The organism is Liquorilactobacillus cacaonum DSM 21116 (genome assembly GCF_001436735.1).
Classification (GTDB): Bacteria; Bacillota; Bacilli; order Lactobacillales; family Lactobacillaceae; genus Liquorilactobacillus; species Liquorilactobacillus cacaonum.
In genome coordinates this window covers 347,436-405,106 of the sequence record NZ_AYZE01000014.1, presented here as the reverse complement: position 1 = coordinate 405,106, position 57,671 = coordinate 347,436, and the positions used below count along the sequence as shown (strand labels likewise).

Sequence of the window (57,671 nt, the reverse complement as noted above, 5' to 3'; positions counted from 1 at the left end):
AAGATTATTTAGTTAATTACAAAGGAGCATTACTGGTAGTTACCCACGATCGTTATTTTTTGGATCAAATAGCAACTCAAATTCTAGAGTTATCTTTTGGAAGCCTTTATCCATACCAAGGAAATTATCAGAGCTATGTCGAACAAAAAGCTCAACGTGTTCAAAAAGAAGCAGATTTTGAACACAAACAACAACAATTATATAAAAAAGAACTCGCTTGGATGCGTACTGGTGCAAAAGCCAGAACAACAAAACAACAAGCAAGAATCAATAGTTTTAACACACTTGAAGAAAATCTTAAAAGTACAAAAGATGAGGGTGCAGTTGATATTTCTTTAGGTCAGCAACGATTAGGAAAAAAAGTTATTCAGCTAAAAAATGCTTCCCTAACCATTGCCAACCATGTAATTATGCAAAAATTCGATATGCTAATTCAAGCGGGTGATCGAATTGGTATCACAGGTGCAAATGGTGCCGGAAAATCAAGTTTTTTGAATGCACTGACAGGAAACATTGCCCTGGATAATGGTATTTTAGAAATTGGTGAAACAGTTCGAATTGCATATTACACACAGCAAACAGAAAAAATTCCAGAAGATAAAAGAATGATTAGTTATTTAAATGAGATTGCGCAAAGTGTAACTGATCGCTATGGACAACAGGTTAGCACAACGCAGTTACTTGAACAGTTTCTTTTTCCACGCTTCATGCACGGAACTTTGATTAGAAAATTATCCGGTGGAGAAAAGCGAAGACTTTATCTCTTAAAATTATTGATGAGTGCACCCAATGTTTTAATTTTAGATGAACCCACAAATGACCTTGATATAGCTACTTTGACAGTCTTGGAAGACTACGTTAGTAATTTTAATGGCACAGTAATCACAGTTTCTCATGATCGTTATTTCCTTGATAAAGTTGCAAATGATTTGTTGATTTTTCAAGGAAATGGAAGAATTGAACGTTTTACAGGAGCTTTTACCGATTATTTAAGCAAAAATCAAAATTTTGAAAAACATCAGAAAGAAAAAATAAAACAAAGTGTTAGTCCATCTGAGAAGAATCCCAAAAATGAAAAATCAAAATTAACTTATGCGGAAAAAATCGAATTTGAAAAAATTGAAAATTTAATCGATACTTTAGAAAATGAAAAAGATGTTTTATCCGAACAAATGGCTAGTACTGATGGAACAAACTACAACAAATTGGCAGAATTGCAAAAACAAATTGATGAACATGACCGGTTAATTGATGATAAAATGAGCCGCTGGGAATATTTAAGTCAATTCGAACAATAAAAATTGGAGGAACATTTATGGCTATTCTTGAAGCTCCGTATCTACAACTTATTACTGATATTTTGGAGAAGGGACAACAAAAAGGAGATCGCACGGGAACAGGAACTAAAAGTTTATTTGGATATCAAATGCGTTTTGATTTAAGTCAAGGATTTCCTCTTTTGACAACTAAAAAGGTTGCATTTGGATTAGTAAAAAGTGAGCTTCTTTGGTTTTTACGTGGTGACACTAATATCCGATTCTTATTACAACACAAAAATCACATTTGGGATGAGTGGGCTTTTAAAAAATGGGTTTCAAGTAATGAATATACTGGTCCTGACATGACAGATTTCGGAAGAAAATCACTTATTGATACAGCTTTTGCAGATGAATATAACAAGCAAAAAAAAATATTTTGTGAGCGAATCTTGACTGATGATGATTTCTGTGAGAAGTACGGTGATTTAGGAGATGTTTATGGAGCACAGTGGCGTCATTGGAAAACCCGAGATGGACAAGTAATTGATCAAATTCAAAATGTGATAGATGGTATTAAAAATACACCAGATTCAAGAAGGTTAATCGTCTCAGCTTGGAATCCAGAAGATGTACCAAATAGTGCACTTCCCCCATGCCATACGCTATTTCAATTTTATGTAGTTGACGGAAAGTTGAGCTGCCAACTCTACCAACGTAGTGCTGATGTTTTTTTAGGTGTACCTTTTAATATTGCTAGTTATGCTTTATTGACACATTTAATAGCACATGAAACTGGTCTTCAGGTGGGGGAATTTGTTCATACTTTAGGAGATGCACATATTTATAATAACCATTTTGAACAGGTTAAAAAACAATTAACGCGAACTCCCAAAAATTCACCAAAACTATGGTTGAATCCTGAAAAAAAGAGTATTTTTGATTTTGAAATGTCTGATATCAAGGTAGAAAATTATGATCCAGCTCCTGCAATTAAGGCACCTGTTGCCGTTTAAGGGAGTCTGAAGGAGGGAAAACAAAATGTTAGCATATATTTGGGCTGAAGATAAAGAACATCACATAGGTTTAAATGGACACTTGCCATGGCACCTACCTGCTGATTTAGCATATTTTAAAAAAATAACTAAGAACCATCCAATTGTGATGGGACGCAAAACATTTGATAGCTTTCCAGGACTTTTACCACAAAGACATCATTTTGTTCTAACAAATTCAATAGATCTAAAAACAAAGTTTAAAGATGATGATCGCATCACAGTGATGAATAATATTGATGATTTGTCTTCAGTGATTGAACAAAAAGATTTGATTTTTATTATAGGTGGAGCTTCTTTGTTTGCTGAATTTGCGGACAAAGTAGATTTTTTGTACGTTACGCGCATCAATTCTATTTTTCCAGGAGATACAAAGATGCCAATTATTGATGAAAAATTATTTGAATTGATTACGAAGAAAAACGGTACAGTTGATGAAAAAAATAAATATCCGCATGTTTTTGAAGTGTACCAAAGAAAAGGAATAAGTCAGTAAGGTCAAAAATAATGCATTTGAATTATCGAATGTATGACAAGAACATATCTAGACTTGGGTCAAGGGCATATTTTGACCTAGGCCTAGATTTTTTTACTATAATTTCTTAAATGTTAAAAGTTAAAAGACAATAAAAAGTTAAATAACATTATGAAATAGAGCAAAACTTTGCTATAATAATAGCGTTTATACTTCTTTGGGTACTAGAAAGGATTTTTTATTGAATAAAATTATTAAAAACTTTATTACCGTTATAATTTGTGCACTGCTTTCTTTTGTAGTTTATTTTGCTCTTTTATCAATCTTTGGTTCAAAGACACCAATAAAAAATACTCAGCAGCAGACTAACAATTCTGAAGTAAAAAAACAAATTAAGAAAAAAAAGAAAGTTAATCTTTTTGCATTAGGAGACTCTCTAACACAAGGGGTCGGTGATTCTACCAATAATGGCGGCTATGTCTATCTTATTCAGCAGAAATTACAAAAAGAATATACACATTTAAAAGTGTTAACAAATAATTTTGGTAAATCAGGTGACAGAAGTGATCAGATACTGGCACGACTTCAAGAAAGTAAGGAAATGCAAAAGGAATTAAAGAGTGCGGATATAATTGTACTAACAGTTGGTGGTAATGATTTAATGCAAACTTTACAAAAAAATTTTAATTCTTTATCTTCTGATGAATTAGCTAAAGTTATGCCAAGTGCAAAAAAAACTTATGCTTATAAATTAAACAATTTATTGCAATCTATTAGGATATACAATGCAAATGCTCCAGTTTTTATTTTTGAGATATACAATCCGTTCTTTGTATATTTTCCTAGGTTGACACAGTTACAAAAGTATACTAATGAGTGGAATAATACAACCAGACAAGTGATTATCAAAAAAAAGGGGATGCATTTGGTACAAATAAATAAGCAATTATCTGAAGGCCAATACATTGGAAAAACCGCGCAGCTAAAAACAACTACTGTGACTGATTTGAATAGTCTAGATGGCAATAAACTTGCAGCAATTGTTTCTAACAAAAAAGAAAAGAATGATTACTTATCTGCTTATGACCATTTCCATCCAAATTTAAAAGGGTATAATTATATGACAGAACAGTTATACAAAAAAATGATAAACTATAAAAATTCTTGGTTAAATAAGGTGAATAAATGATGAGTGGATTAAAAAGGCCAAAAAAGGAAAAAAATTTAATTAATTACTGGAAGTGGGCTTTTATTGTTCTTTTAGCAATAATTCTGGGATCTACTCTATTTATTTATAAGCAGATAACTACACAGTCAGAACAACAAAAAGAAGTCATTGAGAAAACTTCAAAATTAAGTTCCTATACAACAATTGATGTCCAAATGAATAGAAAGCAACTAAACGGGACAATTAATTATTACTTAAAAAAGCAACAAAAAAATAAGAATATTAAATACCGCTTTTTTGTAGGAAGCTCCGAAGCTATAATGGTAGGAACCACTCAAATCTTGGGTCAAAATGTATCTTTTTCACTTTATACAGTTCCTAAAGTTACAACAGATGGTAATATTGTATTACTTGCAAAAGGGGTAAGCATTGGATCTTTGAGTGCACCTTCATCATTTATTTTAAATTATGTAAAAAATAATTATAAATTAAACAATGGGATAACGATTGATGCTAAGCATGATAAGATCAAGTTGAATCTTAATCACTTTGCAACAGCCAAAGGAATTAGTATTAAAGCCAAAACAATTGACTTACAGAATAATAAATTTCATTTCACTCTTGCAATACCCTTAAAATAAAGGAGGAATTCTATGCACCATCTAAGCTTTTATCAATTTTTGATGACTGAAAGAAACCCCAATAGTCATCATGAAATAGCTGAATTTGCAAATAATGCTTTTTTAGATCAATCTTTTCCAAAACAATCTCAAGAGTATGATGAATTGTCTCGATATTTGGAATTTAATGCTAGCTACCTACCGACAATGACAATTTTTGATGAAGCTTGGGAAATGTATCTGGATAAAACGAATTAAATATAATTATAAATAGAGGTAATTAAAGTGGAGAAGAAAGACAAGACGAACAAAATAAAAAAGAATAAACGCAAGTATAATTTGCTAACATTAGTATTAATAAGTATCGTAACTTTTGTAATCGGTGGTGTTGGAACTTTTTATTACATGAACCAAAAGCTAGAGGCAGCTACTGAAACAAACCAAGCCATGAATAAAATTGAAACTGTTTATTCAGCTCTTTATAATGGCTACTATAAAACCGTTAGCAAACAAAAATTAGTAAACGGTGCGTTAACTGGGATGGTTAATTCCTTAGGAGATCCTTTTACGGATTACATGTCGAAAAGTGAGACAGAATCCCTAAATAATACGATTTCAAGTAGCTTTACAGGAATTGGTGCTGAAGTTCAAAAAAAGGGCAACTATATTCAAATTATTGCACCAATTCAAGGAACGCCAGCTAAAAAAGCTGGGTTACAAGCTGATGATCTTATTTTAAAAATAGATGGAAAGTCAATTAAAGGATATTCGCTCAGCAAAGCAATTTCTTTAATTCGCGGAAAAAAAGGAACAAGTGTTACCGTAACGATTAAGCGTGGGGATTCAACCTTTACAAAGAAAATAATAAGGGCAACAATTCCTGTTAAAACCGTTACAGGTCATTTACTTCCAAAAAATAAAACGATTGGCTATATTCAAGTATCAACATTTTCTGAGAATACATCATCAGAATTTAAAGCAGAGATTAAGGCTTTACGAAAAAAAGGTGCAAAATCGTTTGTAATTGATATGCGCGATAATCCAGGTGGACTAATGGACCAGGCACTTAAAATGTCATCAATGTTTGTGCAAAATGGAAAAACGATTTTACAAGTGCAACAACGTGGACAAAGTGCACAAGTATATAAGGCAGGCAAAAAATACGATGGTGGTTTTAAAGTTCATGAAAAAACAGTTGTCTTGATTAATAGCGGAAGTGCAAGTGCTGCTGAAATTTTCTCTGCAGCTTTAAATCAATCTGCTAATATTAAGCTAATTGGTACTAAATCCTATGGAAAAGGAACAGCACAAACAACATTACCATTTACTGATAAAACTGAATTGAAAATGACTATTGCTAAATGGTTAACTCCGAATGGTTCATGGATTAATCATAAGGGTCTGACACCTACTATTAAGGCAGATTATCCAAGCTATGCTTACCAAACAGCAATTGATACGAAAAAGACATACAGTAAAGATGAAGTTTCTAAGCAAGTTAAAAAAGCACAGGTACTTTTAAATGCACTTAACTACAGTGTAGGGGATGCTAATGGGTACTTTGGTGATTCAACTGTTTCAGCAGTTAATAAGTTCCAAACGGACAACAAGCTAACAGTCAACGGTACTCTGGACAAGGAGACAATTAATAAACTTGAAGAACTAGCCGCACAAAAAATTTCCGAAAATGATAATGCTTTAAATGTTGCAATTACTCAACTTAACGGTAAATAACCAAAAAATTTAAATTAAAAAAGGAGCAAGGCTAAATTGACTTTTAACCTTGCTCCTTTTTGGTTTTCTTAATTATATCTGTTAGGCCTCTATTTACTCATCTTAGTATAACTAAAATTAAAGAACACTCGCACAAATCTATTTTTTTTGTTACAGTTAAAAGAGAGCTTATAGATACAAGAATTATTCATAAAAGAGGGATATGGATTGATATGGGTAAAATTTTAAGGCGCTTTATCAAAAGATTTCACTGGAGCTATTGGATTTTGCTTACATCAATTGCCGTACTCTTTGCCCTTTTTTTTAGGTCATTTCTTGTCACACCACTTCAAGTTGATGGTAATTCAATGGAACCAACTATCAAATCAAAAGAAGAAACTTTAGTGATGAACTTTGGGAAAATACACCGTTTTGATGTAGTTATTATTAAAATGCCTAGTGGAGAAACATATATCAAAAGAGTTATAGGAATGCCTGGTGATCGTTTAGCATATAAGAATGATATTCTTTATATTAATGGCAAGAAACTAAAAGAAAATTTTTTGAAAAAAATTCTCGACACAAAACATCAGCCGTATACTTCGGACTTTACACTTAAAGAATTGACTGGAAAAGCAAAGGTCCCACAAAATGAATACTTTGTGCTAGGTGATAATAGACGAATTAGTAAAGATTCTCGAACTTTTGGCCCAGTAAGAGATAGCTGGATTAAGGGACGTGCAATTATTGTTTATTGGCCGCTAAATAAAATACGCTGGATTGGACACAATTAATTTAGAAAAAGAAAGGAAAAAAAAATGGCAATTATTCAATGGTTTCCAGGACATATGGCTAAAGCTTTACGCCAAGTAAAAGAAAACATAAAACAAGTCGACATTGTACTTGAGCTTGTCGATGCAAGATTACCAGAATCATCGCGTAACCCCCAACTAGCGCAAATATTGCAGAATAAACCAAGTATTTTAGTTCTCACAAAAAAAGATTTGGCAGATTCCCAAAGTAGTGCAAAGTGGGTTAAATATTATGAAAGTGAACATCAACCGGCAATTGCAGTAAATAGTACTACAGGCAGTTTAAAAATTATTGAGGAGAAAATAAATCAAGTTTTAGCAGACAAGTTGGCTTTACAAGCACAAAAAGGAATATTGCATAAACGTATAAAAGTCATGTGCATCGGCATTCCTAATGTAGGTAAATCAACACTTCTTAATCACTTGGTTAAAAAAAATGTTGCACAAGTTGGTAATCGGCCAGGAGTCACAAAATCACAGCAGTGGCTTAAAGCAGGAAAAGATATGTTGCTATTAGATACGCCAGGAATTTTATGGCCTAAGTTTGAAGATCCAATGATCGGTAAAAAATTAGCATTGACTGGAGCTATTAAAGAAACACTTTTTGCCAAGGATGATGTTGCGTTATATTTATTAGAGCACTTTTGCAAGTTTGCTCCAAACAATCTTAAAGAACGCTATAAACTGACTGAAAATGAGATGTCGCTTTCATCAGTTGATTTACTACTTTTAATTACCAAAAAAATGGGTTTCAAAGATGATTATGATAAAGCTAGTGATAGAATGATTCTCGAATGTAGAAAAGGTAAACTTGGAAGATATACACTTGATATCGTTCCTGAAAGTGTTCAAAAGTATAATGGATAAGAAAACATCAATTATAGAAATTAAAAAACTATTAACAACAAAGCAATCAAAAATTAAACTAGAAGAATTGTCACTAGATTCAAGAATAGGTGTCCAAAAACTACTACATCAATACTATAAAAAAGAGAACAAAAGAAATAATGAATTAAAAGCGTTCAGAAAAAGATTCGAATATGAGCAACAGTTTTGGCAAGAAAATAAAAAACTTGTTTGCGGAATTGATGAAGTTGGACGTGGCCCATTAGCTGGTCCTGTTGTCGCGGCTGCCGTTATATTACCTCATGATTTTTCACTTATAGCCGTTAATGATTCGAAAAAATTATCAAAAACTACTAGGGAAAGTTTATATAGTCAAATTATTAATTGCTCAATTAGTGTTTCAATTGGTGTTTGTAGTAATCAAGAAATTGATAATTTAAATATCTACCAAGCTGCTAGACTTGCAATGTTAAGAGCAGTTAACGGTCTTTCCGTTGTTCCACAACAATTAATCATTGATGCAATGGAAATTGAATCATCAATCCCCCAATTAAAACTAATAAAAGCTGATGCCAAAAGTATTAGTGTTGCTGCAGCGAGCATTGTTGCAAAAGTTTGGCGTGATCATTTTATGAACTTTTATGATTCTCTCTATCCGCAATACGATTTTAAATCTAACGACGGTTATGGCACCAAGAATCATCTGGAAGCAATCGATTTATATGGAATAACGCCACTACATCGAAGAAGTTTTGAACCAATTAAATCTAAATTTTAATTTTTTGCGTATATTGATAGAAAACACTATGAAAGGTGTGTTTCTATGGAAGTCAAAAAATTTATAATAAAACTTCATTTGAGTGGGATGATTAAAACATCTAAGGTAAGAAAAATATGTGAATGGATTCAAAGCAAACAAACAATTCCGGATTTTAACGAATGGTTTGTTTTAGCAGAGATTGCTAACGAAAAACGGGGTTTACTTTTAGAAAAATTTAATTCAATTGAATTAGAACTTGCAGTTGATCGTAATTTGTATCATAGTAAAGCTATTACAATAATTGATTCTGAATATCCACAATGCCTTCGAGAAAGTTATAATCCACCTAATGTTCTTTTTTATCGCGGTGATATTTCTCTTATTTCTGAGGATAAAAAACTATTAGGAATTGTTGGCGCTCGCAAAAACAGTCAATATGCAACACTTGCTTTGGATAAATTATTACCAACTGTTTTGGCTGCTAATATTGTTACGGTAAGTGGATTGGCCCAAGGTGTTGATAGTTTAGTTCATATCCAGACGGCTGCTAACAAAGGTAAAACTGTTGCAGTTATCGGTACCGGATTAGATGTTTTTTATCCTAGTCAAAATCGCGCACTACAGCAAAAGATTGCCCATGAAGGTTTAGTTATTAGTGAATACCCACTTGGAAGTATGCCTAGAAGATATCATTTCCCAGCTAGGAATCGAATAATTGCTGGCTTAGTTCAAACGCTTTTGGTTGTTGAAGCTAAACATCAGAGTGGGAGTTTGATAACTGCAAACCTTGCTTTACAAGAAAATCGCAATGTTCTTGCTGTCCCAGGACCAATTACTTCATTACTATCTGATGGAACTAACGAATTAATTAAGGCTGGAGCAAAACCTATTATTAATGCACAAGACATTATTGAAGAATTTCGAAATACTTGACAAAGGGCAGTACTTTGTCCTAAGATAATTAGCGATTTTTATACATTAAAAAAGATATTAAAAAGGAGTCTGGTCGATGCCTAAGACCCAGAAAAAAACAGTAGCAACAAAAAGAAAAATTAAGAAAAATCTTGTAATAGTTGAGTCACCTTCAAAAGCTAAAACAATTGAAAAATATTTAGGCTCTCGCTATAAAGTTATGGCTAGTCTAGGCCATATTAGAGATTTACCAAGAAGCAAGATGGGCGTAGACATTGAAAATAACTACGAGCCTCATTATATTTCAATTCGGGGTAAAGGTGACGTTATTAAAGAACTACGCAAAGAAGCAAAAAAGGCAGATCACGTCTATCTAGCCGCCGATCCAGATCGCGAAGGAGAAGCAATTGCTTGGCATTTATCATACCTTTTAGGTTTGAATCCAGAAGACAAAAATCGTGTGGTATTTAATGAGATAACAAAAGATGCAGTCAAAAACTCTTTTAAGAATCCTCGAGCAATTGATATGAATTTAGTAGATGCACAACAAGCAAGGCGTGTTCTTGATCGACTTGTAGGCTATTCGATTAGTCCGATATTGTGGGCAAAGATTAAAAAAGGGTTGAGTGCTGGACGAGTTCAATCAATTGCACTGAACCTTATAATTAAACGAGAACAGGAAATACGTGAGTTTGTTCCAGAAGAATATTGGACAATTGATGCTCAATTTCAATCTGATAAAACAAATTTTGAAGCTAATTACTATGGTGTAGATGGTAAAAAAAAGGAATTGCATAATAATACTGATGTTCAAGAAATTATGCAAAAAATTGATAGCAATAAGCCTTTTAATGTGACACGCGTTGAACCTAAAGAACGTAAACGCTTCCCAGCATTGCCATTTACGACAAGTACAATGCAACAGACTGCAAATAATTCACTTAATTTTAGAACCCAAAAAACGATGATGATTGCGCAGCAACTTTATGAGGGTATCAATCTAGGTAGAGGTGGAGCTGTTGGACTAATTACGTATATGCGTACTGATTCAACAAGAATTTCTGATATCGCTAAGCATGAGGCATCCAGTTTTATCCATGAAACTTATGGAGAAGAATATGCTGCAATAAAACCTCGCAAAGGGAAATTAGCTGAAGGTGCCCAAGATGCACATGAAGCGATTCGACCGTCCTCTGTCTTAAGAACACCCGAATCACTAGCTTCCTATCTGAATAAGAATCAAATGAAGTTATATTCTCTTATATGGTCACGCTTTGTGGCTAGTCAGATGACTCCTGCAATTGTCGATACGATGAGTGTTGATATCGAACAAAATTCAGTGTTATATCGTGCAAAAGGTTCAAAGATGAAATTTCCAGGATTTACTAAGGTTTATGCCGAAAGTAAACGTAAAGATAATATTTTACCCGACTTGACTGTTGGCCAAGATGTTATGTTGATAAGTAACCAACCAAATCAACATTTTACATTACCACCAGCAAGATATACTGAAGCAACATTAATTAAAACACTTGAAGAAAATGGTGTTGGAAGGCCATCAACATATGCACCAACATTAAATACAATCCAAAAACGATATTATGTTAAGTTAGTCACACGTAAATTTGAACCAACAGATTTAGGTGAGATTGTTAATAATATGATTGTTAAATGTTTCCCTGACATCTTGAATGTTGATTTTACTGCTCAACTTGAAGATCAGTTAGATGAGATTGAGGAAGGTCAACTTGAATGGATTAAAGTTATTGATAGTTTCTATCAACCATTTTCCAAAGAAGTTGCTGCAGCTGAAGAAAAGATGGCCAAAGTTAAAATTAAAGATGAGCCAGCAGGGATTAACTGTGATATTTGTGGTGCACCCCTCGTGATAAAACTTGGTCGATACGGAAAATTTTATGCCTGTAGCCGTTTCCCTGATTGCCGCAATACTAAGCCAATTACTAAAGAAATTGGTGTAATTTGTCCAGAGTGCCATAAGGGGCAAATTATTGAACGTAAGTCTAAAAAGAATCGTATTTTTTACGGGTGTGACCGCTATCCTGATTGTGAGTTTGTATCTTGGGATAAACCAATTGGTCGAAATTGTCCTAAGTGCCAACACTATCTTGTTGAGAAGAAAACTAAAAAGGGAATGCAAGTCAAATGTAGTCATTGCGATTATGAAGAAGAGATTCAAAAATAAGAAAATTATTAATTTCTAAATTTTGAAGATCTCACTTAGCACACCTCCATTTTTTATGCTAAGGTTATAGCATAAGGTTGGGGGTTTTTATAATGGAGCAAGATTTTATAAAAGAATTTAAACAGTACTTGGCTATTGAAAGACGCTACTCTAGCGATACAGTCAAGGCTTACACTGAGGACTTGGGACTTTTTAATACTTTTTTACAAGAAAACGGTGGTTCCTCATCATTTCTGCTAGTAAATCGATTTGATGTCCATGTGTTTATGAGTTATCTGTACGATAAAAATTATCAGACCTCATCCATTTCCAGAATTATTTCAAGTTTGCGATCCTTTTATCGCTTTTTGGAGAAAAATGGATATATTGAAAAGAATCCTTTTGCTTACGTTCAATTGAAGCGTCATCCACGAGCTTTACCCCGCTTTTTTTATGAAAAAGAGATGAATGCTTTGTTTGCAGCTACTGAGGGTGAAGAACCGATTTTGATACGCGATAAAGCACTACTAGAAACCCTTTATGGAACAGGGATGCGAGTTAGTGAATGTACTGGCCTAACAGTTCAGGCAATTGACATGGGAATGCGTGCAATGTTACTTCATGGTAAAGGAAATAAAGACCGTTATGTGCCTTTTGGTGCTTATTGTCAAAAGTCACTAGAAATTTATTTTGAAAAAGTTCGTACTCCACTAATGGCAAAATATCAAAAGGAACATAATTTTGTTTTTGTTAACCATCATGGCGACCCTCTAACTGCCGCTGGTGTAACTTATATTTTAAAAAAAATTGTTGAGCGTAGTAGTTTGACTACACAAATTCATCCCCATGAATTGCGCCACACATTTGCAACTCATTTGATGAATAATGGCGCTGACTTAAGAGCTGTACAGGAATTGCTAGGACACAGTAGTCTCTCGACTACACAAATTTATACACATGTAACTAAAGAACATTTGCAACGTGATTATCGTAAGTTTTTTCCAAGAGCTTAGTAAAATACTTAGTAATAAAGTATAGGAGGAATTTATAATGGCAGGAGTATCATTTCATGCAACTACAATTTGTGCAATCCGACATAATGGACACACGGCAATGGCTGGTGACGGTCAAGTTACAATGGGTGAAAAAGTAATTATGAAAGGAACCGCTCGAAAGGTTCGGAGAATTTATAATAATGAAGTCGTTGTCGGCTTTGCTGGAAGTGTAGCTGATGCTTTCAATTTGGAAGAGCGTTTCGAAAAAAAATTAAATGAATATAGCGGTAATCTTCAGCGTGCTGCAGTTGAATTAGCACAGGAATGGCGAAGTGACCAAGCTCTGCAAAAGCTAGAAGCATTATTAATCGTGATGAATAAAGATGAACTGTTGATGGTATCTGGTAGTGGTGAAGTCATCGCACCAGACGATGATATTTTAGCAATTGGTTCTGGTGGTAACTTTGCACTGGCTGCCGCAAAAGCAATGAAGAAGCATGCTTCTCAGCTGTCAGCCGGCGAAATTGCTAAAGCAGCAATCAACATTGCAGGTGATATTGATATCTTTACAAATCACAATGTCATTGCGGAAGAACTTTAAAAAAAGAAAGGACCCTCTAGATGAACCCTATTGATAAAACTCCAAAACAAATTGTAAAAGAACTTGATCAATATGTAATTGGTCAGGATAAAGCAAAAAAAGCGATAGCAATTGCTTTACGAAATCGTTATCGTAGAATGCAACTTTCTAGTGAAATGCAAGAAGAAATCACGCCCAAAAATGTTTTGATGATTGGTCCTACTGGTGTCGGCAAAACTGAGATTGCACGTAGATTAGCAAAAATTGTACAAGCACCGTTTATGAAAGTTGAAGCAACTAAGTTTACTGAGGTTGGCTATGTTGGTAGAGACGTTGAATCAATGGTACGTGACCTAGTTGAGGTTGCTTATAAAATGGAAGAAGAAGCTCAGTTTTCTGAAGTTCGCTCTCAAGCACGTGGGAATGCTAACAAACGTCTAATCAAGTTACTTGTACCTGCTATTAAAAAAAGCAAAAAAACAAACAATAATGAGCTTAACTTTGCTCAAATGTTTCGTGACATTCAAAAAGGAAACATTCCAAATATGCCTAATACTCAGCAAGAAGAGGAAGTTACTGACGAAATTAGAGATCAACGGCTTTCAGTCAGCGAGCAATTGAATAAAGGAATGCTTGAAAATCAAGAAATTACTATAGAAATTGACGATCCCTCAAAGAAAATGCAAGGGCAATCCGGAATGCTTGGGCAAATGGGAATTGATCTAAGTGATACTTTAAGTGCCTTAGCGCCAACCAAAAAAATTGAGCGAACCATGACAGTTTCAAAAGCACGCGAATTCCTTACTCGTGAAGAAGCCCAAAAGCTTGTCAATAGTGGTGATATTGCTGATTTAGCAATTAGAAGAGCTGAAAATACAGGCATCATTTTTATTGATGAAATCGATAAAATAACTTCAAAATCGCAAAAAAATAGTGGTGAGGTTTCACGAGAGGGTGTACAAAGAGATATTTTGCCAATCGTTGAAGGATCACAAATTCAAACAAAATACGGATTGATTAATACTGATCACATTCTGTTTATTGCCTCTGGTGCCTTTCACGAGAGTAAACCTAGCGATTTGATTGCTGAATTACAAGGAAGGTTCCCAATTAGGGTCGAACTTGACGAATTGAAAGCAGAAGATTTTGTTAAAATTTTGACCGAACCAAATAATGCTTTAGTTAAACAATACATTGCTCTTATAGGAACTGATAATATAAAAGTTACCTTCACTATCGAGGCTATCCAAAAACTGTCTGAAATTGCGTATCAAGTAAATCATGAAAATGAGAATATTGGCGCAAGACGTTTGCATACAATTCTTGAAAAATTATTAGAGGACTTGTTATATGAGGGACCAGATATGCAAATGGGTGATATTACAATTACGGAAGCATATGTCCAAAATAAAATTGGCGATATCGCTAAAGATAAAGATTTGAGTCAATATATCTTATAAAAAACCATGAGGTGATTAAATTGACAGTTAGTCTGGAGAATGAATTTCTACGTGTAAGTTTTTCAAAAGATGGTGGAGAATTAACAAGTATTTTCAATAAAAAAAATAATACCGAATATCTTTGGCAGGCAGATTCAAAATTTTGGGGTCGCCATGCGCCAGTATTATTCCCAATTGTAGGGCGTCTAAAAAATGATACGTATCGAGTTAACGGGGTTGATTATCAGCTTTCACAACATGGATTTGCTCGTGATTTAGAATTTAATATTGAATTATTAGAGTCTAATCAAGTACTTTTTAGTCTTCATTCCAATCAAGAAACTCTAAAAAAGTATCCATTTGATTTTGTTTTAAAAATTAAATATCATCTTAGTGAAAGTAAACTAAGGGTCACTTATATTGTTGAAAACCCAAGCACAAAAACATTATTGTTTTCAATAGGTGGGCATCCCGCTTTCAATGTACCAATACAAAATACAGAACTATTTGAAGACTATCATGTAACAATTAATCCAAAGGATAACTATCCACAGATTAAACTTCAAGGGAATTACAGTGATTCAAAAAATCCCCACGATTTTACCAAAGAACAACTTCCTATAACCCGTGAGACTTTTGAAAATGATGCAGTTATTTTATCGTTAAAAGATAAACATCCTATGCTGACTTTAACCGATAAAAAAAACAAAAAAGGAATTCACTTTAATACAGGTAATGCTGACTTTGTTGGAATTTGGTCAAAATATCCGGAAGAAGCGCCTTTTGTTTGTATTGAACCTTGGTGGGGATTAGCTGATGACATAACAACTGATGGTGAACTTGCACAAAAAGTCGGAATTCATAAGTTAACAGAAAAAGAAGTCTTTAGTGGCTTTTACGAAATTGAAGTCTTTTAATTGTCATGCAAAGTCTAATTAATAAATAAAAAAATGTTAGGTCAAAAAACAAAATTTTTGATCTAACACTTTTTTATCTGAATTACTTATTTTTTTGTCTATTATAAACTACACCAAAATGAATTAAATTCTCATTTCCATGTTTAATTCTTGATAAATTACCCTTATGACGATAAAAAACGAAGATTGTTAAAATAATGGCGATTGTAGTAAGAATAGGATCATGGAAAAAAAGCGACAAAACAGTAATTAATGTCATTCCGACCATACTTGCAATACTTACCATACTGGAAAGATAGAGTGTTGTCAAAAAAATAATCCAAGCCACTAAAAAGAAAAGAGGACTATAAGCAAGTAAAATCCCGGCACTAGTAGCAACAGCTTTACCACCCTTGAATCTTGCAAAAATTGGGAAGACATGACCAATAACTGCAGCACAACCTATTATTAATACATTAATATGAACATTAAAAAAGTAAGGTTGACATGCAGCTAACGTTCCCTTCAACATATCTATCAATAAGACAACGGCACCTGCCTTTTTACCAAGAACTCGAAACGTGTTCGTTGTCCCCATGTTACCACTACCAAACTTCCGAATATCTTTATGGTAGAATATTTTTCCTATCCAAATACCAGAAGGAATTGATCCTAACAAATATCCAATTACTAACATTAATACAATAGTCGAATCCATTACAGATTGACCTCCTTTAGTTTAATACGATTTATTTTATCATTTTTTTGTGGAATGGGACAATTCAAATTCAACACTTTTTCACTTTTTGAAAATTAGAAAATATGTGTTTACTTTACAACTTATAAATTCATAGGTTATGATATTCAAGTTAGCACATATAAATAGCCACTAAATTCAATACTCCAGAACGTAGAAGGGGTCTAATAATATATGGAAAAATTAAATTATAATGATGATTCAATTCAAGTACTTAAAGGTCTCGAAGCAGTTAGAAAAAGGCCAGGGATGTATATTGGCTCCACTGATAGTCGTGGTCTACATCACTTAGTCTATGAAATAGTTGATAATGCCGTTGACGAAGCTTTGTCTGGGTATGGCAAAGAAATTAATGTGATATTACATAAAGATAACAGTGTAACCGTCGTAGATCATGGCCGCGGTCTGCCTGTTGGTATGCATGCATTAGGAATTCCCACAGTTGAAGTTATCTTTACAGTGCTTCATGCCGGCGGTAAGTTCGGGCAAGGAGGTTATAAGACTTCTGGAGGATTGCACGGTGTTGGGGCTAGCGTAGTTAATGCGCTTTCTTCAAAATTAACTGTAAATACTATTCGTGACGGAATAGAGTATGAGGAAGATTTCAGAGACGGCGGAAAACCAGTTGGTACATTGCGCAAAATTGGGAAGACTAAAAAGTCTAATGGAACAACTGTCACTTTTAAGCCAGATGAGAGTCTTTTCACTACTACTACTTATAATTACGATACATTAGCTGAAAGACTAAGAGAATCTGCATTCTTACTCAAAAATGTTAAAATAACGATTTCTGATGAACGGACAGATCAAGCTGATATTTTCCACTTTGAAGAAGGAATCAAGGAATTTGTCTCATATTTAAATGAAGATAAAGACACATTAGGTAAGGTTATGTATTTTGATGGCATAAAGGATGGCATAGAAGTTGAAGTTGCCGCTCAATATAATGATGGGTATTCAGAAAGTATTCTTTCTTTTGTTAATAATGTTCGTACAAAAGACGGCGGAACGCATGAAGTCGGCATGAAATCAGCATGGACAAAAGCTTTTAATGAATATGCACGGCAAGTCGCCTTGCTTAAAGAAAAAGATAAAAATTTAGAAGGCAGTGATGTTCGCGAGGGACTTGCTGCGGTTATCTCAATTCGAGTTCCAGAAGAACTTCTCCAATTTGAAGGACAAACTAAGGGAAAACTAGGAACACCTGAAGCACGTTCAATTGTTGATAGTGTAGTTAGTGAACAACTCGGTTTTTATTTGATGGAAAATGGAGAGTTTGCCCAAGACCTAGTCAGAAAATCGCTTAAGGCAAGGGAAGCAAGGGAAGCGGCACGTAAAGCACGTGATGAAAGTAGAAATGGCAAGAAAAATAAAAAGAAAGAAAGATTACTTTCTGGTAAATTAACACCTGCACAATCAAAGAATGCGAAGAAAAATGAATTATTTTTAGTAGAGGGGGACTCAGCGGGGGGCTCTGCAAAACAAGGACGTGATCGGAAATTTCAGGCAATCTTACCTCTACGTGGAAAAGTTTTAAATACTGAAAAAGCAAAATTATCTGAAATTCTAAAAAATGAAGAAATTAATACCATGATTTATACAATTGGTGCAGGTGTTGGAAGTGACTTTGCAATTGAAGATGCGAATTATGACAAAATTATTATTATGACAGATGCAGATACAGATGGTGCTCATATTCAAACTTTATTGTTGACCTTTTTCTATAAATATATGCGTCCAATGATTGACGCAGGTAAAATTTATATTGCCTTACCACCGTTGTATAAGATTCAAAAGAAAATCAAAAATAAAAATATTGTGAAATATGCATGGACCGATGATGAATTGCACAATGCAACTAAAGAACTAAAACAAGGTTACACATTGCAAAGATTTAAAGGTTTGGGTGAAATGAATGCTGATCAATTATGGGAAACCACAATGAATCCTGACACTAGAACTCTTGTGCGTGTCAAGATTGATGATGACACATTAGCTGAAAAGCGAGTTACTACTTTGATGGGAGATAAAGTTGAGCCTAGACGTAAATGGATTGAAAAAAATGTGCAATTCAGTTTGGAAGAAGATGGAAGTTTGTTAGACAATGCGGTTGCATCCGGTGCACATCATACTGATAATCAACATGAAGGAGAAGCATAATGGCAGAAAATCAAGGCACTAAAATCCAAGAACTTTCTCTTGAAGCTGTCATGGGGGAGCGTTTTGGGCGTTACTCTAAATATATTATTCAAGAACGTGCGCTTCCAGATATCAGAGATGGGCTAAAACCCGTTCAAAGAAGAATTCTTTATGCAATGAACCAAGACGGAAATACATTTGAAAAAGCTTTTAGAAAATCGGCAAAATCAGTTGGAAATGTAATGGGTAATTTTCATCCTCATGGTGATAGTTCAATTTACGAAGCAATGGTCCGCCTAAGCCAAGATTGGAAATTACGGGAACCTTTAATAGAAATGCATGGCAATAATGGATCAATGGATGGTGATCCACCTGCGGCAATGCGTTATACTGAAGCACGTTTAAGTCAAATATCTGCAGAAATGCTCCGTGACATTGAAAAAAATACTGTTGATTTTGTTCCAAACTTTGATGATACTGACATGGAACCTACTGTTTTACCAGCAAAATTTCCTAATCTTTTAGTCAATGGAGCTACTGGTATTTCTGCAGGATATGCCACGGAGATTCCTCCACATAACCTGCATGAAACAATTCAAGCTCTTCTTCATTTAATGGCTTATCCTAAGGCAACACTTGAAGATCTGATGGAATTCGTAAAGGGACCTGACTTTCCGACTGGCGGAATTTTACAAGGATTAGATGGAATCAAAAAGGCTTATACCTCTGGTCGAGGACGCGTAATGTTGCGGGCTAAAACGGCTGTAGAAAGTCTGAAGGGGAGCAAAGAACAAATTGTAGTTACCGAAATTCCCTACGAAGTAAATAAAGCAGTTCTTGTAAAAAGAATTGATGAAATTCGGTTATTAAAAAAAGTTGAAGGTATTGCAGAAGTTCGGGATGAAAGTGATCGAGAAGGGTTACGTGTAGTAATTGAATTAAAACGTAATGCCAACCAAGAAGGAATACTAAATTACCTGTTTAAAAATACCGATTTACAGATATCGTATAACTTCAATATGGTTGCTATCAATAATATGCGTCCTGAAAATGTGGGTTTAAAACAAATTCTCGTAGCCTATCTTGAACATCAAAGAGTAGTAATCACAAGACGAACGCAATTTGAATTAAAAAAGGCCAAAGAGCGTGAACATATTGTTGCTGGATTAATAAAAGCGCTATCAATTTTAGATGATGTCATTAAAACAATTCGTGCAAGTAATAACAAAAAAGACGCTAAAGATAATTTAGTAGCTCAGTATTCATTTACTGAAGCACAGGCTGAAGCTATTGTCTCATTACAATTGTATCGCTTAACAAATACTGATGTCACTGCATTGCAAGCTGAAGCAAAAGAGTTAATGGCAAAAATAAAATTATTTGAGTTAATTTTGGATAATCCAAGAGAATTAGATAAAGTAATAAAAAAAGAAATTTTAGCAGTAGATAAGAAATACGCATCAAAACGTAAAACAGTTATTCAAGATAAAGTTGAACAATTAAAAATTGAAACAGAAGTTCTCGTAGCTCCGGAAGATGTTGTTGTTATGGTAAGTAAAGATGGTTACATCAAAAGAAGCTCGATGCGTTCATTCAATGCATCTGATTCTCTAGAAAACGGTCTAAAGCCAGAAGATACAATTATATACCAGAAAACAATTAATACACTTGATCATTTGTTCATTTTTACAGATAGTGGAAATGTAATTTATCGACCAGTATATGAAATCCCTGACTACAAATGGAAAGACACAGGTTTACATCTTTCCCAATCAATCGGTTTGAAACCAGCAGAAAAGATTTTAGCTGCGTTTTCATTCAAAGACTTAGAACAAAAAGGGAACTTTGTACTTGCCACAAAAGAAGGATTCATAAAACAAACAATTTTTGATGACTTAAAACCAGGAAGAACTTATAAATCACGTGCAAGCCAAGGAATGAAATTAAAAACAGATACAGATAAGTTAGTTCAAGTTGATTATGTTACAGACGAACAACTAAATGATTTATTTGTTCTTGCGGTTACACATGGAGGATATGGACTGCGTTATTTATTATCCGAAGTTCCAGTATCCGGCGCAAAAACTGCTGGGGTTAAGGCAATGGATTTGAGAGATGATTTCATTAAGAATATCTTACTAGTTAGCGGGTTGGAGCAAGTTGGAATTTTGACACAAAGAGGTGCGTTCAAACGTATGGCTGTATCTGAAATTGCTACAACATCTAGGGCACGAAGAGGTGTTCAAATTCTACGAGAATTAAAGCGTAATCCACATCGAATTGAATTTGTTTCTTTGTTAGCGGTGAACAGAGAAGACAAACTAAGTGTTTTAACTGACAAAAATGAAACAATCATAATTGATCCCTATGAACATCCCGCGAGTGACCGTTATTCCAACGGATCCTTTGTAATTGATGTAGATTCACAAGGAACTCCAATGAGTGTTTCAAAGTTTAAAACAACTGAATAATTAGTGTCTATAGCAAAATTAAATCAAAAATAGGTTCTTAAAAATAAACTAAGAGCTTATTTTTTTTGCCTTTTTTGCTTAATTCATAATCAGCAATTCAAATTTATTGAGTTTTTTTCACAAATAATTCACATATTGGACATGGTGATATCAAATCATTAATTTAAATTAATGTATGAGTGATAACAATTTATTTTTGCTTAATTTTATAATTAGCATTAATAATGCGTTTATCATAAATACAGTATAGGGGTTTTTTTGATGAAAAAAAGGTATTTATATGAGGTTGATTTGATGAGGTGTATTTTTATTTTTGGAGTACTTGCAAATCACGTAACTTCTGCATTTATTGCTAGTTTATCAGCCGATTCAGTTCCAGGATTAGTACTACTAATGACTCATTTACTATTACATTTCACAAGAATGGGTTTTATGTTTGTAACGGGTCTCGTTTTATTTTTACAATACTATAAAAAAGAACAAGTGAACTACTTGACTTTCTGGTATAAGCGCTACAAGGGTGGTGGAATTCCATACATATTTTGGAATGGTTTCTTTTTAATATTTGCCACCTTAGTAGCCGGTCAAGTATTTAATTTTCATACTTGGTTAAACGATTGGTATTCATCATTGATACATGGAAATCAATTTTACATGTATTATATTTTAGTAACATTTCAACTATATTTGATTTTTCCATTACTACTAAAATTATTTAAAAAGTTCAATCAGTACCACATACTTATTTTTGCAATCAGTGCTTTAATTCAGCTATTTTTCTTGATTTGGGCAAAATATATCTATCCCGGGATGAATCATGATAATTGGCCATATTTGTTAAAATATTATGGCAATTTTGTTTTATCATACCAGTTTTATTTTATAGCCGGGGGATTTGTCTCAATTCATTATGACTCCACCCAAAAATTTATTTTAAAATATCGTAAAATTGTTTATTGTTTAACTACGTTATTAGGCTTTGGTACATTTGGTTTATTTTATATTAACTGGTATGTACTTAAATTAGGTCAACACTATACAGAGTTAGTTCATCAGCCATATTTAATGATTTATGCTTCACTTATGATCTGTACAGTTTGGTGTCTAAGCCTTGCATACGCAAAGCGCCGGACAAAGCCTAGTTGGGCTAAATTTGAAAAATTTGTTTCTTTATCTTCAAAACTATCATTTGGTGTTTATTTAACACAGACAGTTGGATTAACTTTACTTGCTTATATTTTATTATATGTTAAAAATTATCTTAATGAATGGGCTCTATTTTTATTACTGCCAATCGGGTATCTGATTGTTTTAGGAACTTCATGGTTAATTTCATATATACTCTACAAGGTTCCACCATTTGGAATATTAATTGGACGTCCACAAAAGCTTAGGAGGAATAACTAATGACAAAGTTAACGGTAGAACTTGCACAACATTTAAAAAATAATATTAATCGTAAGTTTTTGAAAGATGAAAGAATGAATAAATGGTTCACTGGAAAAGATGTTGAAGAAGATATCGGCAAACTTCAAAAAATTTTCTTAGACGCAAATATTGGTAATGGCGATATCACATTCATGTGCCTTGAAAATTCAGCAGTTTATATTCCTGTTAACCAAGCTTTATGGAGAATGGGTATTACTGCTCATCCAGTTTCCGAAAGTACATCAGATGTTGAACTAGTAAAAGATTTTCGTGAAAATCATTACGCGGCAATTATCTTTAATGCTAGTCGGGCAGACGTTTTCAGTAGTTTTTTAGAACTTGACAAACATGAAATTAAACTGCACACATTTGAAGATCTAGTAATCTTAACTAGAAATGATCTTGCGAAAAAAAATAAAAAAACAGTTCCTGATGAACAGTCTTATGGATGGATTTTAAATACATCCGGAACTACTGGAAAGCCAAAAAAAGTAGGTCTAACTCACGAGGTCATGCTTAAGGCGGCGCATTATGACTTAGAAAGTCATCGATTAACACAAAACGATACTGTTTTAATTGTGATGCCAATGTTTCATATTAATGCTCAAGAATTGATTGTTGTTTCGACTCTATTATCAGATGGGAAACTGGTGATTGCTCCAAAGTTCAGTGCAAGCCATTTTTGGCAACAAGTCATGGAAAATGAAGTTACCTGGTCATCAGTCGTTCCAACAATTGTTTCTATTTTATTAAAGAATGAGAAGTCATTAGCTCAATTTGATTCAAGCCATAAGCTACGTTTTATTAGATGTGCTTCCGCAATGCTACCAGTTAGTCGTCATAAAAAGTTTGTCAAAAAATTTGGTGTCCCGATACTTGAAGGCTATGGTATGACAGAATCATGTAGCCAATGTACTTTAAATCCGCTAGACAATATTAAAATTGGTTCTGTTGGTAAACCTTACCAAACGGATGTGGCAATTGTAGATGGAGATGATTTTACTGATGCACCAGATGTTCATGGTGAAATCGCAATTCGTGGTGATCATGTAATTACAAGTTACCTTGAACCACATCCTGATTCTTTCAAAAATGGTTGGTTTCTAACGGGCGATTTAGGCTACTTTGATACAGAAGGTTACCTGTGGTTAGAGGGGCGGAGTAAAGATATTATTAATCATGGTGGTGAAAAAATAAGCCCGTCAGTCGTAGAAGATGTTTTAGGAAATCTTGATTTTATTAAACAAGTTGCAGTTGTAGGGTTACCAGATGATTTATATGGTGAAATTGTTGCGGCGGCGATAATCGACGACACAAAGGACTCGAAAAAGAAAGTGGAACATCGGCGACAGATTATTGATTATGCGGCGACACACCTTGCTAAGTACAAAAGACCATCCGAAATTTTCTTTCTAGATGAATTTCCATTAAATGCAACCCGCAAAATATTGCGCCCCAAATTAACTGAAATACTCCAAACGAAAAGAAGTATACAATAAATATGAAAAAAATTAAAAAAACTTTTGTATCAGTCGTTTTATTACTATGGTGTGGTATTGCTATATATGGTTGGCATCTAACTAGAGAAGATGCTGGAAATTCTAGCCTAAAAAATGTGGTGATTGGCTACCAAGCTGGTGATGAATTTTATATTTCTAAAATCAGAGGACAATTTGTAAAGAAAATGAAAGACAAGGGGTACAATGTTAAATTCAAAGAATTTCAAAATGGTGCAGCAATGATGCAAGCACTTGCCTCAGGTAATGTTGACTATGCACGTGTAGGTGATACTCCGCCTGTATCGGCACTAGCATCAGGTACACAGTTAACCTATATTGCAGCTGGTGGAACGAAAGAAAAAGGAAGCGGCATTTTAGTCCATAAAAATTCTTCAATAAAGAAACTAGCTGATTTAAAGGGAAAACGTGTTGCATATACTAAAGGCACAAGTTCTCAATATATGCTTTTAAGAGCACTTAAAGTTGCTGGACTAAGTAATAATGATATAACTTGGGTGAATCTAGATTCTGATGCTGCTAGCGTTGCTTATTCTAAAGGCAAAGTTGATGCTTGGGCTAATTGGGATCCTAGTGTTGCACAAGTTGAAATTACAGAAAATTCAAAATTAATTGTTAACGGAAAAACAACTGGTGCACTGAACCGTAGTTTTATTGTATCTCCAACTAGCTATGCAAAAAACAATAAATCTTTGAGTAAGTTAATAATTAAATATACGGAACAAGATATGAAGTGGGCTAATAATAATCATTCAAAATTAATTAATAAAATGAGTACCGACTTGAAACTTTCGAAGAAAATTGTTCGTCGAACTGTCTTACGCCGCACCTATTCAATGCAAGAAATGAATAAGGATATCGTTAAGGAAGAACAAGAAATTGCGAATGTTTTCTATGATAACAACATTCTTACTAAAAAAATTGATGTTTCAAAACATACTCAGTACCTTAGATAGCTTAGAGGAGAAGATACTATGGAAAATATTGAAACAGCCAAACACTATCAATTTTCAATAAAATTTAAAAACTCATTACCATGGTTAATACCAGTTTTTTTAATACTTATCTGGCAAGTAGCTTGTAACGCTTCATGGGTCAATGAAACATTGCTGCCTTCACCAATAGATGTTGTAACAAATGGGGTTAAACTTTTTAAAAAAGGCGAACTTCAAGAAAATATGAGTATCAGTTTGTACCGTGCAACTGCTGGTTTATTAATTGGAGGTGGTCTTGGATTTATTCTTGGATTTATAAACGGTGTTTCACATACAGCACGTTTATTATTTGATAGCACAATTCAAATGCTTCGTAACATCCCACACCTAGCTTTGATTCCATTAATTATTCTATGGTTAGGAATTGGTGAATCAGCTAAAATATCTTTAGTTGCACTAGGTTGTCTGTTCCCAATGTATATAAATACCTATCATGGAATTACTTCTGTTGATCCAAAACTTATTGAAATGGGTAAATCCTACGAGCTAAGTAAAAAGGATTTATTCACAAAAATTATTTTTCCAGGTGCTCTTCCAACCATTCTAATGGGTTTAAGATATGCACTTGGAGTAATGTGGACATCTTTAATTGTTGCCGAAACAATCTCTGCAAGTTCAGGTATTGGTTATATGTCAACGAATGCTGAACAATTTTTGGATATGAAAACAATTATTTTATGTATCCTCATCTATGCTCTGTTAGGTAAATTATCTGATTTTATCGCAAAAAACTTTGAAGATATCTTCTTGAATTGGCGCGTAATTGAAAGGGGACAATCTAATGACTCAAAAGCTTCTGGAAATAATTAACGTAGGCAAATCCTATGGTCAAAGTGCTGTTTTAAGTAACGCTAGTTTAAGTATTTCAGAAGGTGAATTTATTGCCTTAGTCGGTATGAGTGGTGGTGGTAAAAGTACACTATTGCGAATGTTGGCAGGTTTAGAAGATGTGTCAAGTGGAGATATTATTCAAGATGGGATCAAACTTGAAGGCTTAAACAAATCAGCTAGGGTAATGTTTCAAGAAGATCGCTTATTACCTTGGATGAATGTCCTTGAAAATGTAATGCTTGATAAAAGAAATCGTGAACAACGGGCTGAAGCTCTTCAACTACTTAAACAAGTTGAATTAGAGGATTATGTACAACAATTTCCAACGCAACTTTCTGGTGGCCAAAGACAACGTGTTGCACTAGCTAGAGCCTTAATGGCACACCCACGACTATTACTTTTAGATGAACCTCTGGGTGCATTAGATGCATTGACTAGAGGAAAAATGCAAAATCTGATTCACAAAGTTTGTCAAAATAAATCAATCACCACATTTCTAGTTACACATGATATTAATGAAGCTGTAAGGATGGCAGATCGGATTGCAATTATAAAAAACGGAACTATTTGGCGAACGATTGATAATCCATATCGTGGAAAAGAAAGTATTGCTGATAAAGAAAAAGAAGTTGAAATTTCAGAAAAAATCCTTGCAGAGATTCTAAATTAAACCAAAAAGACTAGATCAAAATTTAACTTTTGACCTAGTCTTTTTATACTTTTAAATCAGCAATTTCATCAATGCTCGGTGTAACATAAATGGTCTGTTGACCTTCATAAATTACAAATCCCGGTTTTGCACCATTAGGTTTACGAATATTTTTAACTTCTACATAATCAACTGGTACATTTGAAGAAGAACGTGCTTTTGAATAATATGCCGCAAGCTGTGCTGCTTCTAATAAAGTTTGATTACTTGGGCTGTTCGAATGAATTATTACATGTGACCCATGAATATTTTTTGCATGAAGCCAAATATCCTTTTTTTGTGCAGTTTTTAAAGTCAGTTGGTCATTTTGCAGATTATTTTTTCCGACAGAAATTTTTGTGCCATCACTTGAAATATACTTAGCAGGTTGTCCCGGCTTATTTTTCCTAAGTTTTCCGCTTTTATTTTTCTTTTGAGGTTTTAAATATCCTTCTTGTTGTAATTCTAATTTAATGTCCGGCAAATCTTGAGGTTCTGCCAATTCCAGCTGTGTTTCGACTTCTTCTAGATAATTCAATTCATTCTTTGTTATTTTTAATTGGCCAGTTACATACTCGACTGCATTTTTTAATTTTTGATATTTTTTAAAATATTTCTGTGCATTTTTTGAAGGAGAAATCTGATTAGAAAGATTGATTTTTATTAGTTTTTCATTATCATAATAATTTGGTAACTCGATTTCTGTCATACCACGCTTTATTTTATAAAGATAAGTTGTTAATAACTCACCTTTAACTCTGAAAGAATCAGCTTTTTGAGTAAATTCCAGTGTTTCTTCTAATTTCTTTAATTTTTTCCGATTTTTTTGCAGATTCAATTTAACAATGTGGAACAATTGCGCCCCTTGTTGTTGTACACGATCACTTGTTGCCTTATTTTGATAAAAGTTATCAAGCAATTCACCAAGTGATTTAGCAACTTGCTTTACTAGCTCGTCATCATACTTAAAAAAGGTAAAGAAATCTTTTTTCCCATTAACAATCATTGGAGATGGATTTTCTATTTGTAACAAGGCTTTTTCCCAATTAACTGTAATATCTCCCGTATCATGCAGACAATCTGCTAAATACAAGGCATGTTCCAAAGCAATTCCTTGATAACTATTTTGAATTTGTTTAGCCAAAATCTCCCGGCTTGGAAACTGTCTTTCTAATTTTTTATATATTTGGGAAGAATCCACATAGGGATCTAATAAATCTTGTTTAGGCGGAGCCATGTACGTTGCCCCTGGTAATAAAGTTCTAAAACGATTCTGGCTTGGACCAATATGCTTTATTGTATCTAATATCTTTTTTTCAGTTTGATTGATTAAAATCACATTGCTATAGCGGCCCATAATTTCAATACTTAACAATAACGGTAATTCATCACCTAATTCATTACGTGTAGCAAAACTAAGGTAAGCAACGCGGTCATTATCAAGTTGTTTAATTCCAGTTAACTTAGCATTTTCAAGATATTTTCTTAAAGTCATAGTAAAATTTGTTGGTACAGGGGGATTAGTATATGGAATACTTGTAATTTGAATTCGTGCATAATTTGGATGAGCTGACAATAAAAGTGCATGATTTTGTCGTTTTGCCCTAATTGTCAAAATGACTTCATTTGGGAAGGGCTGTGATATTTTCGTTACACGACCACCAACTACTTTTTCTTCCAATTCAAAAATCATCGCACGTGTGAATAGTCCATCAAAAGGCATTGTTTACAACTCACTTTCCTTATTTGTTATGTCTCTAATTGTACCGTTTAAGAAGCTAAAGAGCAAAATTGTTTTTTCATTTCTGAGTATTGCGCTTGCTATTATTTTATAATTAATTCATAATAATCAATATGATTTGCATTATGCATATTAATATCTAGTTTGGGGGGTATTCTTTTGAAAAGTTGTTTAGACAGCTTAATAGAGCTTCAAAGGCAATACAAAGAGAAAATTGTTGCTTTATCTCAAAAAAATGGATTGACACTTGCTGAATGGCAGTTACTTTTAAAAATAGTAGATGGCATTTCTACACAAGAAAAATTAGCAAAGCTAACGCAACTTAACGTTTCAACCCTAAGTAGACAGTTAGCCAAACTACTTTCAAAAGAATTTATTATCAAAGAACCCCAAGAAAATAAGCAGGGACGACGTTTTTTTTCGTATTCCAGCACAGATAAAGGAATATCGGCAATTTCTACCATGAAAAAAGATATCCAAATGTATAGTGAACATCTTTTCTCTCATTGGTCGAAAGAAGAACAGAATCTTTTGCAAATTTTACTTAATAGATTGAGTAAAAGTATGGAACGAACTTAGTTATTGATGAGATTTGCATTTAGTAGTCGCGTTATTTTTTATGTGTTATGATGATATGGTGTAAGAAAGAGCAAAGAAAAAGCAAAGAAGTAGGTGTACATCTATGAAAATAGCTGTTGTAACTGACAGTACCGCGTATTTAACAGCTGAACAAATTGCGGATAATAATATTCATGTAATTCCACTTCCAGTCATTATTGATAATGAAGTGTATAAAGAGGGAGTCGATATTTCAACAGAAGAGTTTTATGCAAAACTCAGCAAATCTGAAACATTTCCCAGTACTTCCCAGCCGCCAATTGGAGAGTTGATTACTTTCTACGAGAATATTGGAAAACAAGGATTTGATACAGTTATTAGTATCCATTTAGCATCGACTATTTCTGGTTTTTACCAAACTTTGAAAAACATGACAGGTGAAATCAAAGGAGTGGATGTCCATCCTTTTGATTCTCAAATCACTGTAATGTTGATGGGTAATCTTGTTTTAAAAGCTGCAAGAATGGCAAAAGAAGGCGCTAGTATTGAGAAAATTTTTTCAGAATTAGAAGCATTGCGAAAAACCATGGGTGAATGTTTTATTGTAGATGATTTGCAAAATCTAGTTCGTGGAGGAAGATTATCAAATGCTTCAGCCTTCATTGGGAGCGTCTTGAAAATAAAACCATTGTTGACTTTTGACAACAGTTCACACAAAATTGTAGCATTCGATAAAGTTCGTTCTATGAAGAAGGCACTAAAGAAAGCTGAAAGTATCTTTGAAGAAGAAAAAGCTAGAGTGAGCTATCCTCTTAGAGTCATTATTATTCATGCTAATGATATTGAAGCTGCCCAGGCATGGAAGCAAGAACTTTCACAAAAATATTCAGATTGTCAAATTGACTTAAGTTATTTTGGACCTGTGATAGGTGCTCATCTTGGTGAAAAAGCTATTGCATTAGCCTGGATGAAAGATATTGACAAATAAGCTATTATATTAAAGTTTTGCCGCTATTATTATTATTTATTATTCCAAGTAAGCTGAGGCGCTATTGTTCCTCGGCTTTTTTCTAAAATTTGTTTATTTATTTGGAGATGTTAATCTGTGAAGAAAATAAATTTAGGTCTTAAGGCAAGCTCAACCCAAGAACAAGTAAAAAATCGCTTAAGTTATCATCCGGATGTTTTCGAATTTTATACTGATGAAACTGACTTTTCAAAAGAAGGGCTAAAAAGGCTTGTTGCTGCAATATTAGAAGTAAAAGATGCTGGTATCAAAAAAATTATTCTGCATCATCCAATGAAATATGAAAATGAGTACACTGAACTAGTAGCACCCAAAAATGAATTTAAGAAATTAAATTATTTTATAGATTTTAGTACAGACAAGCTTTTACAGTTGTCATTTGATTACGATCTGCAGACTCTAGTTCATGGATCATATTCTAGACATACTAATGCAATGATTTCATTGTATCCTTCACTGTTTCAGGCAAAAAAAGTAGTTTACCAAAGAATTGATCATTTTGCCGCTATCGGAAAGCAAAATATCATGTTTGAAAATTCTTTTTCACCACTATTTTGTTTCGGAGAAATTGCTGAAGAAGAATTTATTTTGCAAAAAAATTATCGGTTGGCGTTTGACATAAGTCATTGTTTTATTAAAGTTCAAGCAGATAATACTCGTTTATTAGCAAGTTTAAATCACCTTAAACCAAATATTGTACACTATCATTTAGTTGATTCCTTAGGGCAGACACATGATAGTCTAAAACTTGGAAAGGGATTAATTGATTGGCAATCTGTTTTACCGTTATTAAATGAAAATGCCTCAAATATTTTCGAAATTAACTTGGCAGATAAAAATAGCGCAATTGAACAATTTGAAAGTTATCAATATTTAATTAGAATTTATTCTAGATTGAGTAAAAGAGCTTAAATTTGGTTTAAAAATGAAAACTTCTCTTTTAATTGTTTCCGTAACGTTTATAATTTTAGATGGTATATATTTACTGATTAATAATTAATTAATTTTTTCAAGGGAGATGAGTGATTGAACAAGTTTTTGAATATAATTGTTGGGGGTTTGGGTGTTTTGTATGTGCTAAATGATACTTTTTTTAGACTACTTGTCAGGTATTATCTTCAACATGGTTATTCCACTGCAAACGCAGAAAAAATTGCAAATAACTCGAATATTTTTTCGATTATAATCGGCTTGACCATATTGTTAGTTGTTTTTGGGGTGCTAGCAATAATTAGCAATATGATTTATTTTATGCATGGAAGCTTCCTGTTTAAAATACTTCTTGATTGCATTGCAATGTCTCTACCATTTCTATATGTCAGCAATATTTGGTTTAGCCTTTATGAATTGGCCTTTTGTGGTTTATTTGCCTATTATATTTGGATTTTAAAAAAAAATAAACACACTGCAATCAAAAAAAATTCTAAGCTTAATTATAGTAAATCGTTTTTTTCAAAGTAACTTAAGGAGATAGAGATAATTGAAAATCATCAAAGAAATCTTTAGTTGGATAGTGCCCATTATAGTTGGTTTACTTATAGCTTTATTAGTTAGACAATTTTGGTTTGGTATAGTTAGGGTTGATGGTACGTCTATGTACCCAACTTTACAAAACAACGAACGGGTGATGTTACTTAAACAAGCTAAAATAAAGCACAATACTGTAATTGTTTTTAACGCATATGGGGTGGATAAAAATAATAGCACAGTCACAAAATCAACTAAGTATGTAAAAAGAGTGATTGGCCTACCTGGAGATAAAATTGAATATAAAACTAACGGACAGTTATATGTAAACGGTAAGAAAATGTCGCAGAGTTATATTACTAAATATCAAAGATCTACGGGCACTTTAACACTTGCGTTGGCAGAAGCAAAAGGTGTCAAATTGGGAACGGGTAATTCATTTGTCGTTCCTAAAAAAGAATATTTTGTACTAGGAGACAACAGAAAAGATTCAAATGATAGTCGTTATTATGGTTTTGTTCCTAAAAGCAAAATTGATGGCGTTGTAAAAGTTCCATTTTGGAATTCAAAAAAAGCTCTTATTAATTCTTATTCTGATAATTAATTTTTGGAAGAAGTAATCGTTTTTAGAAAAGGAATTCAATAACGCTTAAAAGAGTAATATTGTATCGAGTTGCTTTTTGATACAATATTACTCTTTTTTATTTCGCTATAATTTAGAGTAATTAGTAAGGTACTTTTGCTACAATATTATTCTGAACTAACCTTTTTTTAGTTCATCTGATTTAGTATACTAGTCTTGTTAAATCAACAGAATTATTAAAGGAGATCATTATGACTCAAAAAATTGCTCTACTTTCGGATGTGCACGGTAATCGTACAGCGCTTGAGGCTGTATTGAAAGATGCTAAAAACAATGGCGTAACTGAATGCTGGTTTTTAGGTGACCTAATTATGCCAGGACCTGGTGGAAATGAGTTATTTGAACTATTAGAGTCAAATAACACCACTGTTTTTATCAAAGGAAATTGGGACGATTGCTTTCTTGAAGTGCTTAATGATCCCCAAAATATTAACCTTGCTGACTCTTCTGATGTTTATGTTGGAATATTAAGTAAGTATACAAAGATTCACCTAAAAAAGACTTATATTGATTTGCTAAATTCACTTAACATTGTTGAGCGCAGGAATATTTTTGGACTTGATGTCAGTATTTCACATAATTTGCCCGAAAAAAACTACGGTCCAGAGCTTATGGTTACATCCAACCAAAGTAACTTCGATCAACTTGTCGAAAATGAACAACATCCTGACATTGCAATATACGGGCATGTACATACTCAATTATTACGTTACGGAAGCAAAGGGCAGATGATTCTTAATCCCGGAACGATTGGACAGCCATTTTCTATGAACTCAAATCTAATGAAAGACAGAAGGGCTCAGTACGCAATTTTAGAATTAGATCAAATTGGTGTTTCAAACGTAATTTTTCGAAAAGTGAGTTACGATATTGAAAAGGAAATTAAGTACGCTTTACATCAAAAACTGCCATATCTCGAATTATATAAAGAAACATTAACAACTGGAATTACACATACTCATGATTTAGATGTTCTCGGAAAAATTAATGAAAAAAATGAATTTGTTAAAGAAATGCAAAATTATCTGAACAGTTAGGCCAAAATAGTGAGTAATTGAGAAACAATTTGTCAGCAAAGGTACAAGTAAGACAAAAGTCCTTTATTTTCACTTTAATTCTACTTTCGATAATATATATTATGTAAACTAGAATTAAAATGGAAACTTTCAAGAGCCCATTTTATTCTAACCCCCTCTTACTCATATATATGTCTCAAAAGACTGTTAAAACAATGTTTTAGCGTATAAAAGTGAGTAAGAATAAATTTGAAAAAGAAAATAAAATTTGAAAAAAGGGCACAAAAATTTGAAAAAAAATAGTCGTTGAAAATTAAAATCAGCAAAAGCAATTAGATTTACTGATTGAATTTTGACGACTTTTTTTAATTTTCATACCTAGACTCATTAATTTAGCGATTTATTCAATGAATTTGACTGATTTACGTGTTTAAAACTTGCTGAAGTTAATTAATTATTTCTAGTTAAATTAGCTTTAAATCATTATTTATTAGTGTTTTTAGAATGCTTTACATTTTGTTTATAATCAAATATTCGATTAATTTTGTAAAATTCAGTTTGCTTATGAACCTTTTTGTTTCCATTTCTTTCTTCGTTCTCACTTAATACCATTTTGCGGATACTGGTAATTTGTTGTTACCAGTATTTTTACGAGTAAGAGTTTCAATAAAGATATATTTTTTCCATGATTGCCCTTCTCTCTGTAATTAAATTCATTAAAAACATCCTCATGACTTCTTTAATTCCTGCTATTCTGGTATGTGTAGGTCTCTGGTCAACGAACCTCTCAAAGACTTAGCTTGACTTGTTTTTAATTCATGACTAACTTTTGCATCTGGTAATCTAATTAGTGAAGTATAATTGCTACTTCCTTATCAAGTTTGTTTGCCTTATACTCTTTAAATTCACGTACAAATCCGTACTTGTCTTTGCGCTTACGGTAATCATAAAAACTAACTCTAACTCTAACTTCTTGTGGATCAAAAAAATAATCGTCTTTAGGATGATATGCCCAATGCAGGATGATTTTCTTTTGGCTCCCAGTCAGTTTTAATACTAAGTACGGTCTGGTCATTATACATGTTGGATATCCTTTCTATGTAAGGGGTATTGTTTTGAAGGTGCTATCTGCAACCAGTGCTTTTTTATTTTTAATTATACCAAAAGAGCTACATTAAATCATTTAACAAAAGGACTGATATCAAAACAGTAATTTTTTGATTATCAAGGTTTAATTTAAGAAACAACCCTTGCATTTCATTTCCTAAAACATTGATACGGCGATGTGCTGCTCTGTAGGTCTCTTTTGCGCGGCTTGTACTAGCTGCTCCAAATATATTTTCCTCCTCACTAAGTTTTTTAATTTCTATATCAGTTCTACCCTCACTTAACATTTTAATATATTGCTTAGTTTCATAAAACCAGAATCGTTGTGAAACTAATCCTGCACTGTATTTTTTCTCCGTCATGCTGACTATTCTCCTTCAATAATTTGGTCAGGCTTAATTTTATCTTAATAACACAAAACAAAATTACAATTAGATAAAGCACTTATAATTTAAATAAATATTAGTTAAAGATACACTCAATTCTTTTTTTAAGACATTCTTTTATCTTTTAATCAAACAAAATATCCACATATTACTTTTATTATATCACTGGATAAAAGAAATTATATATAGTACATCACAAAAAGATATCACGTTATACCAATTTTGTACTGTTCTTAAAATAAGTATGTAATTATTCATCCTTACCCGCATCTTGACCTTGTGAGGATAAAATTTTGTGATTGAAAAGATATAGATTACATACAAAATGATATAATAAAAGGTGAGATATTCGACGTAATTAAGAAAGGTTGTTGATTAAATGGCGAAAGGCAAAACAATTCAGTTATATTTAATAGATGGCACACCAAAGGGACGTATTAAATGCTCCTTAGCTAACTGGACAGGAGTAGCATATAAAATTCCAAGAACCGCCTTAGAACAAGCAAAAAATATTGAAGCTCTAAAACAAACTGGGGTTTATTTTTTATTTAGTACTTCCGACGAAACACAAGAAAATATTGTGTACATAGGACAAGCTGGAGTAAGAAAAAACGGAGAAGGAATTTTGCATAGACTTCAGGAACACAAACGTAATCCGGAGAAAGATTATTGGACTGAAGCTGTTGTGTTTACTACTTCGAATAATATTTTTGGTCCAACAGAAATTAGCTATCTCGAAAATAAATATACAAAAATAGCAACTAAAAGTAAAAGGTATATCGTAAAAAATGCAAATGAACCTACTCTTGGAAATGTCACTGAAGAAAAGGAATCTGAATTAGAAGAATTTATTGATTATACAAAAATAGTAATTGGTGCATTAGGATATAGTATTTTTGAACCTATAATTAACGAACCTACAACTGGTACTACTGCACAATTGCTTGATAATGAGCCAATTCTTACCCTCACAATTAAAACACATACTGCACAAAAAATTATTGCCAAAGGAAAACAAACAAGTGAAGGATTTGTTGTACTTAAAGGAAGTAAGCTAAAGAAAAAAATTTCAAAATCAGCTAGTAGCGGAACACTAAAAAACAGAGAGCTTGCTAAAAATCATTATGATGAAAATTTCATTCTACTAGAAGATATACTTTTTACTAGTCCATCAGCAGCAGCCTCTTTTATTACGGGATCATCGGTAAATGGGAGAAAGGAATGGAAAGATGCAAATGGAAAGTCCATTAATCAACGTGAAGCAGAAAATTTACCTACGCAGTTTATACAATTAGAATAACAAAAAAATGAGAAATCTTTATTTTATTTTTAGCATCTTCATAAAAAATGTTTAATGCACTCAAATTTTCATGAATATCTTAAAAAATTGCAGTTTTTATCATAATCAAATGGTAACTCCTTTATTTTAGCTAAGAAACGTAATTTTTTATTCAATTAACCAATGTAGTATTTGTTCCATTTTCAAGTACATATTTAGTTACCTCGTAGATTAGTTTCTATATTTCTTTACTGAAAATAAATTGTTTCCCCTTTTTCCCGATGTAAGTTTGGGATTTTTTATAAATGCTGCTTTTTCATAAGGATTTTGAGCAGCTAAATTTTTTTCATTTACACCTATAACAATTTTTTCACCACAGGATAATTATTGTGGATATAATTTGGTAATAAATGTAGAGCTTTTAATGCATACCCTTTTCTTAAAAAAAGCTTCCTTAGTTGAAAAACTTCGTAATAGAACACTTTTTGTAGCAGTCATATATTTAAATTTATCTTCGTCATAATTCAACATAAAGAAAGTACTAATTTCGTGTAAATCCTTAATTAATAGGACTGAATGATAGTTTTTATTTTTTTGAGAAATAATGACTACGTTTTGCGGTAATCCAGTGTACATATCATCTCCTACCTTATAAGATTTCAACTGACTTTTGCATTTATCATTGTACTCAACTAATTTCATTTTTTCATCTTCTAAAAGGGGGATGGGTCAAAAACTAAATTTTGATTCAGTTCCCTATTTAATGTATTAAAAAAAGAAAATCAATTCATTTTTGAATTGATTTTCTTATACAAATTTCTCTCAACAGCTGTTGAAAAAGAACCCAAATAATTTAATTTATTAAACTATTTCTTTGAGTTAAATACTTCTTTTGCCGTACTTATAGCATTGAGTACCTTCGGAAATCCAACGTATGGAATACATTGAATGAAAATTTCAATAATCTCATTTTGAGTTAATCCGACATTTAGAGCACCATTAATATGAACTATTAATTGATTATGTGTATCTCCTTGTGTTAATAAACTGCTGAGGGTAATCATTTCTCTTTGCTTCAAATTTAATATTTTTCTTTCATAAATATCCCCAAAGGCAAACTCAATAATAAATTGCCCCGTTTCTGGAGAAATATCTCTCAATGAGTCTATGACCATTTTTCCAGCTTTACCGTCAATTTTATCAAGATTGTTGATTCCTTTTTTATACCGTATATTGTCCATTAGTAAACTCTCCTTTGATTTGATATTATTAATATAAACTATCAAGTTAACTTTATAGCAAGGAGAAACTATGTACAAAATCCAACAATTTTCTAAATTGACAGGTCTTTCAGTACCAACTTTGAGATATTATGAAAACTTAGGCATCCTCAAACCGAACAGATTGAAAAATAATTATCGCGAGTTTACTGATACTGATTTAAATTGGATGAAATTTGTATTACGACTAAAGCAAACTGGAATGCCACTAGAGAACATTCGTGAATATTCTTATTTAAGGCAACAAGGAGACCAAACAATCGAAAAACGAATCACGCTTCTTGATGAACAACAGCAATTATTAAACAAAGAGTTTTTGAAATTACAAAAACAATTAGACTTTCTACAAAAAAAGAAGGAAATTTACAACGAAATGTTAGCTAAAAGACAGACCCGTGGTAACTAACATTTTCAAATTTTGAGCACTAGAAATAACTAACGAGGTGATTAAATGGTAAAAATTATGCTGTTTGAAAAAAACTATTCTGAATCTCTATTAACATATATTAAAAAAGTAGCTTTGCAGACCAACAATCTTGGTATAGAACATAAGGAAATAGCCTCTTTTTTTTAATTTAGAAAAAATTCAACATTTCAATGACAATCTAGAAGCAAGCACTTCATTTATTGCCAAAAGCGAGAAATCCTCACAAATTATTTGCTTGGCTCAACTTTCTAGAAAGTTAAGAATCAGATTCAAAACATTAGTAACAAAGAGTAATTTAACATTATTCAATCAATAATATAATCAACAGCCTCTTTTAATGTTTCAACTTCAACAATTTTATCAATGCTATATTTATTATTTAAAATAACAATTGGTTCATGCTTTCCTGTTGCAACGTGAATTCCCAGCATATCACAGTCAAGAGCAAGTCGCATGTCAGATGAGTATCGATCACCAATGATAACTGACTTGCTATTTTCAAAATCATATTTTGCATGCGCTTGCTCAATCAGACCCTTTTTTGGTTTTCTACAGTTACAATTGATACTTTCAGAATGAGGGCAAATAAAAGCATCTTCAAATCCCATTGAAATAAGAGAATCAAAAAAATCATAATAGTTGATTCTACCATCTTCAATATGTGTCTGATTGGATAGTCCAAATACTTTAATTTTGTTTTTTTTTAATTTCTGAAGTGCTTCTAAGGTATAAGAAAATATTTCAAAATCTTGCAAAGACTGAAAATGCCCATCACGATCAATAAAAACAGTTGTATATTGACTTGTCATTGTATGAATTTTCCTCATTATAATCAGTATTTTTCTAATTAGTGTTAATATCTGAAAGTGGCACTAGTCTTTTTATTTACACATTTAAATCAAATAATCTGTTATTGTTTTCCTTATCTGATCATGTTTTTGAGGATTATAGCTATATTTAGGGTTAGTCCAATAATCAGGACTATACAACCAAACAGGCTTCTTCAATCTTTGAGGATTCTCTGTTGAATACCTCGGAAAAACATGTGCATGTAGAAAACCATCTGTATTGCCTAATATATCATAATTGATTCTTTTTGCTTTACAGGCATATAAAACTGCATCTCCCAAAATACTCATATCCCGTAAAAAACAAGTTCTTTCATTTATATTTAAATCATTTAAAGATGAAACATTTCTTTTTGGTAATAAGACTGAATAACCGGGGAGAAATTGTACATCCCCAAAAACCGCATATCCGCCCTCTAGCTCTGCCATAACCATTGGATTAGTTCCGTTAATCGCAGAATCAATTCGATTTTCGTACCATTGCGACATTTTAATTTCTCCTAGTAATTTTTTAATCAATAACATCCTGCAAATTCTTATCAAAGCTATGTACATGATTATTCACTTGTGTTACAAAAAATCAGACTTTTTAAACATTTTTAATTAAACTTTTCCAATCGATAGAGCTGTTCATTATCAAGAGAATCATTCCCATCTTTAAAGCGATAACCCATTTTTTGATAAAAACCTAATCCTGTAATTGAAGCTGGAATTTCGATTCTTTTAGCTCTTAAAAAAAAGATATCATTCTCTAATAGCTTAATTAATTTGCGGCCAATCCCCATACCTTGATACTCAGGTAAAACAAAAACATTAAAAAAACTGCTTTCATCTTTTTTTCCCCAATAAGGACCTATCGAGCCAACTGCGACAATTCTATTAACAGTATCATTAACCAAAACATAGCAATGGAAATACTTAGCTTTTTCAATGAAATCTTGTGCAGTAAGTTTTTTGAGATCAGCTTCTATATACTCTTTAGAGTAATCTCCGATATTAGTTGTATACATTGTTTTCCTGACCAAGCTGGCCACTTCACTTGCATCTGAGTCTCTAAAAATACGATTTATAATCAATTTAGTAACCTCTTTTGATTGTATATTAGAAAGGCCGTCTTCTCCTCAAGAAGGCATTATCAATTTTTTCAAAGTTCACCTTCGGATAATATTCTAACGCAGATGGTGCAGCTAAAAGAACTAATGAAACATCTTCACCAATTTGAGCATGAATATTATTAATTAATGATTGCCCAATACCTCGTTTTTGATACTCTTTGGCAACTGCTAAATCTGATAAATAACAAACATAACTAAAATCACTTAAAGCTCTGGCTACTCCTACCAACTTATTCTCATCCCAAGCGGTCCAGAGAATATTGGCATGATCTAACATTTTTTGTAACCGTGGTAAATCGTTTATAGGACGATGAATTCCAGATGAAAAAAATAGTTCTGCTAATTCTACTGCTCTAATTTTTCTCTTGTTAGTGTATAGTATCATTTTATCTATCTCCTGTTTGACAATATTATCTAGTGTTAGTCTAAAACTATCTGTATGTCACTTACAATAATATAAAAATAAAAATTCGGTAATTATTATAAGTATTGTTGCAACCGTATCATATCTTTTAATACAAGATTATTTTCAATAATTGGCTGATTATAATTTTTAACAAAAAAATCATGATCAATTGAAAAAGGCCTAAATCCAAACTTTTGATATAAATAAAGCTGTTCAAAACTTGTACTTCCCGTCCCTATTTCAATAACCTTGTACTTTTTTCCTTTAGCCCATTCGGCTGAAAAACCAAGTAATGCACTTCCTATACCTTGGTTACGAAAGTCTTTGGAAACAGCGATATTAACAATTTCGACTGTGTTTGGATGAGTGTCTAGTAAAAGCAAAATTCCTACAGGGATATCACTTAACCAAGCAACAAATTTATACGCCCTATTAATATATCCGCGTATAATTTCTTCTGAAGGATCTGCTTCCAGTAAAAGACTAAACAAATCAGCATTGATAGAGGAAATTGCTGATATCTTGACATCTGCCATATATTTTTCTCCTAAAAAAACAATTAATTTTGTTAACTTTTATGAAGCATTTTTAGTAACTCTTTACTTCAATTTTTTTCAATAATTCATCTGTCAAATCAATCTGAGTTAAATTAGTATCATCGTACGCCATCAAATAGTAACTTAACCCATTTAAGTCCATAATGCCCTTATATTGCGTATAATCCGCAAATCCTTTTTTTGTAATCTTGACACCTTTGGGGATGTCAACCGAATTTAGAATGTGTAATACTGCAGTCACACCAGTTTTTAAGTCCTCTACATTATCTTGTTTCGCATACTGTCTTAAAAAAGATGTCCTAACAAAACGTGAAGTTGAAGTATAATCTCCTGGTAGACCCAAAGCTCCAGACCCAGGTCCATCTGAGATCGTAGCATAATCACCATATTGTTTCTCTTCAAATTCAGTAGGTTGTAAATTTGTATAATGATTCAAATTTTCCATATGCCATGGAAAAGATGGTGAATTAGTCATTACTCCTACTCGATTATGATAGAGTTTAACACCATTTTTAGTAATCTCTAACACAGCAGTATCTCCTGTCTTATCTGCAATAATCCAATGCAGTGGAACATTAACTTGAAGAAACGGATTAATTGTATCAACAACATTTACTTCTGAATACCTTTCTTCAAATTCAGCAACTGATTTTATATTACCTAATGCCCAAGAAACCATATCTGTTGAAGAAATATTCAGCCGTCCTGGTTGTGAATTTTTACTATATTGTGCGTTTTTTTCAAAGTATAAAGAAGCAATTGAGAATCCTTCCTCATTAAAACCATCTGCAAAAATATAGCCATTGATATTTTTACCAACACCTATAAATCCATACTTTGTCATAAAACTTGTTTCTGGTACCAATGACTTGAATTCATGGTTACGTGGAATATAAATAGGTCTCCCATTCAATTCAAAAGAAAAATCCATTGTTCGCGCTAAAAAATGAATATCATTTTTTGTACAAAAAGTTATTGCTGTACACACTACACTCATTCCCTTCTTGAAATCACATGGCTACTTCTCCATCTTATATCAACCACGCTAATTCTACAAAAATAAGTTGTAGTAAACAATTATAATTGTTTTACCATTCATCTAATTTTGGTAAAAATTATTTTCTGATAAGTTCTCTAAAATTTGGAGCATTAACATCTTTTAACGATATTTGTCCTCGATTATTTGAATCAATAGGAATTGGCCACTTTATTTTTAACTCATCATCTAAGGGACTTAAAGCCACTCCAGAAATTTCAGAACTCCATTCATTATCAAAGAAATAGAGATACTCTGTATTATCTTCGAGAGCTTGAAATCCATTACATACTCCTTCTGGAACAAAAACCTGAACACCTGGTACCAAACTAACTGTTACCACTTTTCCTCTTGTTTTGCTGCTATTTCTTGTATCCACGTACACTCCAAAGGCAGAGCCAAATGCCACTGTAACTAGCTTTGACATATTTTCTCCGTGTAGGCCTCGAACTGCGCCATAATTAGTTCGAGTTAAATTAATCTGTGACCATGAAAAATCTGCAATTTTCAAATAGTTGCTGTAAATACTTTTCCGGTAAAGTTCCCTAACAGTTCCTCGATTGTCAGTAACCATTTTAGCACTAATAATTTTTAGCCCTTCTATTTTTGAATCTAACACAGCTACTGAATTAGTTTTTGTTTGCATTTAAATTCACCAATCTTTCCATTTATCAATTTAAAATTAATCTACATATTTTTATTTTTTGAAACCATTAGGATTTTTTCTTAACCAACTCCAAGATGAGTCAATAATACTATTTAAATCACTATATTTAGGATTCCATCCAAGTATCCGTCTAATTTTTGTACTATCTGCTACAAGTTCATCTGGATCACCACCGCGTCTTGGAGCATCTACCACTTTAAAATCAATGCCTGTTCGTTCTTTTATAGCATTTACAATTTCTTTGACTGAGTATCCCTTTTTTGAACCTATATTAAAAACATCACTGTTCCCACCAGTTCGCAAATATTTTAAGCCAAGAAAATGAGCTTCGACAAGGTCAAGTATGTGAACATAGTCGCGAATATTATATCCATCTCTTGTTTGATAATCATTTCCACACATAGAAACATAATCTCGTTTATGGGCTGCTGCTTCAAGTACAATTGGAATCAGATGTGATTCTGGAGAATGGGCTTCTCCAATACTACTATCTAACTGAGCTCCTGCTACATTAAAATAACGAAATGATACCCAGTTAATTCCATATGCAGCTCCATCCCAACTCATTATTTGCTCCATCATCAGTTTAGTTAGTCCATAGGGATTAATTGGATTTTTATCAGAATTTTCAAGGATTGGACTTTTTTTAGGAATACCATATACAGCAGCTGAAGATGAAAAAATTAATTTATCAATTTTAAAATCCTTCATAACATCAATTAAAGCAATCAGTCCATAAACATTATTATCAAAATATTTGTTTGGAAATTTTAGTGATTCAGGAATCTGCATATCTGCACAAAAATGAAAAACTGTGTCAATTTTAAAATTCCCAAATACTAGCTTTAATATGTCTTTATCACGGATATCCCCCTTAATAAAAAATGCACGTTTATCAATTGCCTTTACATGACCATTCGATAAATTGTCTATTACAACAACATCCTCATTTTCATCTAATAACTTTCTTACCATATGTGATCCGATATAACCAGCACCACCCAAAACAAGTATACTCATCACCATTACTCCTTTATAAAAGACTTCTTTTCAATAAAAGTCTAAGATATAATAAGGTAAATAGTATATTTTGTTACTTATTCCGACAATTGAGGTAAAGATAATGGAAAATATAGGATTTTTGCTTAAAAAAATAAGAGTCGATAAAAATTTAACACAAGAAACGATTGCAAGAAATGTAATATCGCGATCACATCTTTCGGATTTAGAACATGGTAAATATTTTCCTTCTTACGATAAACTTCTTGGATTATTACAGAATCTTGATATCTCTTTGATGGAGTTTCAAACAGAACTGGGTAATAACTACTCACTCATTGATAGAGTGTATATTGAGAAAACAAATCAATTATCCACGGAACAAAAAATTAATGAACTCGCTAATTATTTAGAGGATGTTTTTACTGATGATATAGCTAAACGAAGTATTAGACTTAAAATCAAACGACTTAATATGCTTGGACTAGTTGAATTTACAAACAAAGGATTTGTTACTATTGACAACTATCAATTCATTTTCAACTATCTATTGGCTTGTAAAAATTGGCATGAATTCGAGATTAGAACATTAGCTAATTCAATTTTTCTGGCTGATTTTGATATTGCCAAAATACTTGCTAGACAATTTGAGGAAAAAACAAAAAAATTAAATTTTTCTGGATATATCGAAAAAGTAATCCTTTTTTTTAATAATATTACTGAGCTTGCCTTAAGAAAAAAAGAATATAAATCTGCATTAGAATATGCAAAAAAAGCTCAATTGAAGGCACATAATAGCAAAAAGCTACATTATCTTATAATATCTAATGTTTTAGTGGCCCTAGCAGATTTAAAACTTCATCCCGAAAAAAGCGAATGTATGAAAGAAATTAATGAAAACATTGAAATCTTTGAATATCTTAATTATTCTACAAATGCCAATAGTTTAAAAAAACTTGTAACAACAGTACTAGCAGACCATTAAGTAAAAAAAATTGAGTCAAAATTATGCTTTGACCCAGTCTTTTTAAGTTAATTATTAATTTTTTTCAATAAACATTGCTAGATGTTGTAAATTTATTTTAAATGCATGTTTCACAATCGGTTTTAACAATTTAAATGGTAATTTAATCCCTAATTCTTCTGATACGTAAACTTTTTCTTTAATCACACACTGCTCATTCTCATTACCCAAAGAAAACAAAATTCTATACTTTATTTTGTCACCTACACTCTGATATTCAATCTCATTATCTTTATTAACTACAGAAATTACCTCATTTTTATTAATTGCTTTTTCTGTCCGGGTTATCGCAAAACCATCTGCTGTATTTGTAACATCTGAAATTTCGGGCACCCATCTGATTAAATTAACAGGATTATTTAATACATTTTTGACCTTATCAATATCTGCATTGAGCACCACTTTATTTGTAAATAATTTTTGCTCCATAATTAAGACCTCCTTATTTGATAGTCTTAATATATATAATTATGTTTTTAATTGATAATCAGTATTCTGATAATTCATAAATTCTCGTTAAGCTTTTCCCCAAATAGTTCATTTAGAAAGCTACTTTTTCCCTGTGCTTCTTGTTGTTTATCCGTTTCACCACTTTTTTTTGCAATGCAAGCCATTAAGTAGTAACAATTCGCTAACATATAATGAGAATTATGGTTTGTAATATAAACAATTGCTTTTTCTATCAAAAACGTTGCCTTATTCATATTTTCTAACTCAAAATATATCAAGGCAGCAAGATAATAGATCACGTTTAAATTTTCTTCATACTCAAGATCATCCAAAGAAGTTACTGCCTCCTTTAATAACCTATTTGTCTCAGTTGAATTCCCTTGTTTTGCATTAATAAGTCCTAATGAAATAAGTGCTAAACTTTTTTGAGTGTTACTTTTTTTACTTTCATCGCTCGACAATGATAATTTTAAATTTCTTTTAGTTTCATCTAAATTATTATCAATCTGATAAACTGCAACTCCCAAGTAATAATAATAAGATTGAAGTTGAGTGGCAGTTTGAATTTGTTCAATTACACTATCATCAAGCAAAAAATTTTTTAGTTCTCCATAAGCATGATTATTACATAACTCATTTAGCTGTGTATTTATATCATGATTAGTGGCAATTTCAAAATTTTTCACCAAGTTAATTTCATCTAAACTAATATTAAGTCGTTTGCATAGTTTGATTAAAAGCATTGCATTTGGAATATATTTATCATTTTCAATTGCAGAAAGCATCGATTGTGCGCAAATTCCTTCCGATGCATTTTTTTGTGTTAACTTAAGTTTCTGTCTTGCCTTCTTTAATGAAAATCCCAAATAATCACTCATATTTTTTCACCTACTTTTTTAATATATATTTTCATTGGTAAGCAGCTAATTTGCGTGTTTTTCTGCGAAAGTCTGTAGGTTTTTGCCGAACTAATTTTTCAAATTTTTTAATAAAATATGTATCGTAAGAAAAACCGGTAGCAATTGCAATTTCATTTAAACTCAATCCAGTATGCGTCAACAGCTCCTTTGCAATTTTAATTCGATACTGCTGCAAATACTGTAACGCAGTACACTTAAAGTTTTTTCTAAATATCTTATTCAAAGAATCTCGATTTAGCAAAGACACTTGTAACAGTTTATCAAGCGTAATTTTTTCAGCATAATTAGCGTGAATATAATTTAGTGCGAGATTAAGTGGACTCTTCTCCTGATTTTTTTCAAGTTCATCCACTAGTGAAAGTAATTCAATCAAATTTTTTTTAATCCGGCAAACCCAAAATTCATCACTTTGAACCTGTATTTCACCACCTGCAATCAAAAACTTTTCTAGAATTTTAGGATATATTTTGGTATTGATTTGATATATTCCACAATTTGTAGTGCGCTTTTTAAAGAGTTGCATTCCCGCTTTTATACTTGGCTTATTGGACTCCAAATATTTCTTTTCCGAAACTCGTAAAGTACACAAGAATTCATTATCAAACTTAATCGTGGTTGCTACCACTTTTGTTTTTTTTGTAATTTGCAATATATCTTGTTGTGTCAAGCACATCAGACTTGGAGAATCTACTTTTCGGATAACTCCATTTAAAACTGCTTCAAAAGAACCTGTCGAAACCAGTGTTAACCAATAACCATCCTCATTTTGAATATCCAAATCATTATTGACAATATAATCAATATTAACGAAACGATTTTTATAACGGTCCTTTTGTGCCATGATTTTCACTCCATTTTTTGCAAAAAATATAGTTAATTACTTCGTTTTACATATTACTTCACTTTGAAGTATCAACTATACTTTTGGAGTAGTCAAGTAAAAATAAATGGAGGAATGTAATTATGACTGTAAAAGTTGCAATAAATGGGTTTGGTAGAATTGGAAGATTGGCTTTTAGAAGAATCCAAAAAATTAAAGGAATCGAAGTTATTGCAATCAATGATTTGACAGATGTTAAAATGCTTGCAAATCTACTAAAATATGACACAACTCAAGGCAAATATTCAGGTACAGTATTATCAACAGAAAGTAAGTTGATTGCAGATAGTCACGAAATTGAGGTGTTTGCACAACAAGATCCCTCAACATTGCCTTGGAACAAACTTGGAATTGATATCGTCCTTGAATGTACTGGATTCTTTACTTCAAGAAAAAAAGCAAGCGCACATATCACTGCTGGTGCAAAAAGAGTCTTAATTTCTGCTTTTGCTGGTAACGATGTCCCGACAATTGTGTTCAACACCAATCATAAGAGTTTAACAAATAAAGATACCATTATTTCGGGTGCTTCATGTACAACTAATTCACTTGCTCCAATGGCAGATGTTTTGAACAAAAACTTTGGAATTGTTGAAGGTCTAATGACAACAATCCACGCTTATACTGGTGATCAGATGACGCTTGATGGCCCTCATCGTAAAGGAGACTTCCGACGTGCAAGAGCAGCTGCCGAAAATATTGTTCCAACTTCGACAGGTGCTGCAAAAGCAATTGGTCAAGTTATTCCTGAGCTAGATGGCAAGTTAGATGGTGTTTCACAACGTGTTCCTGTAAAGGCAGGTTCTTTAACTGAACTTTATACGGTTCTTGAAAAGAAGGTCTCGGTTGCAGAAATAAACAACGCAATGCAAGCTGCCACAGACGAATCATTTGGGTACAACCGTGATTTAATTGTCTCATCAGATGTCATCGGTATAACCTATGGGTCTCTCTTTGATGAAACGCAGACAAAGGTAATGGAATCTAGTGGAAAACAACTTGTTAAAACTGTAGCTTGGTATGATAACGAGATGTCATATACTTCTCAACCTGTTAGAACTTTGAAATATTTTGCACAACTATAATCAAAGAACCGAATATTTATAAACAGAATAAACCATATTAAAATAGTGGAACTAAGCCAAAATAACATTTTGGTCTAGCCCCACTATTAATTTACATCCATTTATTTTTTAATTTGAAATAACTTCCACGAATCTCACCTGCTAATTTTGAACGTTGACGTGCAAAATTAAATTTATCTTTTAGCTCCGCTGGAATCTCCATATCTTGACAAAGCTTAATTCCAACAGCCCTTTTTGGTTTTTCACCCTCTTTTTCATATAATACATTCAAAATCATCCCATTTTCGAAAATAAAATCAGGCCAATAAATATTTTCATCCTCGTATATTGCGACCTCTAAAACTTTCGAATGAATTATAATATCTTTTTCTTCTTTTAATATTTTAGCCAACCATTCAACTTGCTTTTCCATTTTTTCAGCTGGGAAAACTGTGTATTCAAATTTAAACTTATTCCAAAAATAACGTGCCTCATTAGCTCTCAATCCAGCTAAAGAAGCTGCATATGGAGATTGTTCTAATCCAACAATTTCTATGTCTTTAAAATTAACCTTGTATCCCATGTTTTCTCCTTAAATTTCAATTATTATTTTTATTATTACCTTGTATTTGCGATGGCTTAAAATTTTCACGCAGAATATATTGTCCAATTAACGCAACAATTTGTTTATTTTGTGGCAAATCTGAATGAGCTGTATTTGCACCTGTAACCGTAATTTCAGTGAAATTCTTAACATTATCTTGAAAGATATACTTAGCAAAGTTCACACTATTATAAGGGACCGTTCCATCACTATTGTAATTTTCTGTTCCAGCAATCGAATACATAACAAGTGATTTAGGTAGTCCATCACGATATTTATATAATTCATTGAACATTGCGGTTTTCTTTTTCAAATTTTCTTCTTCCATATTATAGGGAGTCGCAATCGTCATCAATTTATCAATGGAAACAGTTGGAGATTCTTTTAAGTATTTTTCAAGAAAAAGTGTCAAAATTAATCCTCCATTGGAATGACCCAGCGCAGAAAAATGATTAAAATGGTAAGTTTTAACTAGTTCTTTGAATGCAAGGTTTAACCAATTAGACTGCAAATCAATATTCTTTTTACCATCCTTATTATTTTGAAAACTAACTACAATAAATGGTTGTTGATCATTACGGGCAATTGAACCAGTTGTCTCGATTTTTCCATCTGTTTTAACAACAACCTTTAACACACTATGCTGTTGAGGAGCCTCATGACCTAATTCACTAATCAAATTATCAAATCTGTTTTTTGTTGCGCTAGAACCTGGAACCATAATAATTGGTGCCATTCTTGTTTTACCAGCATTACGTAGTCGGACGATATTACTGTGATTCCATTGATATGCAGGAATACAAATTCCAATTATCACAATAATTAGTAATGTAGTTCGTAACAATTTACTTTTCATCTGACTTCACCTGTTCTTGCTTTAGAGTAGACATATTTCCAACCAATACAAATGGAAGATACAGTATTGTTCCAATCACAACATTAACTATTCCAAATACTAATGATTGCCACGTACCACCTGTTCCTAACCAACCAACTAAAATACCTGGTGTTGCCTTACTTAAAGGATAAACACTCGGTGCAATCAAAGAAAAATGTAGTGCTAGCCATGTTAGGAAAACAGATACGACTGGGGTTAATAAAAAGGGAATTCCCAAAACAGGGCTTCTTAAAATGATTAATCCCACTAATGGACTCTGTGTAATATTGAAAATACTTGGAACAAATATCGCTCGTACAATGGTTTTCAGATCCTTATTACGACTACGCCATAGAATCGCAAGTAACATTGCACATAACATTCCAGGTCCACCAATATTTGCAAAACTGTCAATTAAGATATGTAAAGTTACTGGGTTAGGTGCTCCCCATGCCGAACCATGTTGAATTGCATACTCGAGATTTTCAACAGTTCTTCCAGCATTAATATCATTGAATTGAAATAATCCAATTATACCAAACAACCAGAGAATATTATTGAAGATAATAGAAAAAATCGCAACTATTGGGATTAAAAATCCATGTGAAACTGCTAGGTGAACTGGCGTTGTAATCAAATGATTTGCTCCGACTTTACTGAATAAACTAAACATCCAACTACATATTCCAAAAAACAATAATGTAATAGCAACAGGTTTCAAAGTAGTTGCAAGCCATTCCTGTAAATCTTGATTCTCACTATCTATTACTGAAGCAACTTGGTTAACTCTAAAAAATTTGTTAAATATCCACCCAGTTACTAGTCCTACTATTAGTGCCCAAAAGCATCCACTATAACTGAAATTTGTAGCCAGAAATTTACCAACTTGCTGATTATTATTTTTCAAATAATGGCTTCCATTAAAGTTCATAATCATAAAGGCAAATACTGCTGTCAAACTGGCAGCAAGATTATATTTTGTATTTTTTTTTGTTGTGATTTTAGCTGTTAAGTAAGCCATTGCTATGGCGATTACACCATTTACACTCAAGTCTAAAAGTGTCAAAAAATTCCCAATTAACTTAAACCCGAAAAGCCAAGTACTAACATAGTAAATGTTGTTCAAAAAGCCGTTCTTTTCAAAAACTGTCTTTCGAAGTAAATCAATATAAGTTCCAATTAATACGAATGGAAATAGCAAAACTAAAGTTTCATTAATAATACGAAAAAGCATACAATTCTTAATAAAGTGCTCAAATGAAACTAAATATCTAATATAATTTCTCATTCTGAACCTTCTTTCTTTTACTAGGCATACAATTTGGTTACTATTATAGTACATAAAAATCTGTTTAACACTCTTTGCTTTCTCGTGCTTTTTTTATATTGAATTCGTTTTGATACTATGATACTCTTTGTCCGTATGTCACATATAAAGGAGAATTCAATTTGTTTAGTTTTAATTACGATGAAGATGTTAGTATTTCCCTACCAGTCATCAACCTTGATGCCAAAGTTTTATTTAAAGAAATTCAAGAAAGTAAAAATGAAATTGCACCTTGGTTGCCTTGGGCCAAAGAGATGAAAAAAGTCGAACAAGAGGCGGAATTTCTTGCTGTGACCCTTAAACACTTTGGTGCTGGAAATTCTTTGAATTGTGTAATTTTTTACCATAATCAACAAGTTGGGATGATTAGCTTTAATAAAATTGATAATGTAAACAAACTTGCAGATATTGGTTATTGGCTAGGGACACGATGGACCCACAAGGGAATTATGCATCGTGCAGTTTTAGCAATGCTTGAAGTTGGCTTTACCGATTATCAACTCAATAAAATTATAATTAGAGCAGCAATTGATAATCAGCCAAGCAATTTAGTTGCCCAAAAATTAAATTTCCATCTGGACGGTATTAATCGGGAAGCTGAAAAATATGCCAATAATAAATTTAGAGATTTAAATGAATGGTCACTATTAAAAAGTGAATGGCTAGCAAATTCAATGAAAAGATCTTAAAAGGGCTTTATATAAGTCACATTATTCGAAAAAGTTTTCCGCTATAATGCATGGTTAACAAAAATAGGACTAAGTCAAAACTAATTATTGACTTAATCCCTATTTTTTTAGTAAATTATTGTTTTCAATATTTAAAAGTAAAAACCAACAATTGTTCCTGTCAAAATTGATGCCAATGTTGCACCCAACAAAAGTTTCATCGAAAACTTGGCAATATAGCTTCCTTGTTTTTGACTGATTGCCTTAATTGAACCTGTTGCGATTCCAATCGTCCCAAAATTAGCAAAGGAAACAAGATATGCAGAAATGATTGCATTTGCTTTTACAGATAAATGTGTTGTCATCTGCTGCAAGTCACCCATTGCAACAAATTCATTAGTCAAAATCTTGGTAGCCATCAACGAGCCTACTTTAATAATATCCTTGTTTGGAACGCCCATTAACCATGCAATTGGTGAAAAAATATATCCCAAAATAGTTGTGAAAGAAACATGAATGATTACTAAAAATGAATTATTTAAAAATGTGATTAAAGCAATAAATCCAATTAACATTGCACCAACTGTAATTGCAAGTTTAAATCCATCCAAAATGTAGGTACCTAAAACTTCAAAAAATGGTTGATTATTAGTCTTATCAATCTTAATTATCTCAGTTTCATCTACATCATATGGATTAATAATGCTTGATACAATTAACGCAGACAAAATATTCAAAAAAACAGCAACAACCACATACTTGCCTGGAATCATCTTCATATATGATGCAATAAGTGCAGCAGATACAGCACTCATTGCCGAAGCACAAATTGTATACATCCTTTTTTCATTAAGCTTTGGAATTTGATCCTTAATTGTCAAATAAACTTCCGGCTGTCCCAAAATAGCCGTTGAAATTGCAAAATAACTTTCTAACTCCCCCACATGAGCTATTTTGTTTAAAGCCCAGCCAGTCCACTTAATTATGAAAGGTAAGACTTTAATGTAATTCAAGATTCCAATTAATGCTGAAATAAAAACGATTGGCATCAATACATTCAAAAAGAACACACTACTACCTGATTTAACTAGTAAACCACCAAAAACAAAATTGACTCCGCCTGCAGCTTGTACCATTAGCCAATTGAAAAACGCTGAAATTCCAGAAAGCGTCTTGATGCCGCCTTTTGTATGTAATGATAGAAATGAAATCAAAATTTGCAATAATAGCAAAATACCCATTCTTTTATACTTAATTTTTTTTCGATCACTGCTTGCCAGCCATCCAATAAAAAACACGAATAATAATCCAGTAACTAAAAATAAAAAATTCATTTCAACCTCCTATAGCGCCTATAGATTTAGGTATTAAAAAATACACTATCAAATATTCTAACATAGCAAATTCGAAACAAATAATTAAATTTGATTAAGAATTAATTAAGGCTACTTTGTTAACATATTATCTAGTGTACTAGGAATCTTTATGAATTTAAAAACTCTGATGCAAGTACTCGGGATATTTCTCGATAAAATTAAGATAGTCTACATTATCAAAAAATTTAAGTTCGGCCCCTCTATCATCATAGGGACTATAAATAACTTTATCGTTTACGAAATAAAGATTAAAAGTATAAATTTCTCCTCTAATCATCAATTGTGGCTTCAAATTAGGAAAATCCTGATTAGCAATCATTTTAAAGAGGTAATGCATATCGAAATCTCTCTTATTGGTTGAAAACCATTGTTCATGAACCTTACTAGCATGAATTCTACGAAAACAAACATTCGACTGAACATATGAAAAGTCAGCTATTTTTTCAACATTTTTATCATCATACAAAGAAAAATCTTGTGCTATCAATTTCAAATCATTATCAATAGGCTCAATTATTTGTAATACTATATTGTAGTCATTATTATCAGGAAAATAAAGATTAAAAAACATCTCCATTTCTTTCAAAACTGTATTAAAATATTTTTCATTCAGATTATCATTTATATCAAATTGATTTTCTTTCTTAGCAAACTCTATATCTGCACGCTGAAGATGAAAAAAATTTGGATACATTAAATTTGGTATTTTCCATTTACTGCTAATATAATCTACCATTTTAGTTCTCCCCGATTTTTATGCTTTAACTCATTATCACACTTTTTTTATAAAATAACTATATTAATTAAAAAAAATCCTGTAAATACTTTTATTGGTTCTGGTGCAAAAATTGTTGTTCAGTATTGATGATAAATGAAAGAAGTAGTTTTTTGAATATAAAGATGACTCCCCTGATATCTATAATGTAGATATTGGGGGAGTTTTTGCACCAGAACCTTTTGTACCTCTTCAAGAACATTCGAATCTTTGATTGGTAAGACAACTTGTTGCATAAGCTGTTAGTTTCTTTACTTTAAAATTAATTTAGTTGCAGAAAATCTAAAAATCGAATATTATAATGTAGTACGATGGTAAACTTAAAGGAGGCGGATTAGAATGAGAAATACTATTATTAAAAACAAAACAATTTCAACTCGTGTAACACCTGATATTAGTGAACGGGCTAAAGCTAATCTAGCAAAACAAGGGCTAACCGTTTCTGAGTATATTCGCTTATCGTTAGTTAAAGCGGCCAATAATGAAGTTCGATTAGTCAGCTTTTTAGATTCTCCGGAAGGCCTAGCAGCTAAAAAAGAAGCAGAAACAGGGCAGGTCAAAAATATTGGTTCATTGACTGACTTTGAAGATTGGATCGATAAGTTGGATGCAAATTAAACAGACCAAATCTTTTGAACGTGAGTTAAAAAAACTAGTCAAAAAGCATTTTCCAATAACTGTCTTGAAGCCTTGTTTAAAAGCAATTGTTGAACAAGATATACTTGTTTTGAAACAGATTAAAGATCATGCATTAAAAGGAAATTGGCGCGGCTATCGTGAATTTCACCCTGCCAGATATGGAAACTATGGTAAAAATTATGACAACTGGATTGTTATTTATCAGCTAGACCATGATGAATTGATTTTGTTATTGGTTGCAACTGGCTCCCATGAAATCTGGAATCAATAGCTATAGTTTAGGGGTACTTATAAAAAATAAATTAAAATAACCCCCAATATCTAAATTATAGATACTAGGGGCTATTTTAACAATGTTTTTGAGGGGTTATTTGTAAAAAAATGGACCCTGAATCCAAAACAATGATTCATGGCTATTTAAATCTATCCAAGTTCATATTGTCGAATCTGACTATACTCATTTCCTTTTTCTTCTTCTGCATTACGAATATCTATATCATTTTGTAAGTTTAAAAAATAGCGGTCAGAAACTCCAAAAAACCTGCCTAATCTAACAGATGTATCAACAGTGATTTGTCGCCGATCATGTAAAATGTCTTGTATTCTAGACGTTGGTACATTGATTTTCTTTGCCAATGCATAGGCTGAAAGATTCAAAGGCTCCATAAATTCTTCTCTCAAAATTTCGCTAGTTTTTGGTGTTGGGATCTTATTCATAATATTCACTCCCTTTAATGGTGATAATCAATAATTTCGACGTTGGTAAAATCACTATGATTCTCAACTGAAAAACAAAGTCGATATTGTGCATTAATTTTTATACTATACTGTCCTTCTCGATCTCCCGCTAATTGTTCTAAATGATTAGCAGGTGGAACTCTTAAATCATTGATATTCGTAGCATTATCTAACATAATTAGCTTCCGTAAAGCTACTTTCTGAATTGATTGAGGTAACTTTTTAGAAAATTCTTGATTATATATTTTCTTAGTTTCCTTGTCTGCAAAACTTCTTATCATATCATAGTTTTTCCTTTGATGTAATTTAACTATATTATACCTCAATTGCATGTATATGTGAAACAGATATATTTCAGGGCCCATTAGAGACTTATAAATCCTTCTTTTAAAGCTTAGATCCAAACCTTGAGAAAAGATACTTTAACATATTGGCAATACCTAGTCCTAGTACTATACCGCCAAATAATCTTTGGCTAAATAAAATGAACAGAATTCCAAGAGCACTAACAAAAAAGCAAAAAAAGAGATCAATTTTCTTATCAGGCAATCTTATTCTTCTTAGTCTTAATTGAGTTGTCAATAATTGAATTAAAGCAATAGCATTTAAAACTCCTAAAAGTAAAATAACAGTTGGTTGATTAAGAATATTAGTAGCTAAAATATAGTAAAAAAGAAAAATTAGTAATGGCTAAAATAATAATCACTGGTATAAGCGCTTTTTCAACATTTTTCTTTTCCAGGTATTCCTTCATTCCAGAATACTCCTTTAGTAAAGTATCTAGTGAAATGTGGTAGTAGTCACTTAATTTAATTAGGCTAGCAATGTCAGGATAAGTTTTTTCGTTTTCCCAACTAGAAATAGTTTGTCTAGTAATAAAGAAATCTCTAGCAACTTGTTCTTGAGTAAGATTCAATTCTGTTCTTGCTTTTTTTAGACGATTACCAAATTTCATAAATACCCTCCTGATTTCAAAATAATTATGCTGATAAAACGCAAAAAGAGCAAACAATGATTCTCTGCGCACTCTTTTTAGGTGTTATTTGAAGAAAGCGCCTCTTTTTTGGAATATAACCTAATTCAAAAAGTTATTCTTTCTTATCATTTAAAAATTTGTCTTTAATAAATAAAATTGCAACAGTTACGGGAAGTTCAATTGCAAAAAATATCAGTAACATTTTTATATTATTACCAGACAGAAGCATATACCAAACTAACGACACAGCTAATACTCCTAAATAAGCATCCACTACCCTCCAATTTGTATAAGAACCCCTTAGTAAATAAGGTTCTGGTACAAAATTAACAAAATAGTCTGTGGACCAACTTGGGAAGATTGTTGAACAAATTATTAGTTGGCTAACTACATAGCTTTTATCACTCTGGGTTAATATGGATGTTTTATTATTTTTGCACCAGAACCCTTTTATTTATAGCCATTCACTGCGGAGTACTCCATATTTGATTGAATCCCAATAACATCCTTTCCAATATCTAACTTTTCTAACTTGTGCTTCCTTTTGAAATCCTATTTTTTCCGCTACCCGTAGCATCCCCTCATTACCCGACCAGGTTGTCAAGCCAATATGTGGCAAATCAACTTGATCAAAGAGTTCATTCACCCAAAGTTTCAATGCACTTGTTCCAATCCCGCTATTCCATTTTGAATGATCATAAATCGAAATACCAATATCCAACCATCTATTGATGGGTTTATCTTCATAATAGGCAAAAACCATTCCAACCATCTTTTTTTCAACCCAAATTACTTTTCTAAATGGATTTTCAATATACTCGTTGTCGCTACATTCAAACTCCTTTTTACTTGGAAGAACATCGTAAAAATATGGACCATTCCATTTAGTCCAATCTGCCTCAGAATCACTGAATGCTAATTCCCAAAAATCACTTGCTTGCTCAATACTCAATTTTTTTAATTCAATAATCATTTTTTCTCCTCTCAAGTAAAACTCATAGTAAAACAAAAAGAGAGCTAAGTTATAACTGCTAAATTAGCTCTCCCATAACAAAATGTAATTTTCTTTTGTGTTATTCCCAAACACTTTCTGCAATACGCTTAACTAACTCAATTTTTGCCCATTGTTGTTCTTGTGTCAATGCATTTCCTTCTTCAGTTGAAGCAAATCCACATTGTGTCGATAGTGCAAGATTTTCTAATGGAACATATTTGCTTGCTTCTTTAATTCGTGTTGCAATTTCCGCTTCATCTTCTAGCTTGCCGTCTTTTGATGTGATTAATCCCAAAACGATTGTCTTATCCAAACGATTATTAAAAATTGTCTTTAAGGGTGCAAAATCACCTGAACGTTCGTTATCATACTCAAGGAAAAATCCATCATAATTTAATTGTGCTAAATATTTAGCTACAGCTTGATAGCCACCAGCAAATAAAAAGGTCGATTTAAAGTTTCCTCGACAGATATGTGTTGTGACAGTTAAATCTTCAGGTAAACCTGTTAACATTTCATTGATTACAATCACAGATTCTTTAGCTAATTCCTCATACTTTTGATGTGCAACAGTATCATTTTTAGTCTCATCTAGCTTACTAATCAGAAATGCCCATGTAGTATCATCAATCTGCACATAACGTGCACCTAAATCATAAAAACGCACAATTGTTTCATGATACGCACTAGCAAGGTCATGTAAATAATCAATTCGTTGATTATAATACTTTGGCCAGTTATCTGAGCGATTATCTCTAAACAGCATCGAAGGTGAAGGAATCGTTTGCTTCGGAGTAATCCCTTCAGGTGTAATTTCTTTTAATTCTGTGAAAGCCTCAAAGAAAGGATGATTCGGATTAAAGCTAACTCGACCATTTAATTCTGCATTATCTGTTCTAGTATCTGCTCCTTTAAAATCATAGCTATGTTTATAATCAAATTTTTTTATACCATTAAGTCCCCATAAAAAATCGAGATGCCACCAACTCCGACTAAATTCCCCATCTGTAACGTCTTTTAATCCATGTTCAACTTCTTTTTCTACAAGTTTTGTAATTTCTTGTTTGCGAATCTCTGAGAACTCATCTTCTGTTAATTTGCCTGCGCGAGTTTGTGTCAAAGCCTCTTTTAATTTTGGTGTTCTCAAAAAACTTCCTACAATATCATGGCGAAATGGCCCAATTTTATTTAAATTTTGTGTTGTCATCTATTTTTCTCCTTTCAAAATAAAAAATCCCTATTCCTGTTTAACAAGAATAAGGACG

General features: G+C 32.4%; 63 protein-coding genes (1 of these 63 only partly in view). 35 read left to right on the top strand and 28 right to left on the bottom strand.

What is annotated here, in order from left to right; all coding sequences use genetic code 11:
* The 16 genes from FC80_RS05870 to FC80_RS05795 form a co-directional block, all read left to right on the top strand.
* A protein-coding gene (locus tag FC80_RS05870; RefSeq protein WP_057829198.1) for an ABC-F family ATP-binding cassette domain-containing protein crosses the window boundary here: on the top strand, nucleotides 1-1,298 show its 3' portion. It extends 592 nt beyond the left edge of the window; only the last 1,298 of its 1,890 coding nucleotides appear in the window; the start codon falls outside the window, past its left edge; its stop codon occupies nucleotides 1,296-1,298.
* A 17-nt stretch (nucleotides 1,299-1,315) separates the two neighbouring features.
* Nucleotides 1,316-2,272, top strand: coding sequence for a thymidylate synthase (locus FC80_RS05865; protein WP_057829197.1), 957 nt, complete (start codon nucleotides 1,316-1,318; stop codon nucleotides 2,270-2,272).
* A gap of 25 nt (nucleotides 2,273-2,297) precedes the next feature.
* On the top strand, nucleotides 2,298-2,807 hold the full coding sequence (locus tag FC80_RS05860) for a dihydrofolate reductase (protein WP_057829196.1): 510 nt from the start codon (nucleotides 2,298-2,300) through the stop codon (nucleotides 2,805-2,807).
* Between the two features lie 220 nt (nucleotides 2,808-3,027).
* Nucleotides 3,028-3,975, top strand: coding sequence for an SGNH/GDSL hydrolase family protein (locus FC80_RS05855; RefSeq protein WP_057829195.1), 948 nt, complete (start codon nucleotides 3,028-3,030; stop codon nucleotides 3,973-3,975).
* Entirely contained in the window at nucleotides 3,975-4,595 is a 621-nt protein-coding gene (locus FC80_RS05850) for a YpmS family protein (protein ID WP_057829194.1), read from the top strand. Before FC80_RS05855 ends, FC80_RS05850 begins: the two co-directional genes overlap by 1 nt.
* 12 nt (nucleotides 4,596-4,607) lie before the next feature.
* A complete protein-coding gene (locus FC80_RS05845) occupies nucleotides 4,608-4,832 on the top strand; it encodes a YozE family protein (protein WP_057829193.1) in 225 nt (74 codons plus the stop codon).
* Nucleotides 4,833-4,859: 27 nt separating this feature from the next.
* Nucleotides 4,860-6,308 carry a S41 family peptidase gene (locus FC80_RS05840; RefSeq protein ID WP_057829192.1) on the top strand — a complete coding sequence of 483 codons (1,449 nt, stop codon included), beginning with the start codon at nucleotides 4,860-4,862 and terminating at the stop codon, nucleotides 6,306-6,308.
* Nucleotides 6,309-6,574: 266 nt separating this feature from the next.
* Nucleotides 6,575-7,081 carry a signal peptidase I gene (gene lepB / locus FC80_RS05835; protein ID WP_235807239.1) on the top strand — a complete coding sequence of 169 codons (507 nt, stop codon included), beginning with the start codon at nucleotides 6,575-6,577 and terminating at the stop codon, nucleotides 7,079-7,081.
* A 24-nt stretch (nucleotides 7,082-7,105) separates the two neighbouring features.
* Nucleotides 7,106-7,966, top strand: a complete 861-nt coding sequence (gene ylqF / locus FC80_RS05830; RefSeq protein ID WP_057829190.1) for a ribosome biogenesis GTPase YlqF — start codon at nucleotides 7,106-7,108, stop codon at nucleotides 7,964-7,966.
* Nucleotides 7,959-8,723, top strand: coding sequence for a ribonuclease HII (locus FC80_RS05825; protein ID WP_057829189.1), 765 nt, complete (start codon nucleotides 7,959-7,961; stop codon nucleotides 8,721-8,723). The genes ylqF and FC80_RS05825 overlap by 8 nt, the downstream gene beginning before the upstream one ends.
* Nucleotides 8,724-8,768: 45 nt before the next feature.
* The gene (gene dprA, locus FC80_RS05820; protein WP_057829188.1) at nucleotides 8,769-9,638 is read left to right on the top strand and encodes a DNA-processing protein DprA; all 870 of its coding nucleotides are present in this window, start codon (nucleotides 8,769-8,771) and stop codon (nucleotides 9,636-9,638) included.
* 76 nt (nucleotides 9,639-9,714) lie between these two features.
* Nucleotides 9,715-11,820 carry a type I DNA topoisomerase gene (topA, locus tag FC80_RS05815; protein WP_057829187.1) on the top strand — a complete coding sequence of 702 codons (2,106 nt, stop codon included), beginning with the start codon at nucleotides 9,715-9,717 and terminating at the stop codon, nucleotides 11,818-11,820.
* Nucleotides 11,821-11,912: 92 nt separating this feature from the next.
* On the top strand, nucleotides 11,913-12,812 hold the full coding sequence (gene xerC / locus FC80_RS05810) for a tyrosine recombinase XerC (protein WP_057829186.1): 900 nt from the start codon (nucleotides 11,913-11,915) through the stop codon (nucleotides 12,810-12,812).
* 37 nt (nucleotides 12,813-12,849) lie between these two features.
* Entirely contained in the window at nucleotides 12,850-13,395 is a 546-nt protein-coding gene (gene hslV / locus FC80_RS05805; protein WP_057829185.1) for an ATP-dependent protease subunit HslV, read from the top strand.
* A gap of 20 nt (nucleotides 13,396-13,415) precedes the next feature.
* The gene (gene hslU / locus FC80_RS05800; protein ID WP_057829184.1) at nucleotides 13,416-14,834 is read left to right on the top strand and encodes an ATP-dependent protease ATPase subunit HslU; all 1,419 of its coding nucleotides are present in this window, start codon (nucleotides 13,416-13,418) and stop codon (nucleotides 14,832-14,834) included.
* A 20-nt stretch (nucleotides 14,835-14,854) separates the two neighbouring features.
* Nucleotides 14,855-15,730, top strand: a complete 876-nt coding sequence (locus tag FC80_RS05795; protein WP_057829183.1) for an aldose 1-epimerase family protein — start codon at nucleotides 14,855-14,857, stop codon at nucleotides 15,728-15,730.
* Nucleotides 15,731-15,812: 82 nt separating this feature from the next.
* Here the strand turns inward: FC80_RS05795 and plsY are convergent, their stop codons facing one another.
* Entirely contained in the window at nucleotides 15,813-16,427 is a 615-nt protein-coding gene (gene plsY / locus FC80_RS05790) for a glycerol-3-phosphate 1-O-acyltransferase PlsY (protein ID WP_057829182.1), read from the bottom strand.
* 213 nt (nucleotides 16,428-16,640) lie between these two features.
* On the opposite strand from plsY, the gene parE reads away from it, so the two are divergent.
* From parE to FC80_RS05755, 7 genes are all read left to right on the top strand, one after another.
* The gene (gene parE, locus FC80_RS05785) at nucleotides 16,641-18,626 is read left to right on the top strand and encodes a DNA topoisomerase IV subunit B (protein WP_057829181.1); all 1,986 of its coding nucleotides are present in this window, start codon (nucleotides 16,641-16,643) and stop codon (nucleotides 18,624-18,626) included.
* Entirely contained in the window at nucleotides 18,626-21,076 is a 2,451-nt protein-coding gene (parC, locus tag FC80_RS05780; protein WP_057829180.1) for a DNA topoisomerase IV subunit A, read from the top strand. The genes parE and parC overlap by 1 nt, the downstream gene beginning before the upstream one ends.
* 261 nt (nucleotides 21,077-21,337) lie before the next feature.
* A complete protein-coding gene (locus FC80_RS05775; RefSeq protein ID WP_057829179.1) occupies nucleotides 21,338-22,483 on the top strand; it encodes an acyltransferase in 1,146 nt (381 codons plus the stop codon).
* Nucleotides 22,483-24,003 carry an AMP-binding protein gene (locus FC80_RS05770; protein WP_057829178.1) on the top strand — a complete coding sequence of 507 codons (1,521 nt, stop codon included), beginning with the start codon at nucleotides 22,483-22,485 and terminating at the stop codon, nucleotides 24,001-24,003. Before FC80_RS05775 ends, FC80_RS05770 begins: the two co-directional genes overlap by 1 nt.
* A 2-nt stretch (nucleotides 24,004-24,005) precedes the next feature.
* Nucleotides 24,006-24,977: an aliphatic sulfonate ABC transporter substrate-binding protein gene (locus FC80_RS05765; protein WP_169790544.1), complete on the top strand. Its 972-nt coding sequence runs from the start codon at nucleotides 24,006-24,008 to the stop codon at nucleotides 24,975-24,977.
* An 18-nt stretch (nucleotides 24,978-24,995) separates the two neighbouring features.
* Nucleotides 24,996-25,826 (top strand): ABC transporter permease subunit, encoded by an 831-nt coding sequence (locus tag FC80_RS05760; protein WP_057829177.1) that lies wholly within the window; start codon nucleotides 24,996-24,998, stop codon nucleotides 25,824-25,826.
* Complete coding sequence (locus tag FC80_RS05755; protein WP_057829176.1) at nucleotides 25,798-26,517, top strand: ABC transporter ATP-binding protein; 720 nt, start codon at nucleotides 25,798-25,800, stop codon at nucleotides 26,515-26,517. Before FC80_RS05760 ends, FC80_RS05755 begins: the two co-directional genes overlap by 29 nt.
* A 43-nt stretch (nucleotides 26,518-26,560) precedes the next feature.
* On the opposite strand, the gene FC80_RS05750 is transcribed toward FC80_RS05755, so the two are convergent.
* Nucleotides 26,561-28,258, bottom strand: coding sequence for an Rqc2 family fibronectin-binding protein (locus tag FC80_RS05750; protein WP_057829175.1), 1,698 nt, complete (start codon nucleotides 28,256-28,258; stop codon nucleotides 26,561-26,563).
* Nucleotides 28,259-28,435: 177 nt separating this feature from the next.
* Here FC80_RS05750 and FC80_RS05745 point away from each other — a divergent pair, with 177 nt between their 5' ends.
* The 5 genes from FC80_RS05745 to FC80_RS05720 all read left to right on the top strand — a co-directional run bounded on the left by FC80_RS05745 (nucleotide 28,436) and on the right by FC80_RS05720 (nucleotide 33,008).
* Nucleotides 28,436-28,855: a MarR family winged helix-turn-helix transcriptional regulator gene (locus FC80_RS05745; RefSeq protein WP_057829174.1), complete on the top strand. Its 420-nt coding sequence runs from the start codon at nucleotides 28,436-28,438 to the stop codon at nucleotides 28,853-28,855.
* A 103-nt stretch (nucleotides 28,856-28,958) separates the two neighbouring features.
* Nucleotides 28,959-29,822: a DegV family protein gene (locus FC80_RS05740; protein ID WP_057829173.1), complete on the top strand. Its 864-nt coding sequence runs from the start codon at nucleotides 28,959-28,961 to the stop codon at nucleotides 29,820-29,822.
* Nucleotides 29,823-29,939: 117 nt separating this feature from the next.
* Complete coding sequence (locus FC80_RS05735; RefSeq protein WP_057829172.1) at nucleotides 29,940-30,773, top strand: TIM barrel protein; 834 nt, start codon at nucleotides 29,940-29,942, stop codon at nucleotides 30,771-30,773.
* Nucleotides 30,774-31,341: 568 nt separating this feature from the next.
* Nucleotides 31,342-31,932, top strand: a complete 591-nt coding sequence (gene lepB, locus FC80_RS05725) for a signal peptidase I (protein ID WP_057829171.1) — start codon at nucleotides 31,342-31,344, stop codon at nucleotides 31,930-31,932.
* A 230-nt stretch (nucleotides 31,933-32,162) separates the two neighbouring features.
* A complete protein-coding gene (locus FC80_RS05720; protein WP_057829170.1) occupies nucleotides 32,163-33,008 on the top strand; it encodes a metallophosphoesterase family protein in 846 nt (281 codons plus the stop codon).
* Nucleotides 33,009-33,834: 826 nt separating this feature from the next.
* Here FC80_RS05720 and FC80_RS05715 read toward each other — a convergent pair.
* Nucleotides 33,835-34,062, bottom strand: a complete 228-nt coding sequence (locus FC80_RS05715) for a hypothetical protein (RefSeq protein WP_057829169.1) — start codon at nucleotides 34,060-34,062, stop codon at nucleotides 33,835-33,837.
* Between the two features lie 94 nt (nucleotides 34,063-34,156).
* Nucleotides 34,157-34,456: a BrxA family protein gene (locus tag FC80_RS05710; protein WP_083486930.1), complete on the bottom strand. Its 300-nt coding sequence runs from the start codon at nucleotides 34,454-34,456 to the stop codon at nucleotides 34,157-34,159.
* A 403-nt stretch (nucleotides 34,457-34,859) separates the two neighbouring features.
* On the opposite strand from FC80_RS05710, the gene FC80_RS05705 reads away from it, so the two are divergent.
* Nucleotides 34,860-35,780, top strand: coding sequence for a GIY-YIG nuclease family protein (locus tag FC80_RS05705; protein ID WP_057829168.1), 921 nt, complete (start codon nucleotides 34,860-34,862; stop codon nucleotides 35,778-35,780).
* A 363-nt stretch (nucleotides 35,781-36,143) separates the two neighbouring features.
* On the opposite strand, the gene FC80_RS05700 is transcribed toward FC80_RS05705, so the two are convergent.
* Entirely contained in the window at nucleotides 36,144-36,461 is a 318-nt protein-coding gene (locus FC80_RS05700) for a hypothetical protein (RefSeq protein ID WP_057829167.1), read from the bottom strand.
* A gap of 164 nt (nucleotides 36,462-36,625) precedes the next feature.
* The gene (locus FC80_RS05695; protein ID WP_057829166.1) at nucleotides 36,626-37,000 is read right to left on the bottom strand and encodes a carboxymuconolactone decarboxylase family protein; all 375 of its coding nucleotides are present in this window, start codon (nucleotides 36,998-37,000) and stop codon (nucleotides 36,626-36,628) included.
* Between the two features lie 70 nt (nucleotides 37,001-37,070).
* Here FC80_RS05695 and FC80_RS05690 point away from each other — a divergent pair, with 70 nt between their 5' ends.
* Nucleotides 37,071-37,445, top strand: coding sequence for a MerR family transcriptional regulator (locus FC80_RS05690; RefSeq protein WP_057829165.1), 375 nt, complete (start codon nucleotides 37,071-37,073; stop codon nucleotides 37,443-37,445).
* Nucleotides 37,446-37,771: 326 nt separating this feature from the next.
* Here the strand turns inward: FC80_RS05690 and FC80_RS05685 are convergent, their stop codons facing one another.
* The 8 genes from FC80_RS05685 to galE all read right to left on the bottom strand — a co-directional run bounded on the left by FC80_RS05685 (nucleotide 37,772) and on the right by galE (nucleotide 43,115).
* Nucleotides 37,772-38,275 (bottom strand): HAD-IIIA family hydrolase, encoded by a 504-nt coding sequence (locus tag FC80_RS05685; protein ID WP_057829164.1) that lies wholly within the window; start codon nucleotides 38,273-38,275, stop codon nucleotides 37,772-37,774.
* Between the two features lie 84 nt (nucleotides 38,276-38,359).
* Nucleotides 38,360-38,803 (bottom strand): HIT family protein, encoded by a 444-nt coding sequence (locus FC80_RS05680; RefSeq protein ID WP_057829163.1) that lies wholly within the window; start codon nucleotides 38,801-38,803, stop codon nucleotides 38,360-38,362.
* A gap of 110 nt (nucleotides 38,804-38,913) precedes the next feature.
* Nucleotides 38,914-39,390: a GNAT family N-acetyltransferase gene (locus FC80_RS05675; protein ID WP_057829162.1), complete on the bottom strand. Its 477-nt coding sequence runs from the start codon at nucleotides 39,388-39,390 to the stop codon at nucleotides 38,914-38,916.
* 25 nt (nucleotides 39,391-39,415) lie between these two features.
* Nucleotides 39,416-39,814, bottom strand: coding sequence for a GNAT family N-acetyltransferase (locus tag FC80_RS05670; protein WP_057829161.1), 399 nt, complete (start codon nucleotides 39,812-39,814; stop codon nucleotides 39,416-39,418).
* A 95-nt stretch (nucleotides 39,815-39,909) separates the two neighbouring features.
* Complete coding sequence (locus FC80_RS05665; RefSeq protein WP_057829160.1) at nucleotides 39,910-40,371, bottom strand: GNAT family N-acetyltransferase; 462 nt, start codon at nucleotides 40,369-40,371, stop codon at nucleotides 39,910-39,912.
* Between the two features lie 52 nt (nucleotides 40,372-40,423).
* Nucleotides 40,424-41,380: a choloylglycine hydrolase family protein gene (locus FC80_RS05660; protein ID WP_057829159.1), complete on the bottom strand. Its 957-nt coding sequence runs from the start codon at nucleotides 41,378-41,380 to the stop codon at nucleotides 40,424-40,426.
* 127 nt (nucleotides 41,381-41,507) lie between these two features.
* Entirely contained in the window at nucleotides 41,508-42,074 is a 567-nt protein-coding gene (locus FC80_RS05655; protein ID WP_057829158.1) for a dTDP-4-dehydrorhamnose 3,5-epimerase family protein, read from the bottom strand.
* Nucleotides 42,075-42,125: 51 nt separating this feature from the next.
* Nucleotides 42,126-43,115 (bottom strand): UDP-glucose 4-epimerase GalE, encoded by a 990-nt coding sequence (galE, locus tag FC80_RS05650; protein WP_057829157.1) that lies wholly within the window; start codon nucleotides 43,113-43,115, stop codon nucleotides 42,126-42,128.
* Nucleotides 43,116-43,218: 103 nt separating this feature from the next.
* Here galE and FC80_RS05645 point away from each other — a divergent pair, with 103 nt between their 5' ends.
* On the top strand, nucleotides 43,219-44,079 hold the full coding sequence (locus FC80_RS05645; protein WP_057829156.1) for a helix-turn-helix domain-containing protein: 861 nt from the start codon (nucleotides 43,219-43,221) through the stop codon (nucleotides 44,077-44,079).
* Between the two features lie 54 nt (nucleotides 44,080-44,133).
* Here FC80_RS05645 and FC80_RS05640 read toward each other — a convergent pair whose 3' ends face one another.
* From FC80_RS05640 to FC80_RS05630, 3 genes are all read right to left on the bottom strand, one after another.
* Nucleotides 44,134-44,547 carry a hypothetical protein gene (locus FC80_RS05640; RefSeq protein ID WP_057829155.1) on the bottom strand — a complete coding sequence of 138 codons (414 nt, stop codon included), beginning with the start codon at nucleotides 44,545-44,547 and terminating at the stop codon, nucleotides 44,134-44,136.
* Nucleotides 44,548-44,621: 74 nt separating this feature from the next.
* A complete protein-coding gene (locus FC80_RS05635) occupies nucleotides 44,622-45,446 on the bottom strand; it encodes a helix-turn-helix domain-containing protein (RefSeq protein ID WP_057829154.1) in 825 nt (274 codons plus the stop codon).
* A 31-nt stretch (nucleotides 45,447-45,477) separates the two neighbouring features.
* The gene (locus FC80_RS05630; RefSeq protein ID WP_057829153.1) at nucleotides 45,478-46,329 is read right to left on the bottom strand and encodes a helix-turn-helix domain-containing protein; all 852 of its coding nucleotides are present in this window, start codon (nucleotides 46,327-46,329) and stop codon (nucleotides 45,478-45,480) included.
* A 122-nt stretch (nucleotides 46,330-46,451) separates the two neighbouring features.
* Between FC80_RS05630 and gap the strand changes: the two genes are divergently transcribed.
* On the top strand, nucleotides 46,452-47,453 hold the full coding sequence (gap, locus tag FC80_RS05625) for a type I glyceraldehyde-3-phosphate dehydrogenase (protein ID WP_057829152.1): 1,002 nt from the start codon (nucleotides 46,452-46,454) through the stop codon (nucleotides 47,451-47,453).
* A gap of 91 nt (nucleotides 47,454-47,544) precedes the next feature.
* Here the strand turns inward: gap and FC80_RS05620 are convergent, their stop codons facing one another.
* The 3 genes from FC80_RS05620 to FC80_RS05610 are packed head-to-tail and all read right to left on the bottom strand — an operon-like array spanning nucleotide 47,545 to nucleotide 50,201.
* A complete protein-coding gene (locus FC80_RS05620) occupies nucleotides 47,545-48,015 on the bottom strand; it encodes a hypothetical protein (RefSeq protein WP_057829151.1) in 471 nt (156 codons plus the stop codon).
* A gap of 16 nt (nucleotides 48,016-48,031) precedes the next feature.
* Nucleotides 48,032-48,892, bottom strand: coding sequence for an alpha/beta hydrolase (locus tag FC80_RS05615; protein WP_057829150.1), 861 nt, complete (start codon nucleotides 48,890-48,892; stop codon nucleotides 48,032-48,034).
* Nucleotides 48,882-50,201 carry a PTS transporter subunit EIIC gene (locus FC80_RS05610; RefSeq protein ID WP_057829149.1) on the bottom strand — a complete coding sequence of 440 codons (1,320 nt, stop codon included), beginning with the start codon at nucleotides 50,199-50,201 and terminating at the stop codon, nucleotides 48,882-48,884. Before FC80_RS05610 ends, FC80_RS05615 begins: the two co-directional genes overlap by 11 nt.
* A gap of 161 nt (nucleotides 50,202-50,362) precedes the next feature.
* On the opposite strand from FC80_RS05610, the gene FC80_RS05605 reads away from it, so the two are divergent.
* Nucleotides 50,363-50,929 (top strand): GNAT family N-acetyltransferase, encoded by a 567-nt coding sequence (locus FC80_RS05605; RefSeq protein ID WP_057829148.1) that lies wholly within the window; start codon nucleotides 50,363-50,365, stop codon nucleotides 50,927-50,929.
* A gap of 131 nt (nucleotides 50,930-51,060) precedes the next feature.
* Here the strand turns inward: FC80_RS05605 and FC80_RS05600 are convergent, their stop codons facing one another.
* Nucleotides 51,061-52,242 (bottom strand): NupC/NupG family nucleoside CNT transporter, encoded by a 1,182-nt coding sequence (locus tag FC80_RS05600; protein ID WP_057829147.1) that lies wholly within the window; start codon nucleotides 52,240-52,242, stop codon nucleotides 51,061-51,063.
* 157 nt (nucleotides 52,243-52,399) lie between these two features.
* A complete protein-coding gene (locus FC80_RS05595; RefSeq protein ID WP_057829146.1) occupies nucleotides 52,400-53,020 on the bottom strand; it encodes a DUF3885 domain-containing protein in 621 nt (206 codons plus the stop codon).
* Between the two features lie 378 nt (nucleotides 53,021-53,398).
* Between FC80_RS05595 and FC80_RS05590 the strand changes: the two genes are divergently transcribed.
* Entirely contained in the window at nucleotides 53,399-53,677 is a 279-nt protein-coding gene (locus tag FC80_RS05590) for a plasmid mobilization protein (protein ID WP_057829145.1), read from the top strand.
* Nucleotides 53,667-53,969 (top strand): type II toxin-antitoxin system YafQ family toxin, encoded by a 303-nt coding sequence (locus FC80_RS05585; RefSeq protein ID WP_057829144.1) that lies wholly within the window; start codon nucleotides 53,667-53,669, stop codon nucleotides 53,967-53,969. The genes FC80_RS05590 and FC80_RS05585 overlap by 11 nt, the downstream gene beginning before the upstream one ends.
* Nucleotides 53,970-54,121: 152 nt before the next feature.
* Here FC80_RS05585 and FC80_RS05580 read toward each other — a convergent pair whose 3' ends face one another.
* From FC80_RS05580 to FC80_RS05560, 6 genes are all read right to left on the bottom strand, one after another.
* The gene (locus FC80_RS05580) at nucleotides 54,122-54,415 is read right to left on the bottom strand and encodes a HigA family addiction module antitoxin (protein ID WP_057829143.1); all 294 of its coding nucleotides are present in this window, start codon (nucleotides 54,413-54,415) and stop codon (nucleotides 54,122-54,124) included.
* Nucleotides 54,416-54,429: 14 nt separating this feature from the next.
* Nucleotides 54,430-54,717, bottom strand: coding sequence for a type II toxin-antitoxin system RelE/ParE family toxin (locus FC80_RS05575; protein ID WP_057829352.1), 288 nt, complete (start codon nucleotides 54,715-54,717; stop codon nucleotides 54,430-54,432).
* Between the two features lie 368 nt (nucleotides 54,718-55,085).
* The gene (locus FC80_RS09490) at nucleotides 55,086-55,391 is read right to left on the bottom strand and encodes a helix-turn-helix domain-containing protein (protein WP_057829142.1); all 306 of its coding nucleotides are present in this window, start codon (nucleotides 55,389-55,391) and stop codon (nucleotides 55,086-55,088) included.
* A gap of 133 nt (nucleotides 55,392-55,524) precedes the next feature.
* Nucleotides 55,525-55,686 carry a hypothetical protein gene (locus tag FC80_RS09545; protein WP_162260503.1) on the bottom strand — a complete coding sequence of 54 codons (162 nt, stop codon included), beginning with the start codon at nucleotides 55,684-55,686 and terminating at the stop codon, nucleotides 55,525-55,527.
* 180 nt (nucleotides 55,687-55,866) lie between these two features.
* Complete coding sequence (locus tag FC80_RS05565; RefSeq protein ID WP_057829141.1) at nucleotides 55,867-56,385, bottom strand: GNAT family N-acetyltransferase; 519 nt, start codon at nucleotides 56,383-56,385, stop codon at nucleotides 55,867-55,869.
* A 100-nt stretch (nucleotides 56,386-56,485) separates the two neighbouring features.
* A complete protein-coding gene (locus FC80_RS05560; RefSeq protein ID WP_057829140.1) occupies nucleotides 56,486-57,613 on the bottom strand; it encodes a vitamin B12 independent methionine synthase in 1,128 nt (375 codons plus the stop codon).
* Nucleotides 57,614-57,671: the final 58 nt, after the last annotated feature.

Coding starts and splice junctions, on each gene's coding strand:
- FC80_RS05760 (WP_057829177.1), top strand. CDS start 24,996: ATGGAAAATATTGAAACAGCCAAACACTATCAATTTTCAATAAAATTT.
- FC80_RS05595 (WP_057829146.1), bottom strand. CDS start 53,020: ATGGTAGATTATATTAGCAGTAAATGGAAAATACCAAATTTAATGTAT.
- FC80_RS09490 (WP_057829142.1), bottom strand. CDS start 55,391: ATGAAATTTGGTAATCGTCTAAAAAAAGCAAGAACAGAATTGAATCTT.
- FC80_RS05700 (WP_057829167.1), bottom strand. CDS start 36,461: ATGAAATTAGTTGAGTACAATGATAAATGCAAAAGTCAGTTGAAATCT.
- FC80_RS05860 (WP_057829196.1), top strand. CDS start 2,298: ATGTTAGCATATATTTGGGCTGAAGATAAAGAACATCACATAGGTTTA.
- FC80_RS05710 (WP_083486930.1), bottom strand. CDS start 34,456: ATGACGGAGAAAAAATACAGTGCAGGATTAGTTTCACAACGATTCTGG.
- FC80_RS05585 (WP_057829144.1), top strand. CDS start 53,667: ATGCAAATTAAACAGACCAAATCTTTTGAACGTGAGTTAAAAAAACTA.
- FC80_RS05755 (WP_057829176.1), top strand. CDS start 25,798: ATGACTCAAAAGCTTCTGGAAATAATTAACGTAGGCAAATCCTATGGT.
- hslV (WP_057829185.1), top strand. CDS start 12,850: ATGGCAGGAGTATCATTTCATGCAACTACAATTTGTGCAATCCGACAT.
- FC80_RS05685 (WP_057829164.1), bottom strand. CDS start 38,275: ATGACAAGTCAATATACAACTGTTTTTATTGATCGTGATGGGCATTTT.
- plsY (WP_057829182.1), bottom strand. CDS start 16,427: ATGGATTCGACTATTGTATTAATGTTAGTAATTGGATATTTGTTAGGA.
- FC80_RS05740 (WP_057829173.1), top strand. CDS start 28,959: ATGAAAATAGCTGTTGTAACTGACAGTACCGCGTATTTAACAGCTGAA.
- parC (WP_057829180.1), top strand. CDS start 18,626: ATGGCAGAAAATCAAGGCACTAAAATCCAAGAACTTTCTCTTGAAGCT.
- FC80_RS05850 (WP_057829194.1), top strand. CDS start 3,975: ATGAGTGGATTAAAAAGGCCAAAAAAGGAAAAAAATTTAATTAATTAC.
- FC80_RS05695 (WP_057829166.1), bottom strand. CDS start 37,000: ATGGACAATATACGGTATAAAAAAGGAATCAACAATCTTGATAAAATT.
- FC80_RS05750 (WP_057829175.1), bottom strand. CDS start 28,258: ATGCCTTTTGATGGACTATTCACACGTGCGATGATTTTTGAATTGGAA.
- gap (WP_057829152.1), top strand. CDS start 46,452: ATGACTGTAAAAGTTGCAATAAATGGGTTTGGTAGAATTGGAAGATTG.
- FC80_RS05720 (WP_057829170.1), top strand. CDS start 32,163: ATGACTCAAAAAATTGCTCTACTTTCGGATGTGCACGGTAATCGTACA.
- xerC (WP_057829186.1), top strand. CDS start 11,913: ATGGAGCAAGATTTTATAAAAGAATTTAAACAGTACTTGGCTATTGAA.
- FC80_RS05775 (WP_057829179.1), top strand. CDS start 21,338: ATGAAAAAAAGGTATTTATATGAGGTTGATTTGATGAGGTGTATTTTT.
- FC80_RS05640 (WP_057829155.1), bottom strand. CDS start 44,547: ATGGAGCAAAAATTATTTACAAATAAAGTGGTGCTCAATGCAGATATT.
- FC80_RS05635 (WP_057829154.1), bottom strand. CDS start 45,446: ATGAGTGATTATTTGGGATTTTCATTAAAGAAGGCAAGACAGAAACTT.
- FC80_RS05560 (WP_057829140.1), bottom strand. CDS start 57,613: ATGACAACACAAAATTTAAATAAAATTGGGCCATTTCGCCATGATATT.
- FC80_RS05590 (WP_057829145.1), top strand. CDS start 53,399: ATGAGAAATACTATTATTAAAAACAAAACAATTTCAACTCGTGTAACA.
- FC80_RS05765 (WP_169790544.1), top strand. CDS start 24,006: ATGAAAAAAATTAAAAAAACTTTTGTATCAGTCGTTTTATTACTATGG.
- FC80_RS05670 (WP_057829161.1), bottom strand. CDS start 39,814: ATGATACTATACACTAACAAGAGAAAAATTAGAGCAGTAGAATTAGCA.
- FC80_RS05565 (WP_057829141.1), bottom strand. CDS start 56,385: ATGATTATTGAATTAAAAAAATTGAGTATTGAGCAAGCAAGTGATTTT.
- FC80_RS05630 (WP_057829153.1), bottom strand. CDS start 46,329: ATGGCACAAAAGGACCGTTATAAAAATCGTTTCGTTAATATTGATTAT.
- FC80_RS05770 (WP_057829178.1), top strand. CDS start 22,483: ATGACAAAGTTAACGGTAGAACTTGCACAACATTTAAAAAATAATATT.
- FC80_RS05620 (WP_057829151.1), bottom strand. CDS start 48,015: ATGGGATACAAGGTTAATTTTAAAGACATAGAAATTGTTGGATTAGAA.
- FC80_RS05575 (WP_057829352.1), bottom strand. CDS start 54,717: ATGATAAGAAGTTTTGCAGACAAGGAAACTAAGAAAATATATAATCAA.
- FC80_RS05865 (WP_057829197.1), top strand. CDS start 1,316: ATGGCTATTCTTGAAGCTCCGTATCTACAACTTATTACTGATATTTTG.
- FC80_RS05600 (WP_057829147.1), bottom strand. CDS start 52,242: ATGAATTTTTTATTTTTAGTTACTGGATTATTATTCGTGTTTTTTATT.
- topA (WP_057829187.1), top strand. CDS start 9,715: ATGCCTAAGACCCAGAAAAAAACAGTAGCAACAAAAAGAAAAATTAAG.
- FC80_RS05655 (WP_057829158.1), bottom strand. CDS start 42,074: ATGCAAACAAAAACTAATTCAGTAGCTGTGTTAGATTCAAAAATAGAA.
- FC80_RS05615 (WP_057829150.1), bottom strand. CDS start 48,892: ATGAAAAGTAAATTGTTACGAACTACATTACTAATTATTGTGATAATT.
- FC80_RS05715 (WP_057829169.1), bottom strand. CDS start 34,062: ATGACCAGACCGTACTTAGTATTAAAACTGACTGGGAGCCAAAAGAAA.
- dprA (WP_057829188.1), top strand. CDS start 8,769: ATGGAAGTCAAAAAATTTATAATAAAACTTCATTTGAGTGGGATGATT.
- FC80_RS05690 (WP_057829165.1), top strand. CDS start 37,071: ATGTACAAAATCCAACAATTTTCTAAATTGACAGGTCTTTCAGTACCA.
- FC80_RS05825 (WP_057829189.1), top strand. CDS start 7,959: ATGGATAAGAAAACATCAATTATAGAAATTAAAAAACTATTAACAACA.
- galE (WP_057829157.1), bottom strand. CDS start 43,115: ATGAGTATACTTGTTTTGGGTGGTGCTGGTTATATCGGATCACATATG.
- FC80_RS05665 (WP_057829160.1), bottom strand. CDS start 40,371: ATGGCAGATGTCAAGATATCAGCAATTTCCTCTATCAATGCTGATTTG.
- FC80_RS05610 (WP_057829149.1), bottom strand. CDS start 50,201: ATGAGAAATTATATTAGATATTTAGTTTCATTTGAGCACTTTATTAAG.
- FC80_RS05680 (WP_057829163.1), bottom strand. CDS start 38,803: ATGTCGCAATGGTACGAAAATCGAATTGATTCTGCGATTAACGGAACT.
- hslU (WP_057829184.1), top strand. CDS start 13,416: ATGAACCCTATTGATAAAACTCCAAAACAAATTGTAAAAGAACTTGAT.
- parE (WP_057829181.1), top strand. CDS start 16,641: ATGGAAAAATTAAATTATAATGATGATTCAATTCAAGTACTTAAAGGT.
- FC80_RS05845 (WP_057829193.1), top strand. CDS start 4,608: ATGCACCATCTAAGCTTTTATCAATTTTTGATGACTGAAAGAAACCCC.
- FC80_RS05645 (WP_057829156.1), top strand. CDS start 43,219: ATGGAAAATATAGGATTTTTGCTTAAAAAAATAAGAGTCGATAAAAAT.
- ylqF (WP_057829190.1), top strand. CDS start 7,106: ATGGCAATTATTCAATGGTTTCCAGGACATATGGCTAAAGCTTTACGC.
- FC80_RS05705 (WP_057829168.1), top strand. CDS start 34,860: ATGGCGAAAGGCAAAACAATTCAGTTATATTTAATAGATGGCACACCA.
- FC80_RS05580 (WP_057829143.1), bottom strand. CDS start 54,415: ATGAATAAGATCCCAACACCAAAAACTAGCGAAATTTTGAGAGAAGAA.